We start from the raw sequence: 57,671 nt of genomic DNA, 5'->3' as shown, positions 1-57,671 counted from the left end.
TAAAGCGTGCGACGGTAGTATCGAGGATATCGGTGTCGGCACGGGTCAGCACAAAGCCCTCACGCGCCAGTTTGATCGCCGGCTCCATCACCTGCTCGCGGCTCAGTTTGCCGTATTTCTTGCGCGCAGTTTCCATCCCCAACACGGTACCCGGTACCCCGGCGGCCAGATAACCGTACAGGCTGGCACCTTTCTTCACGTTGCCTGCGGCATCCAGATACATATTGGCGCTGGCCGCTGCCGGCGCGGTTTCGCGGAAGTTGATAAAGGTGTCGGTGCCATCGGCCAGGTGCACCGTCATAAAGCCGCCGCCGCCGATGTTACCGCAGCACGGGTTAACTACCGCCTGCGCATAACCCACGGCTACGGCTGCATCGATGGCATTGCCGCCCAGTTTCAGGATATCCACGCCAACCTGTGAGGCCAGATGTTGCGATGTCACTACCATGCCATTTTTGGCTTCGACCGCCGGATTGGAGGCGGCATACAGGCTGCTGCTGACCAGCAGCGCCGCCATGGTCAGCGGCTTGCTCCATTTTTGTAAAAACATAGTTATTCCTACCCTGTCAGTTTTCTTATTGTGTTTGGCTTTCCCCTCTTGCTGTGCAAAGAGCGGGCCAGCGTTATTGATACTAGCCAGAGTTAAGGGATTGTGCGGAAAACAGCCGGGGAAATGTGAGCGGAAACAAGGAAATGAAGCACACAATGGAGGCGACTGCCCTAAAAAAGGGCAAAAAAAACCGGCCGCGAGGGCCGGTTGATACACTTGCAGGCTGAAATTACAGCTTGGAAGCGTTCTCGGACAGGTATTTAGCCACGCCATCCGGAGATGCGCCCATACCTGCTTTGCCTTTTTCCCACTGAGCCGGGCACACTTCGCCGTGTTGCTCGTGGAATTGCAGCGCGTCAACGGTACGGATCATTTCGTCGATATTACGGCCGATTGGCAGGTCGTTAACAACCTGAGCGCGAACCACACCGTCTTTGTCGATCAGGAAAGAACCACGCAGGGCAACGCCTGCTTCTGGGTGCTCGATGCCGTAAGCTTTCTGAATTTCACGCTTGATGTCAGCAACCATTGCGTATTTCACTTCCCCGATGCCGCCATTTTCGACAGGGGTTTTACGCCATGCGTTGTGGACAAATTCTGAGTCGAATGAAACGCCAACCACTTCAACGCCACGCTTCTGGAATTCTTCATAGCGGTGATCGAAAGCGATCAGCTCAGAAGGACATACGAAGGTGAAGTCCATCGGCCAGAAGAACAGTACGGCTGGTTTGCCGTTCAGGTGCTTCTTGAAGTTGAAGTTTTCTACGATTTCGCCGTTGCCAAGTACGGCAGCTGCAGTGAAGTCAGGGGCTTGACGAGTTACCAGGACCATAATTACTCCTGTAATAGGTGTTAAGGGGTTGATGTAAAAGCAAGGGCCAGTATAGGGGCCACGACTTGGTGAAGAAAGGGTAAAAGACCAATCAATGAGATAGCTTTCACCTATCAAAGTCGGTGATTAAATTTAGCAGTCTTTAAAAATAACCTTTTCCCATAAAAGGGCAAGGCTTAAAAAGCAATTTCTTGTAAAGCATCGCATTTTCAAAGGCTTTGGCTTGACCTTACAGCTGCTTGTCTTTGGCCTGCTGCATCATCTGTGGGTAAAACTGCCAGAATTGTGTTTCAAGCTGATGATAGTTGCGCTCCACGTCGGCGAAGGAGCCGGCCAGTGCGGCCAGGCGCGGACGTCGGCTGGCCATGCCTGCCAGCACGTTACCGATAAACGGCAGTTCGGCGTAGCGCTCCAGCCAGCGTTCCGGCCATAAATAGCCGTTCAGATTCTGAAAGCGTGGCGGCGTCAGCGGCAAATGCGGCAGGATTTGACCCTGGGCCTGCTGGATAAACCCCTGCAGGCTGAGGGAAGGTTCCAACTGTTGCCAGTGACGTGCCAGGAAGTGATCCCACACTACGTCAAGCGTGATGGGGGCTACGCGCCGGTGTTCTTCCGAGAAATAGGCGCGGCAGGCTCTTACCTGCGGCAGGCTGTCGGTCAGCACATCGACGCGGCGGTGCATCATAATGCCGGCCACCACGGCGGGATCGTACTCGCCGGCAGGGTTGCCGCGCACGAAGTCGGCCAACAGATTGCCCAGCAACGAGCTTTCCGCCAGTGAGGCTAAATGGAGATGAGCGAGATAATTCATCCGGCAACTATAACGCAACTCATGCAAATCCTCCTTATTTCTTGCCGCTGACCGCCCGCAGCTTTAGACTAGGCCGCCTGTTTTTTAATGACCAATCCCATATTGAAGAAGTGAATAGCCATGCGCGTCGCCGATTTTTCGTTTGAACTTCCCGAGTCCCTGATTGCCCACTATCCCCAGCCTGAACGCAGCGGTTGCCGTTTGCTGCAGTTGGACGGGCCGAGCGGGGAGCTTAAGCATGGCGTATTCACCGATCTGCTGGATAACCTGGAGGCCGGCGATCTGCTGGTGTTCAACAATACCCGGGTGATCCCGGCGCGCATGTTTGGCCGCAAGGTCAGCGGCGGCAAGATTGAAGTCCTGGTCGAGCGCGTGCTGGACGACCATCGGGTGCTGGCGCACGTGCGTGCCTCAAAGGCCCCCAAGCCGGGTACCGATCTGCTGCTGGGCGACGACGAAAGCATCGCCGCTACCATGGTCGCGCGCCACGATACGCTGTTCGAACTGCGCTTCAACGACGAGCGGGATGTCTTCACTATCCTTAATGCCGTCGGCCATATGCCGCTGCCGCCGTATATCGATCGTCCGGACGAAGACGCCGACCGTGAGCTTTATCAGACGGTTTACAGCGAGAAGCCGGGGGCTGTAGCAGCACCGACCGCCGGGCTGCACTTCGACGAGCCGTTGTTGGCTGCGCTGCGCGAGAAGGGCATCGAGATGGCGTTTGTCACCCTGCACGTGGGCGCGGGCACCTTCCAGCCGGTGCGGGTAGAAACCATCGAAGAACACGTCATGCATGCCGAATACGCAGAAGTGCCGCAGGAGGTGGTTGACGCCGTATTAGCCTGCAAAGCACGCGGCAAGCGCGTGGTGGCAGTCGGCACCACTTCGGTACGTTCGCTGGAGAGCGCCGCCAACGCCAGCAAAGAGGCCTTGATTGCGCCGTTCTTCGACGACACGAGCATCTTTATCTTCCCGGGTTACCACTATCAGGTGGTTGACGCACTGGTGACCAATTTCCACCTGCCGGAGTCGACGCTGATTATGCTGGTTTCCGCCTTTGCCGGTTATAAAAACACCATGCATGCCTATCAGCAGGCGGTAGCCGAGCAGTACCGTTTCTTCAGCTACGGCGATGCGATGTTCATCAGCCGTAACCCGCAGGCGGAGCAAGAGTCCGTTGGCGAATAAATAAATTCCCTGAGTCGCGCCACTGGCGTGGCTCGATGTTAATCACGCCAGACTGTTTCTCTGGCGCTGGAGGCTTTGTGAAGTACGAATTAGACACAACCGATGGCCGCGCTCGCCGTGGCCGCCTGATCTTTGAACGTGGCGTGGTGGAAACCCCTGCCTTTATGCCGGTCGGCACCTACGGCACGGTAAAGGGCATGACGCCGGAAGAAGTGAAAGAGACCGGTGCGCAGATCCTGCTGGGCAACACCTTCCACCTGTGGCTGCGCCCAGGGCAGGAGATCATGAAGCTGCATGGCGATTTGCATGATTTCATGCAGTGGCATGGCCCGATCCTCACCGATTCCGGCGGCTTCCAGGTGTTCAGCCTGGGCGCGATGCGCAAGATTAAAGAAGAAGGCGTACATTTCCGTAACCCGATTAACGGCGATAAAGTCTTCCTCAGCCCGGAAAAATCGATGGAAATCCAGTATGACCTGGGGTCCGACATCGTGATGATCTTTGATGAATGTACGCCGTACCCGGCAGACTGGGACTACGCCAAGAGCTCGATGGAAATGTCTCTGCGCTGGGCGCAGCGCAGCCGTCAGCGTTTTGACGAACTGAATAACAAGAACGCTTTATTCGGCATTATTCAGGGCGGTGTTTACGAAGATTTACGTGATGTATCAGTAAAAGGGCTGGTGGATATCGGTTTTGATGGTTACGCTGTGGGCGGCCTGGCAGTCGGTGAGCCAAAAGAGGATATGCATCGCATTCTCGAACATGTTTGCCCGCAAATTCCGGAAGATAAGCCACGTTACCTGATGGGCGTTGGCAAACCGGAAGATCTGGTAGAAGGCGTGCGTCGCGGTATCGATATGTTCGACTGCGTGATGCCAACGCGTAATGCCCGTAACGGCCATCTGTTCGTGACTGACGGTGTGGTAAAAATCCGTAATGCCAAGCACAAGGATGATACTTCTCCGCTGGATAAAGACTGTGATTGCTACACGTGTCGCAATTACAGCCGCGCCTACTTGCATCATCTCGATCGTTGCAACGAAATACTGGGTGCCCGATTGAACACCATTCATAACCTGCGTCACTACCAACGCCTGATGGCGGGTTTACGCGAGGCTATTGAACAGGGTAAATTAGAGCTGTTTGTTGCGGATTTCTACGGTCGGATCGGTAAACCGGTTCCACCTTTAAACGCTTGAATTAATAATTGATAACTTAATGAGGGAATTTCAATGAGCTTTTTCATTTCTGACGCCGTCGCATCCGCAGGAGCTCCGTCTCAGGGAAGCCCGTACTCTCTGATCATTATGCTGGTAGTTTTTGGCCTGATTTTCTATTTCATGATCCTGCGTCCACAGCAGAAACGCGCTAAAGAGCACAAAAAACTGATGGATTCGATCGGCAAGGGTGATGAAGTGCTGACCACCGGTGGCCTGATCGGCCGCGTGACCAAAGTGGCTGACACCGGCATCATCGCTATTGCGCTGAACGACACCACGGAAGTGATGATCAAGCGTGACTTCGTGGCGGCCGTTCTGCCGAAAGGTACCATGAAGGCCCTGTAATTTTGTTTTCCCGAAGGGAATTGCCGTGCTAAACCGTTATCCTTTGTGGAAGTATCTGATGCTGATCGTCGTGATCATCGTCGGTCTGCTTTATGCGCTTCCCAACCTCTATGGTGAGGATCCGGCTGTACAGATCACTGGCGCGCGCGGTGTCGCCGCCAGTGAAACTACGCTGGACCAAGTCCGTACCGTATTAGAAAAAGACAAGATCGCGAGCAAGTCGATTGCGCTGGAAAATGGCGCCATCCTGGCTCGCTTTAGCAATCCTGATATTCAGCTGCGCGCCCGTGAAGCCTTGATGGCGGAGCTGGGCGACAAGTTTGTTGTGGCACTGAACCTGGCTCCGGCAACGCCGGCCTGGTTGGCCATGCTGGGCGCCGAACCGATGAAACTCGGTCTGGACCTGCGTGGCGGTGTGCACTTCCTGATGGAAGTGGACATGGACACTGCGCTGAGCAAGCTGCAGGAACAGACCATGGACACCCTGCGCAGCGAGCTGCGTGAAAAGGGCATTCCTTATGCGTCTATCCGCAAGCTGGACAACAACGGCGTGGAAGTGCGTTTCCGTGACGATGCTGCCCGCGATCAGGCCATCAGCTACCTTGGCCCGCGCCAACGTGACATGGTGTTCTCTGCCAACGGCACCAATACTCTGAAAGCCAACTTGACGGATGCCCGCCTGAGCGAAGCGCGTGAGTATGCGGTGCAGCAGAACATCACTATCCTGCGTAACCGTGTTAACCAGCTCGGCGTTGCCGAACCGCTGGTACAACGCCAGGGTTCTGACCGCATCGTGGTCGAACTGCCGGGTATTCAGGACACCGCTCGCGCCAAAGAAATCCTGGGTGCGACTGCGACACTGGAATTCCGTCTGGTTAACACCAACGCGGACGCCACTGCGGCAGCCAACGGCCGCGTGCCTGGTGACTCCGAGGTAAAAGACACTCGTGAAGGCCAGCCGGTTGTGCTGTACAAGCGCGTGATCCTGACCGGTGACCACATCACCGACTCCACCTCCAGCACCGACGAATACAACCAGCCGCAGGTTAATATCTCGCTGGACAGTGCCGGCGGTACTGCCATGTCCAACTTCACCAAGGACAATATCGGCAAGCCGATGGCGACCCTGTTTGTGGAATATAAGGACAGCGGCAAGAAAGACGCTAACGGTCGTGCAGTCCTGGTGAAACAGGAAGAAGTGATCAACGTGGCGAACATTCAGTCGCGTCTGGGCAACAGCTTCCGTATTACCGGTATCGGCAACCCGAACGAAGCACGCCAGCTTTCGCTGCTGCTGCGCGCCGGTGCGCTGATTGCGCCTATCCAGATCGTGGAAGAGCGTACAATTGGCCCAACCCTGGGACAACAGAACATCACCCAGGGTTTGGAAGCCTGCTTGTGGGGCCTGGTGGCATCCATCGTGTTTATGGTGGTTTGGTACCGTAAGTTCGGCATGATCGCGACCACGGCGCTGGTCGCCAACCTGGTGCTGATTGTCGGCGTGATGTCCCTGTTGCCGGGAGCGACGCTGACCATGCCGGGTATTGCCGGTATCGTGCTGACGCTGGCGGTGGCGGTCGACGCCAACGTACTGATTAACGAACGTATCAAGGAAGAGCTGAAGAACGGACGTTCCGTTCAGCAGGCGATCCATGAGGGCTATAAAGGCGCGTTCTCCAGTATCGTTGATGCCAACATCACCACTCTGATCACCGCGATTATTCTGTACGCAGTGGGCACCGGTTCGATTAAAGGCTTTGCGATTACCACCGCAATCGGTGTGGCGACGTCCATGTTCACCGCGATTGTCGGTACCCGTGCCATCGTCAACCTGCTTTACGGCGGCAAACGCATTAACAAGCTGTCTATCTGAGGAGTGCGTTGTGGCACAGGATTATACTGTTGAACAACTCAACTACGGCCGTAAAGTCTATGACTTTATGCGCTGGGATTACGTGGCCTTCGGCATCTCGCTGGTGCTGCTGATCGCGTCAATCGCCATTATGTCGGTGCGTGGTTTTAACTGGGGTCTGGACTTCACTGGCGGTACCGTCATTGAAATCAGCCTGGAACAACCGGCCAACCTCGACCTGATGCGCGATACGCTGGAAAAAGCCGGGTTCCAGGACCCGGTTATTCAGAACTTTGGCAGCAGCCGTGACGTGATGGTGCGTATGCCACCGGCGATCGGCACTGCAGGCCAGGAACTGGGTAACAAAGTCATCAGCGTGATTAACGACTCGGTTGATAAAAACGCCACGGTGAAGAGGATTGAGTTCGTCGGCCCGAGCGTGGGCACCGAACTGGCGCAAAACGGTGGCATGGCGCTGCTGGTGGCGCTGATCTGTATTCTGATCTACGTCGGTTTCCGCTTCGAATGGCGCTTGGCGCTGGGGGCGGTTATCGCGTTGGCGCACGACGTGGTCATCACCCTGGGCGTGCTGTCGTTGTTCCGTATCGAGATTGACCTGACCATCGTCGCATCATTGATGTCGGTTATCGGTTACTCGTTGAACGACAGCATCGTGGTTTCCGACCGTATTCGTGAGAACTTCCGCAAGATCCGCCGCGGTACGCCTTACGAAATCATGAACGTGTCGTTGACCCAAACGCTGAGCCGTACCTTGATGACTTCCGGAACCACCCTGATGGTGGTTCTGATGCTGTACATCTTTGGCGGCGCGATGCTGCACGGCTTCTCTCTGGCTATGCTGATTGGTGTGTCTATCGGTACCATATCCTCTATCTACGTGGCGTCCGCGCTGGCGTTGAAACTGGGTATGAAACGCGAACACATGCTGCAGCAGAAAGTGGAAAAAGAGGGCGCCGATCAGCCTTCGATTATGCCGTAATTCACTGTGTTTTCAGTGAAGTGAAAAAGAGCGCCGGTTGGCGCTCTTTTTTTGCCTGGAGCCTGGTGAAAGACCTGACGGCTCAATGTTGCTGGACCACCGCCGGCTGGGCCGTTGGGACAACGCTGTGCAGTCGTACAAAACCCAGTTGGTCCGGTGTCAGGCCGCTGAATCGCAGCTCAAAACTGTATTCCGTTTTGGGCAGTAGCGAGTCCGCACTGGCGATCGGCTGCGAAAGCGCGTCGGCAGTCAGCGGTTTGCCGGTGGCCGCATCCAGTGGGCCCCATTCTACTATGGCCTTGAATGCCGGCAGGGACGCCTGCGAAAGCGTGCGAACGTGCAGCATGGCCTGGGTGCCGTTAGCCTCGGTTTTTACGTGGCTGAGTGACACGCTCAACTCGCCGAGGCTGCTGTGCAGGCGAGCGCCGTTATTGGCCGCCGGCAGTAGGTAGACGCCGCTGGTGGAGTTCCTGTTCAGCTGGTTTTGCTGTTCCAGCGCCGTGGCCTGGTTAGTCAGAGTGGTTAATTGTTGGTTCAGCTCAACCACCTGATTATGCAATTTGGGCACTTCGCGAGTTTGCGCGCAGCCTGCCAACAGCACCAGTGTGCTGAGCAGGAAAATCTTGGGGTAACGGGTTGTCATGGTGGGATTTCCTATTCAACTTCTCCTGTTATCAGCTTAGCCCGCCTGGTGGGGAAAGTCATGTTCGCCGCCCTTCTGGGGCGTTGTTCAGAGGGGCGCTCCGCAACAAATAGCCGACGGCCTTTGTTGTAACCGCACTTCGGGGTAAACTGTTCTTAACTATGAAAACGTTTATCAGGACGTGTTATGCATTGCCCTTTCTGCGCCGCCGTTGATACCAAAGTCATTGATTCCCGCCTGGTGGGTGATGGTTCGCAGGTGCGCCGTCGCCGCCAATGTTTGGTTTGTAATGAACGTTTCACCACCTTTGAAGTGGCTGAACTGGTGATGCCACGGGTGATAAAAAGCGATGAGGTGCGTGAGCCATTCAACGAAGACAAGCTGCGTCGCGGCATGCTGAAGGCGCTTGAAAAACGCCCGGTCAGCTCTGACGACGTGGAAAACGCGATCAACCACATTAAATCCCAGCTGCGTGCCACCGGCGAGCGTGAAGTCCCGACCAAACTGGTCGGTAACCTGGTGATGGACGCGCTGAAAAAGTTGGATAAAGTGGCCTATATTCGCTTTGCCTCGGTTTATCGCAGCTTTGAAGATATCCGCGAATTCGGCGAAGAGATCGCCCGTCTGCAGGACTGAAGGGGCTTTGATGCATAACGACGAATTTTATATGGCTCGCGCCTTTGAGCTGGCGCGACTGGGGCGTTTTACTACCGCCCCTAACCCCAATGTTGGCTGCGTCATTGTGCGCGACGGCGAAATCGTCGGCGAGGGTTACCATCTGCGCGCCGGTGAACCGCATGCGGAAGTCCATGCGCTGCGCATGGCAGGTGAAAAGGCGCGTGGTGCCACCGCTTATGTCACGCTGGAACCCTGTAGCCATCACGGCCGTACGCCGCCCTGTGCCGATGCGCTGGTCGCTGCCGGCGTAGCCCGTGTGGTTGCGGCGATGCAGGATCCCAATCCTGAGGTCGCCGGTCGCGGCCTGTACAAACTGCAGCAGGCGGGATTGGATGTACGCCACGGTTTGATGCTGGCGGAGGCCGAAGCGGTGAATCTGGGCTTCCTCAAGCGGATGCGCACCGGCTTCCCTTATGTGCAACTGAAGCTGGGGGCCTCGCTCGATGGCCGCACCGCGATGGCTTCCGGCGAAAGCCAATGGATCACCTCACCGCAGGCGCGTCAGGATGTTCAGCGTCTGCGGGCGCAAAGCGCCGCTATTCTCAGCACCAGTGCCACCGTGTTGGCTGACGATCCGTCACTGACGGTACGTTGGGATGAGTTGGACGCCGAGACTCAAAGTATTTACCCGCGTGAAAACCTGCGTCAACCGTTGCGCATTATTCTGGATAGCCAAAATCGCGTCACCCCACAGCATCGGGTGGTTCAACAGTCGGGGCAAACCTGGCTGGCGCGCCTGCAGCCGGATGAACAAGTTTGGCCGCAGGATGTCGAGCAACTGACCTTCCCGGCGCACGGCGGTGGGGTTGATCTGGTGGTGATGATGATGCAACTGGCGAAACGCCAGGTGAACTCCATCTGGGTCGAGGCCGGCGCGCAGTTGGCCGGTGCCTTGTTGCAGGCCGGGCTGGTCGATGAGCTCATTTTGTACATCGCGCCAAAACTGTTGGGTGATAATGGCCGCGGCCTGTGCCATTTGCCGGGCCTTGAACACCTGACCGATGCACCGGAATTCGTCTTTAGCGAAGTGCGGCAAATCGGCCCTGATTTGCGGCTGCGACTGAAAGCAAAATACTGATTTTAAAACCTGCGTGCCGGGTTGGCTGTCGTTTTACAAAACCGCCCGCGCAGGCAGATAAAGAATGTGATAGAATCCGCCCCCCTGCGGGGTATTGAACCCATTTTTAAGGAAAGCCCATGAAAGTTATCGAAGGTGTTGTTGCTACTCCAAATGCCCGTGTGGCGATTGCAATTGCACGTTTTAACAATTTCATCAACGACAGCCTGCTGCAAGGTGCTATCGACGCACTCAAGCGCATTGGTCAGGTTGCTGACGACAACATCACCGTTGTCTGGGTCCCGGGCGCTTACGAATTGCCGCTGACTGCACGCGTGCTGGCTAACACCGGCAAATACGATGCAGTGATTGCACTGGGCACCGTTATCCGTGGGGGCACCGCGCACTTCGAATTTGTCGCGGGCGAAGCCAGCTCCGGCCTGGGCAGTGTTTCTCTGAACACTGAAATCCCGGTTGCCTTTGGCGTGCTGACGACCGAAAGCATCGAACAGGCTATCGAGCGTGCCGGCACCAAAGCGGGCAACAAAGGCGCTGAAGCGGCTCTGACCGCACTTGAAATGATTAATGTTATCAAAGCTATTAAAGCCTGAATTTAGTTAAGGGGAATTCCGTGAAACCTGCTGCTCGTCGCCGCGCTCGTGAGTGCGCTGTTCAAGCGCTTTACTCTTGGCAGTTGTCTAAAAATGACATTGCCGATGTTGAACACCAGTTCCTGTCGGAGCAAGATGTCAAAGATGTAGACATCGTCTATTTTCGGGAGCTGCTGTCCGGCGTGGCGGTGAATGCAGGTCTGCTGGATAGCCTGATGGCACCTGTCCTGTCGCGTCAGCTCGAAGAGCTGGGCCAGGTAGAAAGAGCCGTTCTGCGTATTGCGCTGTATGAGCTGAAAATGCGTGAGGATGTGCCTTACAAGGTGGCAATCAATGAGGCGATCGAGCTGGCGAAAACCTTCGGCGCTGAAGACAGCCACAAGTTTGTGAATGGCGTGCTGGATAAAGTAGCACCAAGCATTCGCAAGAAAAAATAAAAAATTAAGGCCGGTATCCCCGGCCTTAATTTCTTCTATTGGAATATCGACCATGGCATGTGGCGAATTTGACCTCATTGCCCGCTATTTTGACCGGTTTAAGAGTCTGCGCCGGGATGTACAGTTGGGCATTGGAGATGACTGCGCACTTCTGACAGTGGCAGAAAAACAGCTTTTGGCCGTCAGTACCGACACTCTCGTTTCGGGCGTTCACTTCCTGGCGGATATCGATCCCGCCGATCTCGGCTACAAAGCACTGGCAGTTAACCTGAGCGACCTGGCGGCCATGGGCGCCGATCCCGCCTGGCTTTCACTGGCGTTAACCCTGCCGGAGGTGAATGAACCCTGGCTGAAGGCGTTCAGCGATAGCCTGTTCGAACAACTTAATTATTACGGTATGCAGTTGATAGGCGGCGATACGACACGCGGCCCGTTAAGCATGACGTTAACCATTCACGGCCTGATCCCGGCCGGGCGGGCATTGACCCGCAGCGGTGCGCGTATCGGTGACTGGATTTACACCACGGGTACGCTGGGTGACAGCGCCGCCGGTCTGGCTGTGCTGCAGGAACGCTTGCAGGTAGCAGACGCCGAGGCGCGCAATTACCTGGTTGGCCGTCATCTGCGGCCTCAGCCAAGGGTATTGCAGGGGCAGGCACTGCGTGACCTGGCCAGTTCGGCGATTGATCTTTCCGACGGCCTGATTTCTGACCTGAAGCATGTGCTGAAAGCCTCCGAATGTGGAGCGCGCATCAATCTCGATGAGCTGCCGCTGTCGCAGGCGTTAAGCAGCCATACGGATGCCGATCAGGCGCTGCGCTGGGCGTTGACCGGCGGGGAGGATTACGAACTCTGCTTCACCGTACCGGAAATCAACCGTGGTGCACTGGAGGTGGCATTAAGCCATCTGGGCGCTGACTATACCTGTATTGGTCAGATTGGCCCGCTTTCCGAAGGCATCAAGTTCTACCGCAACGATGAAGTGGTGGAACTGCCTTGGCACGGTTTCGACCATTTCAGCGAAGGGCAGGCGTAACATGGATGAAGCTAAGCGCCGCTTGCGGATGAGCAATCCGTGGCACCTGCTGGCCACCGGCTTTGGTAGCGGTCTGTCGCCGGTGATGCCGGGCACCATGGGGTCACTGGCAGCGATCCCATTCTGGCTGCTGTTGATCCAATTGCCATGGCAACTGTATTCGCTGTTGGTGATGTTCAGTATTTGTATTGGCGTCTACCTGTGCCATCAGACCGCCAAAGATATGAAGGTGCATGACCACGGCAGCATCGTCTGGGACGAGTTTGTCGGCATGTGGATCACGCTGATGGCACTGCCGGTCAACGACTGGCAGTGGGTTGCGGCAGGTTTCGTGATTTTCCGTATTTTGGATATCTGGAAGCCATGGCCGATCCGCTGGTTTGATCGCAATGTGCACGGCGGCATGGGGATCATGGTCGACGATATTGTCGCCGGGGTCTTTTCCGCCGGAATCATCTACCTGATTGGCCACCACTGGCCGCTTGGGCTGTTCTGATTTTTGAGGGCGCAGTTTAATGCCTGCGCCCTTGAACCCTCCTGGTTATTCAAATCCTGTCACGTGATGTGGGACGTAGGCCGTCTCCAGTTCGGCAATCTCTTCTGGGGTGAGCTCGAGATCGACGGCGGCGACGGCGTCTTCCAGATGGTCATGGCGTGATGCACCGATAATCGGCGCGCTAACGACAGGCTTGCTCAACAGCCACGCCAGTGCGACTTGCGCACGCGTCACACCACGCTCTTCGGCAATACTGGCCACGCGTTCGGCAATGATGGCGTCGATGCCTTCGGTTTCATCGTACAGATTTTTACCGACCTGATCGGAGACCAGACGCGCAGTAGTTTCCCCCCAGGGGCGGGTTAAGCGACCCCGTGCCAACGGGCTCCACGGCAGCACTGCAATGCCCTCGGCAGCGCACAGCGGCAACATCTCACGCTCTTCTTCACGCTGGATCAGGTTGTACTGGTTCTGCATGCTGACGAAGCGCGTCCAGCCGTGCAGATCGGCGGTATACAGCGCCTTGGCGAACTGCCAGGCGTACATTGACGATGCGCCGATATAGCGTGCCTTACCGGCTTTCACCACATCGTGTAACGCTTCGAGCGTTTCTTCCAGCGGCGTTTCATAATCCCAACGATGGATCTGCAACAGATCAACATAGTCGGTGCCCAGCCGCCTGAGGCTGTCGTCGATGGATTGCATGATTTTGGCGCGCGACAGCCCCTGTTCCAGATTACTCAGGGGGAAATAGACTTTGGTGGCGATCACCACCTGGTCACGGCGGGCATAATCGCGCAGTGCCTGGCCGACGATCTCCTCACTGCTGCCATCTGAGTAGCTGTTGGCGGTGTCAAAGAAGTTGATGCCGGCATCCAGCGCCTGTTTCAGCAGCGGTCGGCTGCTTTCCTCCGGTAACGTCCAGGCATGGTTGCCACGGCTGGGTTCGCCGTAGGTCATGCAGCCCAGACAGATACGTGAGACGTTCAGGTCGGTGTTACCCAGTTTCAGATACTTCATGCTTGCCTCCCGGTGTCAGCACAGAACTTTAACTGTAGCGGATTTTCGGGCGACAGAAATAAAAACGCCCCCGCAAAGCGGAGGCGTCTATCGAGCGGGCGCGACGATTATTGCGCCAGCCAGACCTCAATTTGCCGCTGTATACCGGCGGCATCCAAACCCAGATCGACTCGGACTTCTTCCTGGCTACCCTGGGAAACAAAGAAGTCCGGCAGGCCGATATTCAACACCGGTACCATTCGGCGCTTGGCCATCAGCAACTCGTTCACGCCGCTGCCGGCACCGCCCATAATGGCGTTTTCTTCCAGCGTGACCAGTGCGTCGTGGCTGGCGGCCAGTTCCAGAATCAGCTGTTCGTCCAGTGGCTTCACAAAGCGCATATCCACCAGCGTCGCGTTGAGCGTTTCCGCTACCTGTGCGGCTTCCGGCAGCAATGTGCCGAAATTCAGGATTGCCAGCTTTTCACCTTCACGACGGATAACGCCTTTGCCGATCGGCAGAGAGTTGAGAGGTTCCAGCGGTGCGCCGGTACCGTTGCCACGCGGATAACGCACGGCGCTTGGGCCTTCGTTATAGTGATAGCCGGTGTACAGCATTTGGCGGCACTCGTTTTCATCGCTTGGCGTCATGATCACCATGGTCGGGATGCAACGCATGAATGACAGATCGAAGGCCCCCTGGTGAGTCTGGCCGTCGGCACCGACAATACCACCGCGATCGATGGCAAACATCACCGGCAGCTTTTGGATGGCGACGTCGTGGATCAACTGATCGTAAGCACGCTGCAGGAAGGTGGAATAAATCGCTACCACCGGCTTATAGCCGCCAATGGCCAAACCGGCGGCGAAGGTCACCGCATGCTGTTCGGCAATCGCCACGTCAAAATATTGCTGCGGATAGTCGCGGGAGAACTGCACCATGCCAGACCCTTCACGCATGGCCGGGGTGATGGCCATCAGCGAGCTGTCTTTGGCGGCGGTTTCGCACAGCCAGTCGCCAAAAACTTTTGAATAGGTCGGCAGGCCGCCGGCACTTTTCGGCAGGGTACCGCTGGCCGGATCGAATTTTGGCACCGCGTGGAAACTGATCGGGTCTTTTTCCGCCGGGGCGTAACCACGACCTTTTTTGGTCATGATGTGCAGCAACTGCGGACCTTTCAGGTCACGCATGTTTTTCAGCGTGGCAACCAGCCCCTGGACGTCGTGGCCGTCGACCGGGCCGATATAGTTAAAGCCCAGCTCTTCGAACAGCGTGCCCGGTACCACCATACCTTTCAGGTGTTCTTCGGTGCGCTTGACCAGCTCTTTAATCGGCGGCAGGCCGGACAACACTTTTTTACCGCCTTCACGCAGGGTGGAGTAGAGCTTGCCGGACAGCAGTTGCGCCAGATGGTTGTTCAGGGCGCCGACGTTTTCCGAAATCGACATTTCGTTATCGTTCAGCACTACCAGCATATCCGGGTCGATGTCACCGGCGTGGTTCATGGCTTCGAACGCCATACCGGCGGTGATCGCGCCATCGCCGATCACGCAGACCGTACGGCGATTTTTGCCTTCACGCGCAGCGGCTACCGCCATGCCGAGACCGGCACTGATCGAGGTGGAAGAATGACCGACCGACAGTACGTCGTATTCACTTTCTGCCCGCCATGGGAAAGGGTGCAGGCCATTTTTCTGGCGAATGGTGGCGATTTTATCGCGGCGACCGGTCAGGATTTTATGCGGGTAGGCCTGGTGGCCAACGTCCCATACCAGATGATCGAAGGGGGTCTGGTACACATAGTGCAATGCCACCGTCAGTTCGACGGTACCCAGCCCGGAGGCAAAGTGGCCACTGGAGCGGCTGACGCTGTCCAGCAGGTATTGCCGAAGTTCGTCACACAGCTTCGGTAGGCTCTCTTTTGGCAGCGAACGGAGTTCATCCGGATTTTCCGCTAGCGCCAAGGTCGGGTATTTGGCTATATCAAGACTCATTCGATACTCATATCAGAGGAGTTAACGTCACACGTTAATTGTCGCGTTCAATAATGAAGCTGGCTAACGCTCGCAATGGCGCTGTGTTATAAGATTGTGCTGCCAAAGTGTCTAATGCAGCTAAAGCTTCCTGATAGAGATCCCACGCTTTTGCTTTCGCGCTGTCAAGCCCGAGCAAAGCTGGATAGGTGCTCTTTCCGTGTTGCTGGTCCGCGCCCTGGCGTTTACCGATTTTTTCGGTTTCGCCGACCACATCCAAAATATCATCCTGTACCTGGAACGCCAGGCCAATCGCGGCGGCGTAGCGGTCAAGCTGCCCCAGTGCGGCGCGGCCAGGTTCACCGGCGGCTAACGCCCCAAGGCGAACGGCTGCGCGAATCAATGCGCCGGTTTTGTGACGATGGATTTGCTCCAGCGCTTCCAGACCAATCTGTCGACCCTCGGCTTCGAGATCCAGCGACTGGCCGCCACACATGCCGGCAACGCCGCTGGCGGTTGCCAGTTCGGAAATCATCCCCAGCCGGTCGCGCAGTGCCACGTCGGGCATCTCGGCATCGGCCAGAATGGAAAATGCCAGCGTCTGCAGGGCATCGCCGGCCAAAATGGCGTTGGCCTCACCAAATTTGATGTGGCAGGTCGGCTGACCGCGACGCAGATCGTCGTCGTCCATCGCCGGCAGATCGTCATGGATCAGTGAATAGGCGTGAATGCATTCTACCGCAGCCGCGGGCGCATCCAAATTATTCAGTGATACGCCAAACATCTGTCCGGTGGTGTACACCAGGAACGGACGCAGGCGTTTACCGCCCAGCAGCGCGCCGTGACGCATTGCCGCCACCATGTTGCCATCATTGAACGGCAGCGGCGCGATAAAATCCAGCAGCGTGCGGTCGGCCCGCTGGCGCAGGGCCTGCAACTGGTCAGAAAAAGCGGTCTGTTGGACAGTCTCGGACATGGTGATTACTCGGCATCCGGTGTGAAAGGCGTCAGCGCTGCATCATCGGCGCTGTCGTTAAGCAAAATCTGTACGCGTTGCTCCGCCTGCTGCAGTTTCTGCTGGCCCTGGCGCGCCAATTGTACGCCGCGTTCGAACTCATTGAGCGCGTCTTCCAGCGGTAACTCACCCGATTCCAGACGCGTGACGATGCTTTCCAACTCGCTGAGGGAGCTTTCAAAGCTGACGCTTTGCTCTGTACTGTCTGATTGTGCAGGTTTTTTTGGCATAATTTTCTTTTTACATCATCATGTGAACAGTGGCGCCAGAGCCTATCTTAGCGGGTCTTGATTGGCAAATCATGGCGCACATGTGTGGTTTTGTGCACCGAGCCCCACCAGATAGTGGTATACTCAGCGCCGCAAATGCGATTGATAAAACATTCGGCAGCCCCGTTGGTTTTATCAATCGCATATACATTGTAAATCCTTTTCCCTCGTAATTCTGACAATAAAGACCGCCATGAAGTTTATCATTAAATTGTTCCCGGAAATCACCATCAAGAGCCAATCTGTGCGCTTGCGCTTTATCAAGATCCTCTCGACCAGTATTCGCAACGTCCTGAAGCAGTATGATGAAACACTGGCGGTTGTCCGTCACTGGGATCATATCGAAGTTCGCGCCAAAGATGAAAACCAGCGGCCGGTGATTGCCGACGCGCTGACGCGCATTCCCGGTATCCACCATATTCTGGAAGTGGAAGACCGCGACTATACCGATATGCACCACATTTTCGAGCAGACGCTGGAAGCCTACCGCGAGCAACTGGAAGGCAAGACCTTCTGCGTGCGCGTTAAGCGCCGCGGCAAGCAGGACTTCAATTCGCAGGACGTGGAGCGCTACGTCGGTGGCGGCCTGAACCAGCATATCGAAAGCGCGCGCGTTAAGTTGTCGCATCCGCAGGTGACGGTCAACCTGGAAATCGAAGACGACAAGCTGATGCTGGTGAAAGCCCGCCGTGAAGGCATCGGCGGCTACCCGGTCGGCACTCAGGAAGACGTGCTGTCGCTGATTTCCGGTGGTTTCGACTCGGGGGTTTCCAGCTATATGCTGATGCGCCGTGGTTGCCGCGTGCATTATTGCTTCTTCAACCTGGGCGGCGCGGCGCATGAAATTGGCGTGCGTCAGGTAGCTCACTACCTGTGGAACCGCTTTGCCAGTTCGCACAAGGTGCGTTTTATCGCTATCGATTTTGAACCTGTGGTTGGCGAGATCCTGGAAAAAGTCGAAGACGGCCAAATGGGCGTAGTGCTCAAGCGCATGATGGTGCGTGCCGCTTCGCAGATTGCCGAACGTTATGGCGTGCAGGCACTGGTGACCGGTGAAGCGCTGGGACAGGTTTCCAGCCAGACGCTGACTAACCTGCGCCTGATCGACAACGCGTCCGATACGCTGATCCTGCGTCCGCTGATCTCCCACGACAAAGAGCACATCATCAAAGTGGCGCGTGAGATTGGTACCGAGGACTTCGCCAAGACCATGCCGGAGTACTGCGGTGTGATCTCGAAAAGCCCGACGGTGAAGGCGATTAAAGCCAAGATTGAAGAAGAAGAAGGGCACTTTGATTTCAGCATTCTTGACCGTGTGGTTAGCGAAGCCAAGAACGTGGATATTCGCACCATTGCCGAGCAGACTCAGGAGCAGGTTACCGAAGTCGAAACCGTGGCGGAGTTCGATGCTGACCAGGTGATCCTGGATATTCGCTCTAACGACGAGCAGGAAGACAAACCGCTGAAGCTGGATCAGGTTGAGGTGAAACCGCTGCCGTTCTACAAACTCAGCACCCAGTTTGGCGACCTGGATCAGAGCAAAACCTACCTGCTGTACTGTGAGCGTGGCGTAATGAGCCGCCTGCAGGCGCTATATTTGCTGGAGCAGGGCTTCACCAACGTGAAGGTTTACCGCCCGTAAGTCATTCAGGGGGCGCATCTGCCGCCCCCGTGCTTTAATCGCGGAAATCGTACATTCCAGGTATCAACACCAGTTGAGCGGCGATCTCCGCCGCTTTGGCTTTCCCCAGCAGCAAATCAATCAGCTTCAGCGCAAACTCCATTGAAGTTCCCGGCCCCTGGCTGGTGAGCAGGTTAACGCGCGGATCGAACACCACACGCCGCTCTATCCATTTGTCGGCCGGGATCTGTTCTTTCAGCCCCGGGAAGCCGGTCATATTGCCGATGGGGAACAGATCGTGGTGTTGCAGCACCAGTGCCGGTGCTGCGCAGATGGCGGCGACGATATTGCCCTGCAGGTGCATCTGACGCACTTTCTCCACCAACAGTGGGCTGTCGCGGAAGCACTCGGCACCTTTCAGGCCACCGGGCAGCACAATGGCGTCGAAAGGCTCGTCGACAATCGACACCAGCGGCGCATCGGCCAGCAGTTTTACCCCGCGTGAACAGACGATAGTCAGGTCGCCATCGCCGGCTACGCTGGCGGTGGTGACTTTAACGCCCGCCCGCACCAGCAAATCTATAGTGGTGACGGCCTCGATTTCTTCGCTACCAGGTGCCAGGCAGACCAGCGCCGATACGCTCATATTCATTTTCCTTTCGCTTAATCAATTCAAACAGGCGTGCATTCTCTGGCAGAGTCACGCCGTAGCTACGCGCGCGGCGCAGCAGGTAACCGGTAATGTAGTCGATTTCGGTGTGTCGCTGGGTGCGGATATCCTGCAGCATCGAAGAGACGTTGTCCGCGGTGCTTTGGATAACCTCCATGACGTACTGCTGCAAGCCTTCGCATGAGGTGTGGTAGCCCTCCATTTCCATTACGCTGGAGACCTCGCGGCAAATGAGCTCAATTTGTTCGGGATAGCGTTGCAGATCGCCATTACGGCAATTATACAGCGCCGTTAGCGGGTTGATCACGCAGTTGACCGCCAGCTTGCGCCAGTTCGCCGAGGCGATATTATTGTGCCAGGCGACGTCAGGCAGGGCCTGGTGCAGCACTTCTGCCAGATGGCTCAGTGATTGCGCCGCCGGTGAGGTCGGGCCGATATGGGTGATGCCGCCGGCGACATGGATAATAGTGCTGCCATCATGGCGCGCCGCATGGGTGGTGGTACCCTGCAGTATCGGCTGGTTGTTCGGCGGCAGTTCGTCCTGGGTGCCCATGCCGTTATGCAGCAGCAGGATGGCGCAGCGTGGGTTCAACTTTGGCAGTAGCGTGCTGACCGCGCTGGATACCTGCCAGGCTTTCAAGGTGACCAGCAGCAGTTCGCTCTGGGCTAAATGTTCGGGGTCGTTGGTGGGCAAATTACGGTTGAACGAAGCGCCTTCCGGCTCAATCACGTTCACTGCGCAAAAGGGTTGTGGCACTCGTAACCATCCCTGTACATCGTGACCCTGCTGATAAAGCCGGGAGAGCCACAGTTGTCCGAGCGCGCCGCAACCAAGAATAGTTATTTTCATCCAGACTCCTTGGGGTAACGGGAATATCGCTCAATGACTGTCTTATAATTATAGACTTTTCTGCTGTGCGGCAGCTTATCCGCCGCTAGCTTCAGCAGATTTTGTCTGAGGCGCTAAAGCGGTTATCATGCTCGGCATCGAAATCGCCTATCGCATTAGGCTCTCATTCAGGAGGAAGAAGTATGCCATCTTTCGACATTGTTTCCGAAATTGATATGCAGGAAGTGCGTAACGCCGTCGAGAACGCCACGCGCGATCTGGGCACCCGTTGGGATTTCCGCAACGTGCCGGCCAGCTTTGAGCTGAACGAAAAAGACGAAAGCATTAAAGTCGCCAGCGAGTCTGATTTCCAGGTGCAGCAGTTGCTAGATATTCTGCGTGAAAAGCTGAGTAAACGCAGCATCGAAGGCAGCGCGCTCGAGATCCCGGAAGAAATGACTCACAGCGGTAAAACCTACAGTGTGGATGCCAAGCTGAAGCAGGGGATTGAAAGCGCACAGGCGAAGAAGCTCGTCAAGCTGATCAAAGACAGCAAGCTGAAGGTCCAGGTACAGATTCAGGGTGATGAAGTGCGCGTGACCGGTAAATCACGCGACGATCTGCAGGGTGTGATGGCGCTGGTGCGCGGTGCCGATCTCGGACAGCCGTTCCAGTTTAAGAACTTCCGCGATTAAGGTTTTTGCGAAGGTGAAGATTTTGAAGGGCCAGCTTGCTGGCCCTTTTCTTTACAGTGAATTCACCAGCGCTTCCAATTGGACTCGGTTGGTCTGTTTGGTATCGACCTTCACGTAGGCACTGCGCTCTTCCGGCACTACAATCGCTTCCGCCACGCCCGGTTGGGCTTTCAGGCGGCTTTCCAGAGCGGAATCCTTCACGGCCAGTTCCGACAGCGTAATACGCAGGCTGCTGACGTAAGGCGGTTCTTGCATGGTACTGCTGACCAAAAACCAGACAGCCGCCAACACCGCCCCGGCGATAAACACCAGTCCTGCACCCTGCAGGCCATACAGCAAGCCACCCAGGCTGCCGCCGATCGCCACGCCGATAAACTGGCTGGTGGAGTAAACCCCCATCGCCGTCCCTTTATAACCGGCCGGAGACTCTTTGCTGATCAGCGAAGGCAGAATCGCTTCCATGACGTTAAACGCCATAAAGAACAGCTGTACGCCGGCAATGATGCCCCACAGGTGCGCGCCGGACAGCCATAGCAGCACTTCCGCACAGAACAACACCGCTACGCAACCCATGAAGACCTGCTTCATGCGGCGCTTCTTCTCGGCATAAATGATAAATGGCACTACGGCGGCAAAAGAAACCAGCATGGTGACCAGGTAGACAATCCAGTGTTGGCTCGCTGCCAGGCCTGCTTTTTCCATCGCCAGTGGCAGCGCCACGAAGCTGGACATCAGCAGGATATGCAGACACATGATGCCGAAATTGAGCTTCAACAGCCGGGAGTTGCTCAGCACCTTGCTGAAGCTGCCGCGTACGATGCTCGATTCCCGGTTCAGCACGTGGTGACTGGCAGAGGGGACCACTGCCAGAGTGATTACGATACCGGCCAATGCCAGCACGGCAATCATCCAGAACAGCGCATGCAGGCCAAAGGCGTGGGTGACGATCGGGCCAAGCACCATCGCAATAGCGAAGGTAATACCGAAGCTGACACCGATAAACGCCATTGCCTTGGTGCGGTTCTGTTCCCGCGTCAGGTCAGACAGTAGCGCCATCACTGCGGCGGCAATAGCACCGGAGCCCTGTAATGCCCGGCCGAGGATCACCCCCCAGATGGAGTCGGTCGCGGCGGCAATGACACTGCCCAGTGCAAAGATCAGTAGTCCGCCGACAATCAGCGGTTTGCGGCCGATACGATCGGAGATCAGGCCAAAGGGGATCTGAAATACCGCCTGCGCCAGGCCATAAATACCGATGGCGATACCGATCAGCGTTTCGCTGGCGCCGTTCAACGCCATACCGTAGGTGGTCAGTACCGGCAACACCATAAACATGCCGAGCATGCGCAGTGAAAATACGGTTCCTAATCCCCAGGTCGCTCGTCGTTCCAGCGGGGTCATTGCATTATCGTTCATTAAAACCTCATTAAAAGCCATTCCGTCAGGCTATCGGTGATAACGCCTGAGGGGATAGCTTCTGTGAAAGAAGCGTCATTTTAGTGTGAAGGGCAGGGGGGGTAAATCTAATGTTGTTTAGCAGATATTACAGTTCATCGGCTTTTTGACGAGACAAATAAAATGGGCCGCGAAAGCGGCCCATTCACAGACGATTTGGCTTACCAGACGTACGTCATCAACGCTTCCGGCGCGGCTGTCGCGCTGAAGTCGATAGACATCATTACGCTCAGCGAAGTGATGGCAACAATCGAGAACACAAACAGCTTGCGTGCCCAAACGCTGTCATTTTCGGTTTTGTAACCACGCAGTGCCATGCCCAGCCACCATACGCTTACCGCCGCAGCGACGATCAGGTATTTGTAGCCGGCGTAGCCGCCCAGGGTCAACATCAGGGTGGCAATCATAAACGCCACAATGTAGACCGTGATGTGGTTCTTCGCCACCGAAATGCCTTTCACTACCGGCAGGACCGGAATGTTGGCTGCCTGGTAATCTTTAAAGCGGAAGATGGCAATCGCATAGGAATGCGGCATCTGCCACAGGCTAAAGATAGCCAGCAGGATCAACGCACCGGCATCGAACTCGTTGGTGACTGCGCAATAACCGATAACCGGTGGCGCAGCGCCCGACAGGCTGCCGATCAGTGTGCCGTATACCGAGTGGCGTTTCATGTACAGGCTATAAACGCCGACATAAACCACGAAGCCCATCACCGCCAGCCACATGGCCAGCGGGTTGGCACCGATATACAGCAACGCAAAGCCCGCAATACCCAGAGCGGTAGCGTAAACCAGGCTTACACTCGGCGCGATCAGGCCCTTAACCAGCACCCGATTCTTCGTTCTCTCCATTTTCTTGTCGATGTCGCGGTCAATGTAGTTGTTAAATACACAGCCCGAAGCGACAACCAACGAGACCCCCACCAGGGTGGCGAGAAACAGGGGATAGTCGATGCTCCCTTTAGAGGCGAGCAGGAATCCCCCGACGACAGAAATTAAATTGCCGAAAATAATTCCTGGTTTGGTTACTTGCAGGTATTGCTTAATCATCACGTCCAGCTCTGCTCTTAATCGACCATCATATTGATGTTGAGGTTGTACATAATCCAGAGTGAACCCACAACAACGATACCGATGATCATAGCGGTGAACAGCAATGCCACCAGGTTCCAGCGCTCTTCCGATGAGGTATTCATGTGCAGGAAGTAAATCAGGTGAACAACCACCTGAATCACCGCCATGCCGACTACAACCGCCAGGATGGTGGAGTGAGAGGCGGTGCCGCTCATCACCATCGCAAATGGAATCACCGTCAGGATGATCGACAGAATAAAGCCGATCAGATAGGTCTTAACGCTACCGTGGCTTGCGCCGCCGTGAGAAGTTTCATGGGATGAATGACTCATGACATAACCCCCAGCAGGTAAACAACGGTGAATACGCAGATCCAAACCACGTCCAGGAAGTGCCAGAACAGGCTCAGGCACATCAGACGGGTCTTGTTGGTTGACGTCAGGCCGCGCTTGCTGACCTGAATCATCATGATAACGATCCAAACCAGGCCGGTAGACACGTGCAGACCGTGGGTAGCAACCAGTGCGAAGAAGCCGGACAGGAACGCACTGCGATCCGGGCCATAGCCTTCAACGATCAGGTGATGGAACTCATAGATTTCCATCGCTACGAAGCCCAGACCAAACAGGAAGGTCAGGAACAGCCAGGTATTCACGCTGCCAACCTTGCCTTTGTTCATGCCGATCATCGCCATACCGTAGGTGATGGAGCTGAACAACAGCAGGAAGGTCTCAACCAGAACAAACTTCAGATCGAAGATGTCTTTGCCAGAGGGACCGCCAGCGGTCCCGTTCACCAGTACTGCATAAGTCGCGAACAAGCTCGCAAACAAAATACAGTCGCTCATCAGGTAGATCCAGAATCCGAAGACTTTGGTCTCTCCTGCGTCGTGGTGCCCATGCTCTGCATGGGCTGCGTCATGGTTAGTCAGAGTATCAGTTGACATGTTTCACGCCTGCTTTGCTGATTTGTTCATAGTGTTGGTTTTCAATGCGCTCGATTTCATCAACCTGCACATAGTAATCAACATCTTCATCGAAGCTCTTGGCAATCCAGGTCACGATCATACCTACGAAGGCAGCGATCGCCATCCACCAGATGTCCCAGATCATCGCGAAACCAAATACCAGGCTGAAGCCAGCAATAATCACACCGGCGCCGGTATTTTTCGGCATATGAATCGGTTCGTATTTCGCCGGTTTCTTATAAGCGTTGCCTTTTTCTTTCATGTCCCAGAATTCATCACGGTCATGAATCTGTGGCACTACGGCAAAGTTATAGAACGGCGGTGGAGACGAAGTGGACCACTCCAGCGTACGAGCGCCCCATGGGTCACCGGTCAGATCACGGTTCTGCTCACGGTCACGCACACTGACGTAGATCTGAATCAGTTGGCACAGGATACCGCAGGCAATCAGAGCCGCGCCGCCAGCCGCTACCAGCAGCAGTGGGTGGAACTCTGGGTTGATGTTCTGGCTGATACGACGAGTCATACCCATAAAGCCCAGAGCATACAGTGGCATAAAGGCCACGAAGAAACCGATGATCCAGAACCAGAACGCACGGATACCCCAGGTCTCGTTCAGCGTGAAGCCGAAGGATTTAGGGAACCAGTAGGTCAGGCCGGCGAAGCAACCGAACACCACACCACCGATAATCACGTTATGGAAGTGGGCAATCAGGAACAGACTGTTGTGCAGCACGAAGTTCGCGCCCGGTACTGCCAGCAGAACGCCGGTCATCCCACCTACGGAGAAGGTGATGATGAAGCCGATGGTCCACAGCATTGCGGAGTTGAGCTGAATGCGGCCCTGGTACATGGTGAACAGCCAGTTGAAGATTTTCACCCCGGTAGGGATGGAAATGATCATGGTGGCGATACCGAAGAAGGCGTTAACGTTCGCGCCGGACCCCATGGTAAAGAAGTGGTGCAGCCATACGATGAACGACAGAACGGTAATCGCGATGGTTGCCCATACCAGTGAGGTATAGCCGAACAGGCGTTTTCTTGAGAAGGTCGCGGTGACTTCAGAGAACACACCAAACACTGGCAGAACCAGGATATACACCTCTGGGTGACCCCAGGCCCAAATCAGGTTGATGTACATCATCATGTTGCCGCCCATATCATTGGTAAAGAAATGGAAGCCCAGGTAGCGATCCAGGGTCAGCAACGCGATGGTAACAGTCAGAATTGGGAAAGAAACGATGATCAGAACGTTAGTACACAGCGCCGCCCAGGTGAACACCGGCATCTTCATCAGAGGCATGCCAGGGGCACGCATCTTCATGATGGTGGCGAAGAAGTTCACACCGGTCAACAGGGTACCCAGACCGGAAATCTGCAGACTCCAGATCCAGTAATCGACCCCGACGCCAGGACTGTATTCCTTACCCGACAGCGGCGGATACGCCAGCCAACCGGTCTGCGCAAACTCACCGACACCCAGAGAGATGTTGATCAGGACGACACCTACCACGAAGAACCAGAAGCTCAGGGAGTTCAGGAACGGGAAGGCAACGTCGCGCGCACCGATTTGCAAGGGTACAACCACGTTCATCAGGCCGACCACGAAAGGCATCGCCATGAAGAAGATCATGATTACGCCGTGGGCGGTAAAGATCTGGTCGTAGTGGTGCGGCGGCAGGAATCCGGCCTCGCCGGCGGACGCAAGCGCCTGCTGGCTACGCATCATGATGGCATCGGCAAAACCACGCAGCAACATAACCATTGCCACGATGATGTACATGATACCAATTTTTTTATGGTCGACCGAAGTCAGCCAATCGCTCCATAGCCATTTCCACTTGCCGAAATAGGTTATCAGCGCCAGCAGAGCCAGGCCCCCGATAACAATTGCAGCAACGGTGACCATGATGATCGGTTCGTGGTACGGAACCGCATCAATCGTTAATTTTCCCAACATCAGTTATTCCTCGGCTCCGGCGTGAGCAGCATGTTCACCCATGTCCATACCCTGGCTCATGTCCATACCTTCGTGCGTGGTAGCGCCCTTGTGCATGTTCATATCGCCCATAAATTTGCCAATAGTTTCTTTGAACAAATTCGGTTTGACACTGGAGAAGTACTCAACCGGGTTATTTTCACTCGGCTCTGCCAGTTTGTTAAAGTCGCTGGTGGCGTTAAGGTTAGTCGACGATGCTTTCACCTTGGCAACCCACTGATCGAAGTCGCCTTCGGTTGGGGTGACAATGGCGGTGAACTTCATGCCGGAGAACCCGCGACCGCTGAAGCTGCTGGAAATACCGTCGTATTTGCCTGCTTCATTGCCGATCAGGTGCAGTTTGGTCTGCATCCCGGCCATCGCATAAATCTGCCCACCTAACTGAGGGATAAAGAACGAGTTCATTACCGAGTTAGAGGTGATTTTGAATTCAACTGGAACGTCTTTCGGGAAAGCCAGTTCATTAACCGTTGCGATGCCTTGCTCTGGGTAGATGAACAGCCATTTCCAGTCGAGCGACACCACTTCGATAGTCATCGGCTTCTTGTCAGTGACAATCGGCTTGAACGGATCGAGTTCGTGGGTAGTCTTCCAGGTAATGGTGCCAAGGATGGCGATGATAATGATAGGAATGGTCCAGACGACCGCTTCGATTTTGTTGGAATGTGACCAGTTCGGACTGTATTTGGCATCTTTGTTGGAAGCACGGTACTTCCAGGCAAAGGCGAACGCCATAAAGATAACTGGTACCACCACGATCAACATTAATGCGATTGCAGTGATAATCAGTGTCCGTTGCTCAACACCAATTGCTCCTTTGGGATTCATCAATACCATATTGCAACCACTGAGCATTACAGTGGAGGCAATTAATGACAACATCCCAATACTTTTATTGTATTTCTTAAGTCTCATCTAACGACCTCAATTACAAAGGCTCTATTGTCGTTTCATGTGTGCGGGCATTTTACGGGAAGGTTGCAGTACTGTAAACATGCTTAAGGGAGTGTCAGCGCCTTGTTGACACTTTCTGTTAAGGGGGTCACAGATGTCACGTTGCGTGACAATTTACTAATGGCAACAAAGCGTTGGCACGCTGAATCGTGCCGGGCAAATCGTATGTTAAGGAAAACTAAAGGTATGATGAATCCAACAGGTAAAAACGCTTTTTTGAAATACGAATGAAAGGTTTATTTAATGTAAAATAATTGTGTATTTAAAGTGAATTTAATTTTATTTCCGAGCGATTTAGTCAGGTAAAAAAATAATTCTTCCGCCATTTATGTTCTTTTATTCGAAATAAACTCATCACGCTGATGCATTTTTGCCGACCGGTGCCATCACCGGCCGACGATATCAGGCCAGCCTGGTGCGACGCAGTGCCAGATAGTCCAACAAGCTGCCCATCGCAATGCCCACCAGGCTCAGTGCGGCACCGATCTGCAGTAACCGATCGGCCAGATTTGGCAAGGCGCTCCAGTCGAGTGCGTTGGTGATAAGCAGAATCAACCACAGCCCCAGCAATGAGCAACCCAGGGTCAGCATGCGCAACGCCCAGCGGTAAAACTGACGGAATTCGGTGCGCGGCATGAAGTTATCCGTGCGCTGGGTGTATTCCAGCGTCTGTCGACACAGGCGCAGCAGCAACAGGCCGGGCAGGGCAGCAGCAATCGAGAATAAATAGAACAGCGGCCAGCCATGCGCTTCGACAAACCAGCCGGCAATCGGGCCAACATAGACGCGGCCGACGGCGGATAACGCCGACAGCAGGGCAAACTGGGTCGCGGAAAACGACTTGTTGCACAGCGTCATCAGCAGCGCAACGAAGGCGGCGGTACCCATGCCGCCGCACAGGTTCTCCAGGAAGATAGCGCTACCCATCGTCATGAGGTTTTTATCGGTAACCGCCAGTATCCAGTAACCGAGGTTAGAGACCGCCTGCAGGATGCCGAACAGCATCAGGGCGCGGAACAGGCTGAGGCGTTGCATCAGCACGCCACCAAACAGCGCCCCGACGATAGTGGCGAACAGGCCGAGAGTTTTGTTCACCAGCCCCACTTCCCCGGCATCGAACCCTACGCCGCGGATCAGGAAGGTGGTACTCAGGCTGCCGGCAAAGGCATCGCCCATTTTGTACATCACGATCAGCAGTAAAATCAGCCAGGCATTGTTACGTGCGAAGAAATCGCGCAACGGAGCGACTACCGCTTCCTCCATGGTGCGCGGCGCAGGAATGCTGTTGTCCGGTTCCGGTGCCAGCAAAGTTGCGACGATGCCGATCAGCATCAATCCCGCCATCAGCCAGTAGGTTGACTGCCAGCCGAAGTAACGATCCGCCAGCCACAGCGCCAGCCCGCCGGATACCAGCATCGCCAACCGGTAACCCAGCACCGAAACCGCCGCGCCGGTTCCGCGTTCTTCCGCGCTCAGCAAATCGGTTTTATAGGCGTCAAAAACAATATCCTGCGACGCAGAACAGAAGGCCACCAATACCGCCAAAGCTGCCAGCCACCACAGATGCTGTGCCGGTTGCATAAAGCCCATCGCCACAATCGAGACTACCAGCAGCAGTTGGCTGATCAGCAACCAACCGCGTCGGCGGCCGAGGAATGGCGGGGTATAGCGGTCCATAAAGGGCGACCACAGGAATTTGAACACATAGGCCTGACCGACCAGCGAAAAAATGCCGATGGTTTTCAGATCGATGCCTTCGACGGTCATCCAGGCTTGCAGCGTGCCGGAGGTCAGCGCCAGTGGCAGACCCGAGGCAAAGCCCAGCAGCAGCAGGATCGCGGAGTTACGCTGGGTGAAGAGGTTCAGATAGCTTTTCGACATGAGTTCCCTGTCTGCACCGCCCGACTATCCGGGCGGTGCAAGGCGTTCGCGGATTAACGCGCGTTTTGCTTGATAAAGTCGTTGACGCTGGTGTCCTGCGCCATATCGGCAATAACGTCACCCAACACGCTATTGACCGCGTTAGTGATTTTATCGTTGGTTGCCGTGAAGGCGCCCTGGACGTTATAAGTTGAGCGGTAGTTTTTCACCTGCTTGTTGCCGTTTTTCGCCTGAGCGATGATTGAGATATCGGCCTTGGTGGTGATGTTGTAGCGCAGGTTGCCTTCGGAGACGTCTGCGTACAGGTTATTCACCACGATTTGCAGATCAACGGCACCGTCGGCACCGATCATATAGCCGCGCGCGCCCATTTGTTTCTCCAGCACTTCTTGCAGTAAGAAACGCAGATCGCGTGATGGCGTCAGCGTTACCAGCTGGCCGTCGCGGTTGACCTTCGCCAGAGCCTGATCTTTGCGCTGATCCGCGCCGTTAATGCTGATGGTGACGCCTTGCAGAGTCGGATCCTGCTGCGGCAGTACGATTTTCGGGGTCACGTTCAGGGTGTTGCTGCTGGTAGCACAGCCGGCCAGCATCAGTGCGGCCAACAGTGGAAGGCAAAGTTTTTTCAACATAGTTACTGTCTCATTCTCGATGGATTTTAAGCTGCCCAATATAGCGAGGCTGGTTTGGGCAGGCTTTCTGTAATAATCAGAGCGGGATAGCCAACAACAAATTGTCGACATCATAGCATCGCCGCCAGCCGGAGGAAGCGCAGAACGCACCGGAGTGACAAATTTTTACCTGCCGTTGATAAAAACATGCTTTTTTGGCCGTCTCAATCAGAAAAACCTCAAGCGGCGGCGGATGTTGGCCGTTTTTTGTCCGCAAAGAAGAGAAATTTACCTGCGCAATGGTCTAAAAGGGGAGAAAGAGGCTAATATTGAAATAGATGGGGGCGGTCCTCTGCCGGTGTAGTAAGGAGATCCTATGATTCGCGAGCAAATAGAAGCAAAGTTAAGGGCGGCATTTGAGCCCGCGTATCTGGAAGTCGTTGATGAAAGCTATCGTCATAACGTTCCGGCGGGTTCAGAAAGTCATTTCAAGGTGGTGTTGGTCAGCGATCGCTTCGTCGGCGAACGTTTCCTGACGCGGCATCGCTCGATTTACGGCGTCCTGTCGGAAGAGTTATCCGATGGTGTACATGCGCTGGCGTTGCACACTTATACCCTGAAAGAGTGGGAAGGGCTGCAGGATACCGTGCCGGCTTCCCCCCCTTGTCGTGGGGCCGGAACCTTGGCCTGACGGCTAAATTTGCGGTATCAGTGGAACTTTGACCACGATTTGGGGTATTACTACAGACGAATTTTGGAACGGCCTGCGGGCCGTTTCTGTTTTTGACGACGACACAGCCGATGCGCAATGCAGCCAAGGCCGGGTCGGCTTCGGCGGCCTTTTGGCGATCAAATCGGCAAAAGTGTGAGTTTTAGCGCGCCGCCGCTGCCTTGCTTTCCTCGACTCGCTCCGCTTGCGCCGCTATAATGTCGCGTCTTATTTTTCCGGAATGGTTTCGGGACACTTCTGTCATCAGGAAACTCGGTTCTGTAATGTAGCCGTCCTGGTTCTTCGAACGGAGTTGACCGAGCACTGTGATTTTTTTGAGGTAACAAGATGCAAGTTTCAGTAGAAACCACTCAAGGCCTTGGGCGCCGTCTCTCTATTACTGTACCCGCTGATACAATCAAGCAGGCTATTAAAAAAGAGCTGATCAACGCTGCAAAAAGCGTTCGTATAGATGGCTTCCGTAAAGGCCATGTACCAATGAACATCGTTGAGCAACGTTATGGCGCGTCCGTTCGTCAAGACGTACTGGGCGATGCGATGCAACGCAGCTTCGTTGATGCGATCATCAAAGAAAAGATCAATCCGGCTGGCGCGCCAAACTACGTGCCGGGCGAGTACAAAGAAGGTGAAGATTTCACTTTCGCCGTTGAGTTCGAAGTGTATCCGGAAGTTGAGCTGAAAGGCCTGGACGGCATCGAAGTTGAGAAGCCGGTAGTTGAAGTTAACGACGCTGACGTTGACACCATGCTGGACACCCTGCGCAAGCAGCAGGCGACCTGGAAAGAGACCGATCGCGCAGCTCAGGCTGAAGACCGTGTGACCGTTGACTTCTCTGGTTCTATCGACGGTGAAGAATTCGAAGGCGGCAAAGCCTCTGATTTCGTACTGGCCATGGGCCAGGGCCGCATGATCCCAGGCTTCGAAGAAGGTCTGGTCGGTCATAAAGCCGGTGAAGAATTCGCCATCGACGTTAATTTCCCAGAAGATTATCACGCTGAAAATCTGAAGGGCAAAGCGGCCAAGTTCGACATCGTTCTGAAGAAAGTAGAAGAGCGTGAACTGCCAGAGCTGACTGAAGAGTTCATCAAACGTTTCGGCGTGGCTGATGGTTCTACCGAAGGCCTGCGTGCTGAAGTGCGTAAAAACATGGAGCGCGAGCTGAAAGGCGCAGTGCGTAACCGCATCAAGACTCAGGCAATCGACGGCCTGGTCAGCGCTAACGAAATCGACGTTCCTGCTGCGCTGATCGACGGCGAAGTTGACGTTCTGCGCCGTCAGGCTGCACAGCGTTTCGGCGGCAACGAGAAGCAAGCGCTGGAACTGCCACGCGAACTGTTCGAAGAGCAGGCCAAGCGTCGCGTAGTTGTCGGTCTGCTGCTGGGCGAAGTGATCAGCACCAACGATCTGAAAGCTGACGAAGATCGCGTTAAAACGCTGATCGAAGAAATGGCTTCCGCGTACGAAGATCCAAGTGAAGTTGTTGAGTTCTACAGCAAAAACAAAGAGCTGATGAACAACATGCGCAACGTTGCTCTGGAAGAACAAGCGGTTGAAGCCCTGCTGGCAAAAGCGAAAGTGACTGAGAAAGCCACTACCTTCAGCGAGCTGATGAACCAGACTCAACAGGCGTAATGTCTGTACGCCAGGGCGCAACTTGTTGCGCTCTCAGGGCCGGCTTGCCGGCCCTGGCGTAAAAAAAGCCCGTAACCTTCGGTTGCGGGCTTTTCTTTTTGCCACGTTGCTGATTAATCTCAGGTTAAGCGTGACAATATGCACTATATTTACACTGTTGGTCTTGGCACAGTCTGGCATGATGGTTATCACCTGCAGCACAGGGTGTGCAGGATAATCGCTAAAAATACGCTGCCGGGCTTGAAATTTTGACTGTGGCCCCAATCTGTAAAATGTACATATATAGGCTATTTGCCAGAGTGCGTGGCAGAGTGCGCGGGATAAAGAAAAACCGTCGGGTACGTGTGGCGTGGGTCGAATGCTTGAGCATAGTCATCATGACCGTTCTCAAGTAGAATCGGTGTAATAGGGTGTAACCCTGGCCGCCAAGGCTATTTCTATTAGGAGACGGTAATGTCATACAGTGGCGAACGAGATCAATTTGCACCTAACATGGCCCTGGTGCCGATGGTGGTAGAGCAGACTTCACGCGGGGAGCGTTCTTACGACATCTATTCCCGCCTGCTGAAAGAGCGCATTATTTTCCTGACCGGCCAGGTCGAAGATCACATGGCCAACCTGATTGTGGCGCAGATGCTGTTCCTCGAAGCAGAAAGCCCGGAAAAAGACATTTTCCTCTACATCAACTCCCCGGGTGGCGTGATCACCGCAGGCATGTCAATCTATGACACCATGAAGTTCATCAAGCCGGACGTCAGCACCATTTGTATGGGCCAGGCGTGCTCGATGGGCTCCTTCCTGCTGACTGCGGGTGCCAAGGGCAAACGTTTCTGTCTGCCGAATTCACGCGTGATGATCCACCAGCCGCTGGGCGGCTATCAGGGCCAGGCGACGGATATCGAAATCCATGCGCGTGAAATCCTGAAGGTGAAGGCGCGTATGAATGAGTTGATGGCAGAACACACCGGCCAGACACTGGAGCAGATCGAACGCGATACCGAGCGCGATCGCTTTATGACCGCGGAAGAAGCGGTAGAATACGGTCTGGTTGACGGCATTCTGACGCACCGCAAGTAACACCACGCGGCTGGCGAGGTAATTGTGCGAGCCGATAGACTATAGTAATCAGAGCGGGCGTGGCTCGCTCTGGTGAGCATTATCGGCATTCCCGGTATGAATTCGGGGCGCACGGCCGCCGTGATTTTCCTGCGGGACAAAGACTAAAGAAGAGGTTTACTGATGACAGATAAGCGCAAAGACGGTTCAGGAAAGCTGCTGTACTGCTCTTTCTGCGGCAAAAGCCAGCATGAAGTGCGTAAGCTGATTGCCGGTCCGTCAGTGTATATCTGCGATGAATGTGTTGACCTGTGTAACGACATTATTCGCGAAGAGATTAAAGAAGTTTCACCGCATCGTGAGCGCAGCGCGCTGCCGACGCCGCACGAGATCCGCCACCACCTGGATGACTACGTCATCGGTCAGGAACCGGCGAAGAAAGTGCTGGCGGTAGCGGTGTATAACCACTACAAACGCCTGCGCAACGGCGATACCAGCAACGGTATCGAGTTGGGCAAAAGCAACATTCTGCTGATTGGTCCTACCGGTAGCGGTAAAACCTTGCTGGCGGAAACGCTGGCACGCTTCCTGGATGTACCTTTCACCATGGCCGATGCCACCACGCTGACCGAAGCAGGTTATGTGGGTGAGGACGTGGAGAATATTATCCAGAAGCTGCTGCAGAAATGTGACTACGACGTGCAGAAAGCCCAGCGCGGCATCGTCTACATCGATGAAATCGATAAGATTTCTCGTAAGTCAGACAACCCGTCCATTACCCGCGACGTTTCGGGTGAAGGCGTGCAGCAGGCGCTGTTGAAGCTGATCGAAGGCACTATTGCTGCCGTTCCCCCTCAGGGTGGCCGTAAGCATCCGCAGCAGGAATTCCTGCAGGTTGATACCTCGAAAATCCTGTTTATCTGTGGCGGAGCATTTGCCGGCCTGGATAAAGTGATCGGTCAGCGCGTTAATACCGGTTCCGGTATTGGTTTTGGCGCAACCGTGAAGGGTGAGGCTGAGAAAGCGACCGAAGGCGAACTGCTGCTGCAGGCGGAACCGGAAGATCTGATCAAGTTTGGCCTGATCCCTGAGTTCATCGGCCGTCTGCCGGTCGTGGCCACGCTGAGTGAGCTGAGCGAAGATGCGCTGATCCAGATCCTGAAAGAGCCGAAAAATGCCCTGACCAAACAGTATCAGGCATTGTTCAATCTGGAAGGTGTGGAGCTGGAGTTCCGTGAAGAAGCACTGAACGCCATCGCCAGAAAGGCGATGAAACGTAAAACCGGTGCACGTGGCTTGCGTTCTATCGTGGAAGCCGCGCTGCTGGACACCATGTATGACCTGCCTTCAATGGAAAGCGTCGACAAAGTGGTGATCGACGAGTCGGTCATCGCCGGTCAGTCCAAACCGCTGCTGATTTACGGCAAACCGGAAGCACAGGCTTCAGGCGAATAATTAGCCAGTCAAACCAGAAAGTTAATGTCAAAATGGGGGATTTTATCCCCCATTTTTATTTCCTGCATTCTTGACGTTGAATGTAAGAGATTCATCCCCATATACTCATTAACCAGATTTTATGAAACGTTTGATGCTTGCGTCTCATGAGATTCCCCCTCAACCTGGCGGAAGTTAAACTTAAGAGAGAGCTCTATGAACCCTGAGCGTTCCGAACGCATAGAAATCCCCGTCTTGCCGTTGCGCGACGTGGTGGTTTATCCGCACATGGTGATCCCGTTATTTGTTGGCCGGGAAAAATCAATTCGGTGCCTCGAAGCAGCAATGGATCATGATAAAAAGATCATGCTGGTGGCACAGAAAGAGGCCTCGACGGATGAACCTGGCATTAATGATTTGTTCTCAGTCGGCACGGTAGCGTCGATCCTGCAAATGCTGAAATTGCCTGATGGCACGGTAAAAGTACTGGTCGAAGGCCTGCAGCGGGCGCGTATTACTACGCTTTCCGACAGCGGCGAGCATTTTGCTGCCCAGGCAGAATATCTTGAGTCACCCGCGATTGACGAGCGTGAACAAGAAGTGCTGGTACGCACTGCAATCAATCAGTTTGAAGGCTACATCAAACTGAACAAGAAAATTCCACCGGAGGTGCTGACGTCATTGAACAGCATCGACGATGCTGCGCGCCTGGCGGATACCATCGCCGCGCACATGCCGCTGAAGTTGAGCGACAAGCAGTCGGTACTGGAGATGTTCGATATCACCGAGCGTCTTGAATACCTGATGGCGATGATGGAATCGGAAATCGACCTGCTGCAGGTTGAGAAACGCATCCGTAATCGCGTCAAAAAACAGATGGAAAAAAGTCAGCGCGAGTACTATCTGAATGAGCAGATGAAGGCGATTCAGAAAGAACTGGGCGAGATGGACGATGCGCCGGACGAACATGAAGCGCTGAAACGCAAGATCGAAGCGGCGAAAATGCCGAAAGACGCGCGTGAAAAAACCGAAGCGGAACTGCAAAAGCTGAAAATGATGTCGCCAATGTCTGCGGAAGCCACCGTGGTGCGCGGCTACATCGATTGGATGCTGCAGGTGCCGTGGAATGCGCGCAGCAAGGTTAAAAAAGACCTGCTCAAGGCGCAGGAAGTGCTCGATATCGATCACTACGGCCTGGAGCGCGTCAAAGACCGTATCCTTGAGTATCTCGCAGTACAGAGCCGCGTAAGCAAAATCAAAGGGCCGATCCTGTGCCTGGTAGGGCCTCCTGGCGTGGGTAAAACCTCGTTGGGTCAGTCGATCGCTAAAGCGACCGGCCGTCAGTATGTGCGTATGGCGTTGGGTGGCGTGCGTGACGAAGCGGAAATCCGCGGTCACCGTCGTACCTATATCGGCTCAATGCCGGGCAAACTGATCCAGAAAATGGCCAAGGTTGGGGTGAAAAACCCACTGTTCCTGCTCGATGAGATCGACAAGATGTCTTCCGACATGCGTGGCGATCCGGCTTCTGCACTGCTTGAGGTGCTGGATCCGGAACAGAACGTGGCGTTTAACGATCACTATCTGGAAGTGGATTACGATCTGTCCGACGTGATGTTCGTGGCAACCTCGAACTCGATGAACATTCCTGCGCCGTTGCTGGATCGTATGGAAGTGATCCGTCTGTCCGGCTATACCGAGGACGAGAAACTCAATATTGCCAAGCAGCATCTGTTGCCGAAGCAGCTTGAGCGTAACGCCCTGAAAAAAGGTGAGTTGACGGTCGACGACAGCGCCATTACCGGCATTATCCGCTTCTACACCCGTGAGGCTGGGGTACGTAGCCTGGAGCGTGAAATCTCCAAGCTGTGCCGTAAAGCGGTGAAAACGCTGCTGATGGACAAGAAGATCAAGCATATCGAGATCAACGGCGACAACCTGAAGGATTACCTGGGTGTGCAGCGCGTTGACTACGGCCGTGCGGATACCGAAAACCGTGTGGGTGAAGTTACTGGCCTGGCGTGGACGGAAGTGGGTGGCGATCTGCTGACCATTGAAACCGCCTGCGTACCGGGTAAAGGTAAGCTGACCTACACCGGCTCGCTCGGTGAAGTGATGCAGGAATCTATCCAGGCAGCACTGACCGTGGTGCGTGCGCGTGCGGATAAATTGGGGATTAACCCTGATTTTTACGAGAAGCGCGACATCCACGTACACGTGCCGGAAGGCGCTACACCGAAAGATGGCCCAAGCGCCGGTATTGCGATGTGTACCGCGCTGGTTTCCTGTCTGACGGGCAACCCGGTTCGCGCCGATGTGGCGATGACCGGCGAGATCACGCTGCGTGGTCAGGTTCTGCCGATTGGTGGCCTGAAAGAGAAACTGCTGGCAGCACATCGCGGCGGCATCAAAACCGTGCTGATCCCTTATGAGAATAAGCGCGATCTGGAAGAGATCCCGGCCAATGTTATCGCCGATCTGGATATTCACCCGGTGCAACGAATTGATGAAGTTTTGGACCTTGCGTTGCTCAATCCGGCCTTCGGCGCACTGCCGGTAGCGGCAAAATAGTGATGTATCGCAAAAACCATTGATAAAACTTATGCTGGCAAGTCATTTCGGACTTGCCAGTCTTTTTTTGTACCGCTAAGTTAGACAGCTGTCGGCCCGCGTTTTGTCACGCTTTCGGTGGCTTGCCAAGGCACGATGGGATTGATATAACAGCTGCGCTGTCGCAACCGTAGGGATTTTTCGGTGCGACGTTTGAATTCTAGAGGGGATGATAGAGTGAATAAGTCACAACTGATCGACAAAATTGCCGCAGGTGCTGATATTTCCAAAGCGGCAGCTGGACGTGCTTTAGATGCAGTGATTGCATCCGTTACTGATTCCTTGAAGGAAGGGGATGACGTGGCCCTGGTGGGTTTCGGTTCCTTCACCGTGCGTGAACGTTCGGCCCGTACCGGTCGTAACCCGCAAACCGGTAAAGAGATCAAAATCGCGGCAGCCAAAGTTCCGGCCTTCCGTGCAGGGAAAGCGCTGAAAGACGCAGTAAACTGATTGTTTGCGTCTAACCGTTTAGCGTTACAGGGCTTTGTAATAAACAATCACCTGACGCAACGGTGCTGGTAAGGTAAGATATAAGGCGCATCAGATTGATGCGCTTTTTTTATTTTTGTCGCAGGGAACGCGCCTGCGCAAGGGTGTTTTTAATCCACATCACAGCGGAGTGTTGTCACACTATGATGGACAATTTACGCGCGGCAGCTAATAACGTCGTGCTCAAAATCATCCTGGCCCTGATCATCTTGTCATTTATTTTGACCGGGGTGGGTAACTACCTGATCGGCGGTTCCGGCGATTATGCAGCGAAAGTAAATGGTCAGGTGATCGAGCGCGCTCAGCTGGAACAGGCTTTCCAAAGCGAACGCAGCCGTATGCAGCAACAGCTGGGTGACCAGTTCTCTGCACTGGCGGGCAACGAAGGTTATATGCAGCAGATGCGCCATCAGGCGTTGTCTCAGTTGATCGACAACATGCTGCTGGACCAATATGCCAAGAAATTAGGCCTGAGCGTCAGCGACGATCAGGTAAAAGACGCCATCCGCAAGGCGCCTTACTTCCAGACTGATGGCCAGTTCGATAACGCCAAATATCTCGATCTGATTAGCCGTATGGGTTACACCGCCGATAACTTTGCACAATCAATGCGTCAGCAGCTGGTTAACCAGCAGGTGATCCAGGCCTTTGGCGGATCGGGCTTCATTCTGCCTGCCGAAGCGCAGGATATGACGGCACTGGTGCTGCAACAGCGCGATGTGCGTCTGGCTACGCTGGATCTGAAAGCGTTGCAGGCCAAGCAGACCGTGACCGACGACGAGCTGAAAGACTACTACAGCCAGAACAAGAACAGTTTTATTGCGCCAGAACAGGTCAAAGTAAGCTACATCCCAATGGACGCCGCTGCTATGCAAGACAAGGTGACGGTAGCCGACGCGGATATCAGCGCCTATTACGACCAGCACAAAAGCAGCTACGGCCAGCCTGAGCGCAAGAACTACAGCGTGATCCAGTTGAAAACCGAGGCGGAAGCCAACGCGGTACTCGATGAGCTGAAGAAGGGCGGTGATTTCGCCACCCTGGCGAAAGACAAATCCACCGACATCATTTCACGCCGTACCGGCGGTGAACTGGGCTGGCTGGAGCCGGACACCACAGCAGACGAACTCAAGCAGGCCAACCTGACCGAAAAAGGCCAGCTTTCCGGCGTCGTGAAGTCTTCAGTAGGCTATCTGGTGATCCGTCTGAACGACATTGAACCGGAAAAAGTGAAGCCGTTGAGCGAAGTGCGTGACGCTATCGCCAAGCAGGTTAAGCAGGAAAAAGCGGTAGACGCTTATTACGCGCTGCAGCAGAAGGTGAGTGAAGCGGCTACCAGCGATAACGAGTCTCTGGCATCGGCCGAAGAGGCCGCAGGCGTGAAAGCGCAGCAGACTGACTGGTTTACCCGCGACAACATCCCGGCAGCGTTGAACTTCAAACCGGTCATTCAGTCGATTTTCGACGGTTCACTGATTGGTGAAGGCGGCTCTCCGGGCAGCAACTCCGACGTGATCACCGTTGATGGCGACCGTGCCTTCGTGATCCGCGTGTCTGGCCACAAGCCAGAGGGCATTGAACCGTTCGACCAGGTGAAAGATCGCGTGGCAGAACTGGTCAAGCGTAACAAAGCGGAACAGGAAGCCAAACTGCAGGGCGAGAAGCTGCTGGTTGAGCTGAAACAGGGCAAGGGCGACGAGGCGATGAAAGCTGCTGGCCTGAGCTTTGGCAGCGTGCAGAAGATGGCACGTGCGCCGGAAGACAGCCAACTGGTGCAGAGCGTGTTCGCGCTGCCGCATCCGCAAGAAGGCAAGCCGGTTTATGGCATGTCGCAGGACCGTCAGGACAACGTGGTACTGATTGCGCTGGATGCCGTGAAACCAGGCACCTTGCCGGCAGAAGAAATGAAAACTTTCGTCAGCAAGATGGAAGAAGGTGCGACTGGCGTGTCCTTTGACTCTCTGCTGGCCAGCCTGCGCAAAGAAGCCAAGATCACCATGGGTGCCGCTGAGCAGCAGCAACCTCAGTAAAGCGCCGCAGTTTTCTGCAACGCAATGCAATCCTCAAAGGCCGCTTTCGCGGCCTTTTCCATATCTGAAATCCGTCAATTGCTGAAGTTTCTTTGCTGCGGCAAGGTGAGCTTGCTGTTACACACAAGGAGGACACAGCATGCAACCTACAGAAATAAAAGCGGTAAATGAGAGTGGTTTTAGCTTTAAAGCCTTGCTGACCGTAGCACTGCTCTGCCTGGCCGGGCCAGCGTTGGCCGCGGAAGAAAAAGTAGTTACCGGGCAACCGGCGCTATCCGTGCCGGCGGCTAATGTCGGGCAGGGGGCAGAGGCCGGGGCGGCTGCCAGTGATGAGGCATCGGTCAGTATCAATCAGGCCGATGCCGAACAACTGGCCAGCATACTCAAGGGAGTTGGATTGAAAAAAGCGGAGAGCATTGTGCGCTACCGCGAGCAGAATGGCCCCTTTACACAGATTGAGCAGCTTCAGGAAGTACCGGGCATTGGGCCTGCACTGTTTGAAAGGAATCGCGCGCGGCTCAAAATGTGATTTCGATCACGGCTGCGTGGCAAAGTGATAATGCAGCCCTTTTTCCTCTGCTACATTTTACAGGTCTTACCAGTTTGGCACCTTGACCAAATGGGTGAAGGAGTCGCTTGCGGCTCCTTCTTTCTGTAATCACCAGGCAGGAGCGGTTGTCACCTATGCACCAGACCTTTATCAAAGTCCGTGGTTATCATCTTGATGTTTATCAGCACGTGAACAACGCCCGCTATCTGGAGTTTCTGGAGGAGGCGCGCTGGGATTGGCTGGAGAATCAGGAAAGCTTCCGCTGGATGACGGAAAACAACATCGCCTTTATCGTGGTGAACATCAACATTAACTACCGCACCCCAGCGGTATTGGGCGACAAGCTACGCATTGACAGCCAGATGGTGCAGCTAAACGGCAAAAGCGGCGTGTTGAGCCAGAAGGTCTCGCAGGATGCCAGCGGGGCTCCGGTAGCGGATGCACTGCTGACCTTTGTTTGTGTCGATCTGAAAACCCAGCGGGCACTGCCGATTGAGGGGCAACTGCGCGAACACCTGCAGGTGCTCACGCCGCTTGAAAATAGCTAAAACAACGAGCGGCAAGCTGTGCCGCCGTTATTCCATCAGACCAACCCGGTCTTCTTCTTCAGGCTCGCCATCACTTCGGCCTTGTTGATTTGGTACTGCTGCAGGCCGTTGGCGCGCAGATGGCAGGCCGCACATTCACCGCAGCCGTTGCCTTTGATGCCGTTGTAGCAGGTCAGAGTGTCCTGCTGCACCAGCTCCAGCTGATGGTAGTAATCTGCCATTGCCCAGGTTTCTGCCTTGTTCAGCCACATCAACGGTGTTTCAAAGCGGATGTCGCGGGCGATGCCCAACACTATCGCCTGGTTCAGCGCTTTGACAAACTCGTCGCGACAGTCTGGGTAGCCGGAGAAGTCGGTTTCACACACGCCGGTGATCACCGCTTCAGCTTCGACCTGATAGGCATAAATCGCCGCCAGCGTCAGGAACAGAATGTTGCGGCCCGGCACAAAGGTGCTCGGTAACCCATTGCTCTGGGTACTGTCGTAGGCGGGAACCGGAATGTTGTCACGGGTCAGGCTGCTGATCGCCAGCTCGTTGAGCAGGCCTACGTCCAGCAGCTTATGCGCCTTGGCCCCCAGGGCCACCGACAGCTCCTGAGCCACTTCAATTTCGGCGCGGTGGCGCTGGCCGTAATCGAAAGTGACGCAGTGAACTTCATCATACTGTTTCAATGCCTGAATCAAGCAGGTCGTGGAATCTTGTCCACCGCTGAAAACGACAACCGCGCGCTTCATAAAATAACCTCAATTTATTGCTGAGACCCTACCCGATACACATTCGGGCGGTAAGATAAAAATGCGTTGCGGCAGCAATGGTAGCAGAAATGGTGGCATACCGCTGGCCGGGCAAATTCAGTCGGTTGATGGCAACGTGGTATTTTCCACCGGCGGCGGTAGCCAGGCCTGACAGAAATCGAACCACCCGTGGGCCGTCAGGGTGACGCCATGAATGCGCGGTGGCGCGCTGATTTGATACTGATAGTGAAACAACGGAGTGATGATCGCCGCCGCCATAAGCTGCTGATAATAGTCTTTCAATTGCTGGTAACGTGCTTGCTGTGCCGGGAGCTGCTGAGTCTGTTGCAGCGTTTGTTGCTGATGCTGCCAGCGAGCGTCGGGCAGGATACCGCGCCACAGCGTATCTTGCCGCAGCCAGCTTTCCAGTGTGGCCTCCGGTGACTCACCAATCAGATTATCCGCCAGCAGCAGGTCGGCCTGTTCGATTTGTTCGGCGCTTTGCCAGCGTTTACCCGCGTAGTAGCGCAGTTCCAGCTCGCAGCCGTGTTGCGCCAACAGTTGCTGCAAGGCCACTGTGACCGTCTCCAGCTCCACCGGTGGCCGATACAACAGCGTCAATTTGGCGGGCAGGGCAATATCCTCGTCGGCCTGATGCTGTGGAATTGTCCAGCCGGGCAGCATCTCACTACTGGGGGTGATGACGCTGTTGGGCACCGGCAGATTGGCCAACAGCCTGGATTGCTGGATCAGCATCAGCAGTTTTTTCCCCTGAGCCTCACTGAGCACGCCGTGCTTCAAATTCACCGCCAGATAGCACCAACCCAGACTCATGCTGCGCTGTACCGGACGCGCCAATGCCATCTCTTCCTGCTGACCGAGGGTTATACGTACCGGATGCTGGCAACTGGTATAAGCCTCACCGGTGTTCAGCTCGGGGGTGATCCAATACTCGATGCTCTCAAGAAAAGGATGCTGCAAATGGTAAAACGGGTGTTGCTCCAGCCGGACCAGGTGCGGTTGGTTCAGCGCCAGCTTAAACGGGCCGGCCCCCATGCCCGAAGCCTCCGGATGGGTCAGCAGGCAAGGCAACTCCGCCAGCCGGTGTGCCAACCAATAGTCTGGATGCTGCAATTCAAACTGCAGACACAGCGCATGGGGAAGACTGATAGCGGCAACGTTGGCCAGGCTGGGTTGGCTGCGAGGGTGTCTCTGCAGTTTTTCCAGCGTTTGCAGCAGTTGCTGGCCGGTCAGTGGCTCACCGTTGTGCCAGCGCAGTTGGCTGCGTAGAAAAAACTGCCAGCGCAGGCCGTCATGGCTGATTTGCCAATGGTGGGCCAGGTCAGATTGCGGCTCGGGATTACCGGTAATAAAACGTGTTAGCCCGGCATGCAGGGTGGCGACCAAATGCTGTTCGGCGCGGCCGGTCAGGGTCAGCGGATCCAGCGATTCGAGCGTGCGGTAGTAGGGAATACGCAGCGTTGGGCTGCCGGCCTGCCATTGACCACCAAGATGGGGGCTAAGCAGCTCCTGTAAATGTTGCGGATCCAACTGCGCCATTTCCAGCGCCCCCTGATGATCGCCATCCTTCAGCAACCTTTGAAGATGGGCAGCGCGTAGCTCATCCGGCGTTTTCAGGCAGTGCAGGTGCGCACGTTTCCCGCGTCCGGGCTGTGACTGCCAACTCAGCCAGCCTTGATCCTGCAGTTGTTGCACCAGCGTGCGGGCGTGGCGCTCGCTGCAATAGAACATCGCCGCCAACTCGCCGACGGTTGTGGCGACCGGCGTGCCCCCGAGCTGCTGGTACAGGCGTTGGTATTGGCTGAGACGATGGGTCAGGCGCATAAGGAGAAATCCGGAACAGTTTTCCAGAATTGTTCACTATTACTTCCGTAAATACCATCCCATACTGCAGGGACTGTAATCGCGTTCACATTCATGAGGTTCTTATGTATCGCCTGGCGGCTTTTGATATGGACGGCACGTTGTTGACACCGGATCACCGGGTCGGGCCGGAAACTCTGGCGGTGCTAAAGCAACTCCTCGAGCGGGAGATGATCGTCACTTTCGCCACCGGGCGCCACTACCTTGATGCACAGCCGATCATGGCGCAGTTAGGCCTGCAGGGCTATCTGATTACCGGCAACGGCACGCGGGTCTATGACGACCGAGGGCAGCAACTGCAGGCTACCGATTTGCCGGCCGATATTGCCGAAGAGGTGCTGCATACCCATTGGCGTACCGACGCCAGCATGCACGTCTTCCGTGATGAAGGCTGGATGACCGAGTTTGCGCTGCCGGAGGAAATGTTGCAGGCCCACCACCTGAGCGGCTTCCATTATCAGCTTGCCGAACTGCGGCGTTTACCGGCGTTCGGCAACAGCAAGGTTTGTTTTGTTGGGCCGCATGAGGAGCTGCTGAAACTTCAGGTGCAGCTGCGCCGGCACTTTGCTGCGCGGGTTGATCTCTGTTTCTCGGCCTATGAATGCCTGGAAGTCTTGCCTCTGGGCTGCAACAAGGGCTCGGCGCTGGATATGCTGAGCCGCCATCTGGGGCTGAAGATGGCGGACTGTATGGCGTTTGGTGATGCGATGAACGACAAGGAAATGCTGGCGGCAGTCGGGCACGGGGTGGTGATGGGCAATGCCCTGCCACAGCTGAAGTCGCTATTGCCACAGCTACCGGTTATCGGCCACTGCGAACAGCAGGCGGTGGCCCACTATTTGCAACATTGGCTGCGTTCACCCTACCTCACCTATTCCCCCGAATTATGAGGCTTTATTGGCAGCCGGCCGGTTAGACTTACCCGGCTTTTTTTCGTCTGAACCTGTTGATTACAAATCTGCCAACTGCGCCAGATGAGGCGTTAGATCACCGATATTGTTTCTGACCCATTCCGGGTTGTAATAGGTGTCCAGGTAGCGCTCACCGCTGTCGCACAGCAGAGTCACAATCGAACCCTGCTCGCCGTTTTCCCGCATTTGCTTCGCCAACTGTAGCGCACCCCACACGTTGGTGCCGGTTGATGCCCCAACCTTGCGTCCGAGCACCGTTTCCAGCCAGTGGATAGTGGCGACGCTGGCGGCATCCGGCACGCGGATCATGCTGTCGACCACTGACGGAATAAAGGATGGCTCGGCACGTGGGCGGCCAATGCCCTCGATACGGCTGCCGCAGCTGCCAATCAGGGTGCGGTCACGCTGGTGGAAGCAATCATAGAACACCGAGTTTTCCGGATCGACCACCGTCAGGCGGGTGTCGTGCCCCTGATAGCGGATATAGCGGCCCAGGGTCGCGGAGGTGCCGCCGGTACCGGCGCTCATCACGATATGTTTGGGTACCGGGAAAGGTTCGCGTTCCATCTGGCGGAAGATGCTGTCGGCGATGTTGTTGTTGCCGCGCCAGTCGGTGGCCCGCTCAGCGTAGGTGAACTGATCCATATAGTGGCCGTTCAACTCTTGCGCCAACTGCTCGGAGACGGCGTAAATCTGCGCCGCATGATCGACGAAGTGACAGCGACCGCCGTAGAACGCGATCTGCTCAACCTTGCGGCGTGCGGTACAGGAAGGCATGACGGCAATAAACGGCAGGCCAATCAGCCGGGCGAAGTAAGCTTCGGATACCGCGGTACTGCCGGAGGAGGCCTCGATAATGGTGGTGTTTTCGGTGATCCAGCCGTTACACAGACCGTACAGAAACAGTGAACGCGCCAGCCGGTGCTTCAGGCTGCCGGTTGGGTGAGTACTTTCATCTTTCAGGTACAGGCAGATACCGGGAAATTCCGGCAGGTTCAGGCGGATCAGGTGGGTATCGGCGGAGCGTTGAAAATCCGCTTCTATTTCGCCGATAGCATATTTAACCCAAGAATTTGTCATCATTTGGCCTCAGAATAGGGGGGCTTATTTGTTGCATAATATAGCCTGCCGTGAGGAAAAAAGGATTGCCATTTTTCCTGTTTAATCGCCTAATGAGAGAAAAATATTCTCCGGATTGGCGATATGTTAGATAAAACAGACCGTAAATTACTGTGCATGCTGCAACAGGACTGTACGCAACCGCTGCAGGTGCTGGCCGACGCGGTCAATCTGACGTCAACACCCTGCTGGAAAAGGCTCAAGCGGTTGGAAGAAGAAGGTTATATCCGAGGGCGGGTCGCGCTGCTGGATAACGAAAAGCTCGGCCTGGGCCTGACGGCATTTGTGCTGATCAAAACTCAGCAGCACAGCAGTGAGTGGTATCAACAGTTCGTGCAACTGACCAAGCAAATGCCGGAGGTGCTGGCCTTCTATCGCATGGCGGGAGAGTACGATTACCTGATGCAGGTGGAAGTGGCGGATATGAAAAGTTACGACAGCTTTTACAAGCGCCTGGTGAACGGCGTGCCGGGGCTGATCGACGTCACTTCCAGCTTCGCGATGGAAAAAATCAAATACACCACCGCACTGCCGGTTCCTGAGTGAAAAGTTCACCAAATTGGCAAAGTAACGGTGGTATCCTACTCTGCTGAGGCAGAACGAGAGATAAAAACATTACATCCTGGAATAAAACTGCGTGAGACTATTTGCTCAAATCGGCTGGTATTTCCGCCGCGAGTGGCGCCGCTACCTCGGGGCGGTGGTGCTGCTGATCATCATTGCCATACTGCAACTGTTGCCGCCCAAGCTGGTGGGGATCATTGTGGATGGCGTCACAGAAAAACAGATGTCCGGCGGCGTATTAATGGCATGGCTGGGGCTGATGCTCGGCACCGCCGTGGTGGTCTACCTGCTGCGCTACGTGTGGCGGGTTCTGCTGTTTGGGGCGTCCTATCAGCTTGCCGTGGAGCTGCGTGAAAACTTCTACCGTCAGCTTAGCCGTCAGAATCCGGCCTTCTATCTGCGTCATCGCACCGGCGATCTGATGGCGCGTGCCACCAATGATGTCGACCGCGTGGTTTTTGCCGCCGGTGAAGGGGTGCTGACGCTGGTCGATTCACTGGTGATGGGCTTGGCGGTGCTGGTGGTGATGAGCACCCAAATTAGCTGGCAGCTGACCCTGTTGTCGCTGATCCCGATGCCAATCATGGCGATCGTCATCAAGTACTACGGCGACCAGTTGCACCAGCGTTTTAAATCGGCGCAGGCAGCGTTTTCCAGCCTGAACGATCAGGCGCAGGAAAGCATGACCAGTATCCGCATGATCAAGGCGTTCGGCCTGGAAGATCATCAGTCCAATCAGTTTGCTGAAGTGGCCGCCCAGACCGGCGCCAAAAATATGCACGTGGCGCGGGTGGATGCCCGTTTCGATCCGACGATTTATATCGCTATCGGTACCGCCAATCTGCTGGCTATCGGCGGCGGCAGTTGGATGGTGGTGAACGGCACCCTGACGCTGGGGCAATTGACCAGCTTTGTGATGTACCTCGGCCTGATGATTTGGCCCATGTTGGCGCTGGCCTGGATGTTCAACATCGTTGAACGTGGCAGCGCGGCCTATAGCCGTATCCGCAGCCTGCTGGATGAAGCGCCGGCAGTGACGGACGGCGAGCAAGCCTTGCCGGCTGGGCGTGGCAATCTGGCCATCGACATTCGCGCATTTCACTATCCGGGCAATACCCATGCGGCGCTGCACGATGTGGTACTGAAGCTGGAGCCGGGGCAAATGCTCGGCCTGTGCGGCCCGACCGGTGCCGGTAAATCGACGTTGCTGTCACTGATCCAGCGTCAGTTTGATGTTGATGACGGCCAGATTAGCTATCAGGGGCTGCCGTTGACCCAGGTGAAACTCGACGACTGGCGTTCGCGGCTGTCGGTAGTCAGTCAGACCCCGTTTTTGTTCTCTGACAGCGTGGCGAACAATATCGCGCTCGGCAACCCAGGGGCGACGCAGGAACAGATTGAGCGTGCGGCCCGCCTGGCCAGCGTGCATGAAGATATTTTGCGCTTGCCGCAAGGCTATGAAACCGAGGTGGGTGAGCGTGGCGTGATGCTTTCCGGTGGCCAGAAGCAGCGTATTTCTATCGCCCGCGCCCTGTTGCTGGACGCGGAAATCCTGATCCTCGACGACGCGTTGTCGGCGGTGGATGGCCGTACCGAACACCAAATCCTGCATAACCTGCGCAGCTGGGGGCAAAACCGCACGGTAATTATCAGCGCGCACCGGCTTTCGGCGTTGACCGAAGCCAGCGAAATTCTGGTGATCCAGCACGGCGGTGTGGCACAGCGTGGCCAGCATGCGTCCCTGGCGGCTCAACCCGGCTGGTATCGCGAGATGTATCGCTATCAGCAACTGGAGGCGGCATTGGATGAGGCCCCGGAAAGCGGTGAGGAGAGTGAAGCCAATGAATAAGATGCAAAAGTTGTGGCCGACGCTGAAACGCTTGCTGGCTTATGGATCGCCGTATCGCAAACCGCTGGGGCTGGCGGTGTTGATGCTTTGGGTCGCGGCGGCGGCGGAAGTCGCCGGGCCGATCCTGGTCAGCTACTTTATCGATAACTATGTTGCCAAGGGGCAGTTGCCGCTGACTATCGTCTGCGGGCTGGCGGCGGCCTATATTTTGCTGGAACTGTTGGCGGCGGCGCTCCACTATTTTCAGGCGTTGCTGTTTAACCAGGCGGCGGTCGGGGTAGTTCAACGGCTGCGAACGGACGTGATGGATGCCGCATTGCGCCAACCGCTGAGCGCTTTTGATACTCAGCCGGTCGGGCAGTTGATCTCGCGGGTGACCAATGACACCGAGGTGATCAAAGACCTGTACGTGATGGTGGTGTCCACGGTGCTGAAAAGTGCGGCGCTGATTGGCGCTATGCTGGTGGCCATGTTCAGCCTCGACTGGCGCATGGCGCTGGTGGCTATCTGCATCTTCCCGGCGGTATTTGTGGTGATGGGTATTTACCAATACTACAGCATACCTATTGTACGCCGGGTGCGTAGCTATCTGGCGGACATCAACGACGGCTTTAACGAAGTGATTAACGGCATGGGGGTGATCCAGCAGTTCCGCCAGCAGATCCGCTTCGGGGAGCGCATGAGCGCTGCCAGCCGTTCCCACTATACCGCGCGTATGCAAACGCTGCGCCTGGACGGTTTCCTGCTGCGTCCGCTGCTCAGCCTGTTTTCGGCGCTGGTGCTGTGTGGCCTGCTGATGCTGTTCGGCTTCAGCGGTGAGGGAGCGATCGGCGTCGGTGTGCTGTATGCCTTTATCAACTATCTGGGGCGTCTGAATGAGCCGTTGATAGAGTTGACCTCGCAACAGTCGATTTTGCAGCAGGCGGTGGTGGCCGGTGAGCGTATTTTCGAACTGATGGATCGCAGTCAGCAGAGCTACGGTACGGACAATCGTCCGCTGGAGAGCGGTCGTATTGATATTGACGACCTGAGTTTTTCCTACCGGGATGACAAGAAGGTACTGCAGCATATTTCGCTGTCGGTGCCTTCACGCGGCTTTGTGGCGCTGGTCGGTCATACCGGCAGCGGCAAGAGCACGCTGGCCAATTTGCTGATGGGCTATTATCCGGTCGATCACGGGGAAGTGCGTCTCGACGGGCGTCCTCTGTCCAGCCTTTCACACGCTACCCTGCGCCAGGGCATCGCTATGGTGCAGCAGGATCCGGTGGTGATCGCCGAATCGGTGCTGGCCAACGTGACTCTGGGGCGCAATATTAGTGAAGCGGCGGTTTGGCAGGCATTGGAAAGGGTGCAACTGGCTGAGTTGGTTCGCTCTTTCCCTGAAGGCATTCATACCCGGCTGGGCGAGCAGGGTAATAACCTGTCGGTGGGCCAGAAGCAGCTATTGGCGATGGCCAGGGTGTTGGTGCAGGCACCGCAGATCCTGATCCTTGACGAAGCCACCGCCAACATTGACTCGGGTACGGAACAAGCGATTCAGCGGGCGCTGAGTTTGATCCGCGAGCACACTACGCTGGTGGTGATCGCTCACCGCTTGTCGACCATTGTTGATGCCGACTCAATTCTGGTGTTGCACCGCGGCCATGCCGTCGAGCAGGGGAATCATCAGCAACTGCTGGCGCAGCAGGGGCGTTACTACCAGATGTATCAACTGCAGCTGGTTGGCGAAGAGCTGGCGGCCGCCAACCGCGAAGAAACACAAACTGCATGATCAATGAGGCCGCTTTAGCGGCCTCTTTCTTTTCTCACCACGCACCACAAACAGGCATCGCTGCGTTTTAAATCCCTTTCTCTGCACTTTTTCGACGCGTCACGCACCAAAATAGTGCGCAATATTTAATCAATTCCCTGTGCGATAGCCTGCCATTGGCTAGCGGCGTTGCGTTACACCCCAGCCTGGTCGGTTAATTTGCTGAATTAGCGGACAAATCCATTTATGGCATAGCCTTTGCTTTATAAGACAGGTACCAGGGGTGAGTTTGGGCTTAATTCGTGGAGGGGCAATATGAAGCTGGTGACCGTGGTGATTAAACCATTCAAGCTGGAGGACGTGCGTGAAGCCCTATCCTCTATAGGAATTCAGGGGCTGACCGTAAGCGAAGTAAAAGGCTTTGGTCGCCAGAAGGGGCATGCTGAGCTCTATCGTGGAGCCGAATACAGCGTCAACTTCTTACCTAAGGTAAAAATCGACATCGCTATCGCTGACGATCAGTTGGATGAAGTGGTCGATGTGATCAGTAAAGCGGCCTACACCGGCAAAATCGGTGATGGCAAAATTTTCGTTGCCGAATTGCAACGTGTCATTCGCATTCGCACCGGCGAAACAGACGAAGCAGCACTGTAGTCATTGGCTCAGTAAAGTAATGGGGATGGATTGATAATGAAAAAACTTTTATCCATGTTGGGCCTGAGTACGGTAACCATGGTTCCTTCTTTGGCACTGGCCGCTCCGGCGGTCGCAGACAAGGCGGATAATGCCTTCATGATGATTTGCACCGCTTTGGTGCTGTTCATGACCCTGCCGGGTGTCGCTCTGTTTTACGGTGGTTTGCTGCGTTCCAAAAACGTGCTCTCCATGTTGACCCAGGTCACCGTCACCTTTGCCTTGGTGTGCGTGCTGTGGGTGCTTTATGGCTACAGCCTGGCTTTCAGCGAAGGTAACGCCTTCTTCGGCGGTTTCCAGACGGCGATGCTGAAAGGCATTGGCATCGACAGTGTCACCGGAACCTTTAGCCAGATGATCCACGTGGCGTTCCAGGGTTCGTTCGCCTGTATTACCGTGGCGCTGGTGGTGGGGGGCTTTGCCGAGCGTATCCGCTTCTCTGCGGTGGTGATCTTCGCGGCTATCTGGTTCACCATTTCTTACCTGCCGATTGCCCACATGGTGTGGGGCGGCGGTTTCCTGGCCGCTGACGGCGCGCTGGACTTTGCCGGCGGTACCGTGGTGCACATCAACGCCGCCAGTGCCGGTCTGATTGGCGCTTATCTGTTGGGCAAGCGTGCCGGTTTCGGTAAGGAAGCTTTCAAACCGCACAACCTGCCAATGGTGTTTACCGGGGCTTCCATCCTGTACATCGGCTGGTTTGGCTTTAACGCCGGTTCTGCCAGCGCGGCTAACGGGATTGCGGCACTGGCGTTCCTCAACACCGTGGTGGCCACTGCCGGCGCTATCCTCTCCTGGACCTTTGCCGAGTGGATTGTTCGCGGCAAACCTTCACTGTTGGGCGCCTGTTCCGGCATGATCGCCGGGCTGGTTGCCATCACGCCGGCTGCGGGCACCGTGGGCGTTGGCGGGGCGTTGATTATCGGCCTGATTGGCGGCATCGCCGGTCTGTGGGGCGTGGTCACGCTGAAGAAATGGCTGAAGGTCGATGATACCTGCGACGTGTTCGGTGTGCATGGCGTGTGCGGTATCGTCGGTTGCCTGCTGACCGGGGTATTCACCTCGGCCTCGCTGGGCGGCACTGGCTACGCGGAAGGCGTCACCATGGGCCATCAGGTGTGGATCCAGTTGTTGAGCGTGGTGATCACGCTGGTGTGGTCTGGTGTGGCGGCCTTTATCGCCTTTAAAGTGGCAGGGGCCATCGTCGGTCTGCGCGTCCCGGAAGAGCAGGAACGCGAAGGTCTGGACGTCAACAGCCATGGCGAGAGTGCCTATAACCAATAAGCCTTGAAGAAGGGCAGTGCGCTAAATAATTCGAAAAATAATGATGATGCAGAAAGGGCGATGGAGACATCGCCCTTTTTCTTTGGCTTGCGTTTAGGCTTCGCGCTGGCGGATCACGCCTTCCTGTACCGTGGTGGCAACCAATACGCCGTCACGGGTATAGAATTGACCGCGTACAAATCCACGGGCACCGGAGGCGGAAGTGCTTTCCACCACGTACAGCAGCCAGTCATCCATGCGGAACGGACGGTGGAACCACATTGAGTGATCGATGGTGGCCACCTGCATGCCCGGCTCCAGGAAACCGACGCCGTGTGGCTGCAGCGCCGTCGGCAGGAAGTTGAAGTCGGACGCATAGCCCAGCAGGTACTGATGGATGCGCAGGTCGTCCGGCATGGTGCCGTTGGCGCGGAACCATACGTAGCGGTGTGGATCTTCCACACTGCCTTTCAGCGGATTGTGGAATTTGACCGGACGCATCTCAATCGGCTTCTGACCGATAAACTTCTCACGTACCTTGTCCGGCAACATATGCGACAGCTTTTGGGCAATCTCTGACTCAGACATCAGCCCTTCTGGCGGTGGCACATCGGGCATGGTGTTCTGGTGTTCAAAGCCTTCTTCCGGGCTTTGGAAGGAGGCGGTCATGTAGAAAATCGGTTTGCCGTGTTGAATGGCGCTGACGCGGCGGGCGCTGAAGCTGTTGCCGTCGCGCAGAATTTCCACGTCATAAATGATGGGCTTACTGCTGTCGCCCGGACGCAGGAAATAGCTGTGGAACGAGTGGACGCTGCGCTCCGCAGGCACCGTTTGTTTGGCAGCGTACAGCGCCTGGCCCACCACCTGGCCGCCGAAGACCTGGCGTAACCCCAGATCTTCACTTTGGCCGCGGAACAGCCCTTCTTCAATTTTCTCCAGATCCAGCAGATCGAGGAGGTTTTGCAGTGCCTGGCTCATAAAGTAACTACCCTTTTAATAATCATTTTGCGCAGTGTGCGGAATATCACGGTAAGACGTCAATATATTGCGTTATGGCACAGAGAAAATTGACTGAATGCTGAGCGTTATTAGAGGGCTAAGTGATTAATAGGCAGGACTAAATGGATTTTTCAGTGTTTTGTGCTAAGTTTAATAGGTGCGGTGGTGAAAGCCACCAACATGTTGATAATAAAAAAGGAGAGCGATCCATGAAACTCTGGCAAATCGTAGGTGGAGCAGCAGCATTGACCATCACCCTGGCGGGCTGTGCCCAAAAGAGTGCGAATGTGCCTGTACCAACAGCGGGAAACCCGGCGATTGCGCAAACGCAGATTCAGGGCCCGGCGGTGACTGGCTCGGTTAACATTCGCCAGCGCATCGCGCTGCCGCCGGATGCAGTACTGACCGTCACGCTCTCTGATGCCTCGCTGGCGGATGCTCCGTCTAAAGTCATTGCCCAGCGTGCAGTTCGCACCGAGGGTAAACAGGCACCGTTTAATTTTGTCCTGCCGTACAACCCGGCCGATATTCAGCCTAATGCACGCATCATCCTGAGTGCGGCAATTACGGTAAATGGGCAGATGACCTTTATTACCGATACAATCCAGGAAGTGGTAAACCGTAACGGCACCCGTGCTGACCTGGTAATGGTTCCGGTGCAGGGCATTGCGGTTCAGGCAGCCCCGGCAACCATGCCGTAAGCCGGCAGCACTGAAACAGTAAACCATCAACAGCCTTTGCGCTCCGGCCAAAGGCTGTTTTGTTATTACCAGTGCCAGCCGTAAACCTGCAGATCAACCGTGCTGTGCGTGCCGAAGATAATCCCCTCCTCAAGCAACGCCTGTCGCTGACGCTGGAAGTCCTCTCCCTGCTGTGAAATTTGGCCGTGGCGGTTAATCACCCGATGCCAGGGCAGGCTGCTGCCTTCAGGCAGGCGCCTTAACACGCCGCCGACCTGACGCGCCGCACGCGGCGAGCCAGCCAGCCGTGCCACTTCGCCATAGGTCGTGACCTTGCCATAGGGAATAGCGGCTATTACGTGGAACACGCGTTGGCTGAATGAGGCATCTTCTGGCTCCATTTCTGTTTTCCTGCTGCGGCAAAAACCAAGGATGAAAGTGTGCCACAGTCGAGGTGGGTAAGAAAACAGCGGTTGGCCCCGGTTGGCTTGCTATTTGGCTGGCCATCACCGATAATGCCCACCGCTTCAGAGTACAGAAGCCGTCAATGGGGGCCCTGTTGGTTCTCCCGCAACACTAACTTGTGAACTCGGTCAGATCCGGAAGGAAGCAGCCGTAGCAGGTGACGTGTGTGCCGGGATGTAGCTGGCAGGGCCTCCACCAATTTCAGTAACTGATTGATTTATCAGTTATTAAGTGAGATTTAGTGCATTGGATTCGTAGGTGTCACACTTTTTGTGTATCACTTAGGAAGCTATCTATGTCTCACCTCGTTCTCTCCCGTCACGGCATTGGGTACTACCGCCGAATTTACCTTACAGCTCGAAAACGTCGTGAAATCCGCGTATCACTTTGCACCCTGAAATTACTCTCAACGCACTGCCGGGTAGGAAACTGCTGGTGAGATAGCAGGTTTCTTGGCATTTTCTGGCTGAAACAATCACAAGAACAGCCTCGTGTCGCACCACAGAATATTGTACAGACCCACTGTAACCATTCCTGCTTTCGCACATTAAAATAATGTGTACTTGTGACAATCATCATCATTCCCCCAATGTTTTTTTTTACACATGCACTAAATTTACAGCGTGAAGCACCTTCCCTTCCTTTGCTCAATGATTTCAAGTTTTTCCATTTTACATTTCCTTAGGATAGCTAATGAACAGAATCTATCGTTTGGTATGGAGTCATAACGCAGGATGCATGGTGCCCGTTGCAGAGACGGCAATGTCGAAGGTAGGAGGCAAAGCAAAGTCGTGTCGACGTGGCGCATTACTGGCTGCTGCAATAATGATCATTGGCGGGCAAGGTACGGCATTTGCAGATGATGTGACTTGGTCGCAGGCTTATCCTTCCTATTTATTTCCTACTACGCCGGGTTACAATTTTGACCAGGTTATTGATACAGGGTATGCCTTTTCGATCGACGGCCAACCACTGAGCAAGCATTACGCTGCGGGAACTACGCTTAATATTTTGGGGGCGATCCCTCAGTTCCCTGATTTTACCTCGGGGACCCATGGCGTCAGCGGGACCAGCGTACAGGTGATCAATGCGCTTCCCGATGCCAGCGGACCAGATGCCGGCAGGATTATTACCCTCTCATCAACGGATTCCAACGGGCTGACGCAACCTATTACTTCCGCCAATATAGGCCAGTTTACCTACTCGCCTAACCCGGCTAATCCGCAGCAAAATGAAGAGCTTAACGTCGTGGTTCCAGGGCTGGAAGGTTCCTACCAGATCATCAGTACCTACGATTCTTCTACCTTTGTTTCCGCCGACGATGCCGCCGTTGGAAGTATGCTACTGCCAGTTTACGATCCGAATTCTGTGCGCATCCTGAATGCTTTCGGCATTGTCAGCGTGGGATCCGTTGGCGGGACGGCCAATGTGGACATCGGTGCCAGTACCATCGGCACCACACCGATTGCTGCAGCGGCCAACACGCTGGATCTGTTGGCAAAAAATTCTGTGCTGGCGAAGGCTGACGGCAGTGCGGGCAATGCCAGCACCGTTAACTGGCTTTCGGACAACTACATTCATTTCCGCCCCGCAGCAGTGGTGTCGACCCAGCAACAGAGCGTGACGCAGCAAAGTACGCAATATAACTACAGTCTGACGTTGCCAAACTATGTGGCGACAGGTGACGGCACCAACCACGCCGTGCAACTGGGCACCAAAACCTTCGACATTCAATCCTCCGCAGATATCGCGGATGTGAATGACTACCTGACCGGCCAGGGTGCTTACGCGGGTAAACCGCAGATCCAGTATTGGCTGACGGCCGGGGCGATGGTTAATGGCCAGACGATTGATTCGACCGTCAGAGCGCAGAATACCTATAACGGCATCATCACGGGATTGCTGCAAAAAGCGGACAACACTTCGATTAACCTGACCTATGCGGTTTGGGACGACCAGGGGGCGCACACTAACAATGCCACGCTGGGCACCGGCGATCTGAACGTGATTTATGCCACTGGCGCGAATGCCACGGGGACCGTGACCTCCACCGGTAGCCTGGCGGTAGACGGCGCTTCTGCGGTGATGCGGGCCGACAATGGCGCAGTGATCACCAATAACGGTGCCATTAATGCCTGGCGCAGCAGCGGCAGCAGTCCGTTGCCGGCTGGCATGCTGGCGACGAACGCCACAGCGGTGAACAATGGCGTGCTCAATGCCGGGCTGTTTTTGGAAAAAGACGGCAGTAACCAGAATGTAAATAACGCGGGCAGCGTGGCGATGAGCGGCCTGGGTGCAAGCACCCTGACCAACAACGGTTACATCAATGTGGCGGTGACCGATACGGCGACGGCGCTGGCGACCGGGATCAACGCCGCAGGCACTACGACGGCCACTAACCTCGCTGGTGCTTCCATCGCGCTGGTGGGCAACAGCAATAATGCTAATGGCAAAGCGGGTGGGCACGCGGTTTCCGTGCAGGACGCAGCCACCTTTAGCAACTTTGGCGCCATCACGGTGGGTACTTCGCCGGTGACATCAACCACGCCTGCCTCGGCGGTCAATATGGCTGGCAGTGGCGCATTGACGGCAGGGATTTATTCCACCACCAGCGGAAGTATTACCAACGCGGCCTCGGGCGCGATTTCACTGCTGATTGATACGCGTAATGCGGCGGGTATTTTCAGTAACGGCGGCAGCGGCAGCATCACTAACGACGGTGCTATTAATGTGCTGGGTCAGTTAACCGCCGGTTCTGCGGCGGCTAACTATGGCATGTATATTCAGGATAACGCCGGTGTGGCCACCAATAACGGGGCGATCTATGTCAACGGCGACAATAATATCGCGCTCAATGTGTTGGCGCTCACCACGAATGCCTCGTTGTCATCCACTTCATCCGGTTCCATCATCGTGGGCGCGGCCGGAGATACCGGCGGCAGCGATGGCCAGCCATACACTTACCGCAACTACGCTGTTTATGCCGAAGGCCTGAACGGCAATGCGGCGCAGGTACAGCTCGATTCGAGTATCCGGCTGCTGTCAGCGGGGGCCATCGGCGTACACGCCCGCGGTGACGCGACGATCAACGTCGGTACACCGGCCTCCCTGAGTTTGGAAAACTCACAACAAATCGGTTATTACGCCTACGGTCAGGGAGCCAGCATCAATATCGCCAATGCCCAAATTGATGATAATGCCCAGACCGGGTCGATTTTGTTCGCTGTGGACGGAGGGGCAACCTTTAACGGCACCGCAGGGTCAGCCAGCAATTATGTGCTGAACGTCAGGGGGAATAAATCGACCGGTATCTTCGCCAACGGCGTAGATGACATGAACACCCCGGATCAAAGCGACGACGTCGCCACGGTGATCACTACCGGTAATGCCAAAATCAATGTCTCGGGACAAAATGCCGTGGGGGTGAAAATCAGCGGCGGGGCGACGGGCAACATCAGTAACGGTGCGATCACGCTGGAAGGGAATGACGCTACGGCGGTGCAGATTGATGGCCGTAATTACAACATCGATGCGACTATTGATCCGGTACCGCGCGTCACTACGGTTCTCTCAGATGCCAACATCGGCTCTGTCGCCGGGCAAAGTGGCATTGTGGGTTACGACGTGGCTTATCAGGGTGCACTGACGCTCAATGCCGGTGCTGACATTAATTTGCAGGGCAGCGGCAGTACCGGCGTGCTTCTGCACAATAACGGCAGCGCCATTATTAACTCGAATGTGGCCGTGGATGGCACCGGCAACATTGGTGTGGATATCCAGAATGCCGGCACGCTGACCAACAACGGTGCGATCAGCGTCAGCGGTGCGGCGGGCAGCGGTAACGTCGGGCTGCGGGTGGCAGGCGCGGGTGCGGTAGTCACGCAACTGGGCACGGTCACGGCCAA

General features: G+C 55.4%; 53 protein-coding genes and 1 other RNA gene (2 of these 54 only partly in view). 31 read left to right on the top strand and 23 right to left on the bottom strand.

The genetic code is table 11. The features are described from left to right. From ggt to FCL49_RS09685, 3 genes are all read right to left on the bottom strand, one after another. Positions 1–550, bottom strand: the 5' end (the start) of a protein-coding gene (ggt, locus tag FCL49_RS09695) for a gamma-glutamyltransferase (RefSeq protein WP_174353326.1). It extends 1,214 nt beyond the left edge of the window; only the first 550 of its 1,764 coding nucleotides appear in the window; the start codon lies at positions 548–550; the stop codon falls past the left edge of the window. 229 nt (positions 551–779) lie between these two features. After that, positions 780–1,382, bottom strand: a complete 603-nt coding sequence (locus FCL49_RS09690; protein ID WP_020825459.1) for a peroxiredoxin C — start codon at positions 1,380–1,382, stop codon at positions 780–782. Between the two features lie 229 nt (positions 1,383–1,611). Then, a complete protein-coding gene (locus tag FCL49_RS09685; RefSeq protein ID WP_174353325.1) occupies positions 1,612–2,193 on the bottom strand; it encodes an ACP phosphodiesterase in 582 nt (193 codons plus the stop codon). 120 nt (positions 2,194–2,313) lie between these two features. Here FCL49_RS09685 and queA point away from each other — a divergent pair, with 120 nt between their 5' ends. From queA to secF, 5 genes are all read left to right on the top strand, one after another. After that, on the top strand, positions 2,314–3,384 hold the full coding sequence (gene queA, locus FCL49_RS09680; protein WP_135315368.1) for a tRNA preQ1(34) S-adenosylmethionine ribosyltransferase-isomerase QueA: 1,071 nt from the start codon (positions 2,314–2,316) through the stop codon (positions 3,382–3,384). A 77-nt stretch (positions 3,385–3,461) separates the two neighbouring features. Further along, the gene (gene tgt / locus FCL49_RS09675; protein WP_012005502.1) at positions 3,462–4,586 is read left to right on the top strand and encodes a tRNA guanosine(34) transglycosylase Tgt; all 1,125 of its coding nucleotides are present in this window, start codon (positions 3,462–3,464) and stop codon (positions 4,584–4,586) included. A gap of 33 nt (positions 4,587–4,619) precedes the next feature. After that, entirely contained in the window at positions 4,620–4,952 is a 333-nt protein-coding gene (gene yajC / locus FCL49_RS09670; RefSeq protein ID WP_012005503.1) for a preprotein translocase subunit YajC, read from the top strand. Positions 4,953–4,977: 25 nt separating this feature from the next. Continuing rightward, complete coding sequence (secD, locus tag FCL49_RS09665) at positions 4,978–6,825, top strand: protein translocase subunit SecD (protein WP_174353324.1); 1,848 nt, start codon at positions 4,978–4,980, stop codon at positions 6,823–6,825. A gap of 10 nt (positions 6,826–6,835) precedes the next feature. Beyond that, a complete protein-coding gene (gene secF / locus FCL49_RS09660; RefSeq protein ID WP_135315371.1) occupies positions 6,836–7,804 on the top strand; it encodes a protein translocase subunit SecF in 969 nt (322 codons plus the stop codon). An 82-nt stretch (positions 7,805–7,886) separates the two neighbouring features. Here secF and FCL49_RS09655 read toward each other — a convergent pair whose 3' ends face one another. Beyond that, a complete protein-coding gene (locus FCL49_RS09655) occupies positions 7,887–8,447 on the bottom strand; it encodes a DUF3251 domain-containing protein (protein ID WP_174353323.1) in 561 nt (186 codons plus the stop codon). A 186-nt stretch (positions 8,448–8,633) separates the two neighbouring features. Between FCL49_RS09655 and nrdR the strand changes: the two genes are divergently transcribed. The 6 genes from nrdR to pgpA all read left to right on the top strand — a co-directional run bounded on the left by nrdR (position 8,634) and on the right by pgpA (position 12,762). Continuing rightward, positions 8,634–9,083: a transcriptional regulator NrdR gene (nrdR, locus tag FCL49_RS09650; protein WP_004949256.1), complete on the top strand. Its 450-nt coding sequence runs from the start codon at positions 8,634–8,636 to the stop codon at positions 9,081–9,083. 10 nt (positions 9,084–9,093) lie between these two features. Continuing rightward, the gene (gene ribD, locus FCL49_RS09645) at positions 9,094–10,203 is read left to right on the top strand and encodes a bifunctional diaminohydroxyphosphoribosylaminopyrimidine deaminase/5-amino-6-(5-phosphoribosylamino)uracil reductase RibD (protein ID WP_174353322.1); all 1,110 of its coding nucleotides are present in this window, start codon (positions 9,094–9,096) and stop codon (positions 10,201–10,203) included. 119 nt (positions 10,204–10,322) lie between these two features. Then, positions 10,323–10,793 carry a 6,7-dimethyl-8-ribityllumazine synthase gene (gene ribH, locus FCL49_RS09640; protein ID WP_099062296.1) on the top strand — a complete coding sequence of 157 codons (471 nt, stop codon included), beginning with the start codon at positions 10,323–10,325 and terminating at the stop codon, positions 10,791–10,793. 20 nt (positions 10,794–10,813) lie between these two features. Continuing rightward, positions 10,814–11,230: a transcription antitermination factor NusB gene (nusB, locus tag FCL49_RS09635; RefSeq protein WP_012005514.1), complete on the top strand. Its 417-nt coding sequence runs from the start codon at positions 10,814–10,816 to the stop codon at positions 11,228–11,230. 52 nt (positions 11,231–11,282) lie between these two features. After that, positions 11,283–12,266 (top strand): thiamine-phosphate kinase, encoded by a 984-nt coding sequence (gene thiL / locus FCL49_RS09630; protein ID WP_174353321.1) that lies wholly within the window; start codon positions 11,283–11,285, stop codon positions 12,264–12,266. A gap of 1 nt (position 12,267) precedes the next feature. Further along, on the top strand, positions 12,268–12,762 hold the full coding sequence (gene pgpA / locus FCL49_RS09625) for a phosphatidylglycerophosphatase A (protein WP_085115444.1): 495 nt from the start codon (positions 12,268–12,270) through the stop codon (positions 12,760–12,762). A 45-nt stretch (positions 12,763–12,807) separates the two neighbouring features. On the opposite strand, the gene FCL49_RS09620 is transcribed toward pgpA, so the two are convergent. The 4 genes from FCL49_RS09620 to xseB all read right to left on the bottom strand — a co-directional run bounded on the left by FCL49_RS09620 (position 12,808) and on the right by xseB (position 16,979). After that, positions 12,808–13,782, bottom strand: coding sequence for an aldo/keto reductase (locus tag FCL49_RS09620; RefSeq protein WP_174353320.1), 975 nt, complete (start codon positions 13,780–13,782; stop codon positions 12,808–12,810). 107 nt (positions 13,783–13,889) lie between these two features. Beyond that, complete coding sequence (gene dxs, locus FCL49_RS09615) at positions 13,890–15,755, bottom strand: 1-deoxy-D-xylulose-5-phosphate synthase (protein ID WP_174353319.1); 1,866 nt, start codon at positions 15,753–15,755, stop codon at positions 13,890–13,892. Positions 15,756–15,789: 34 nt separating this feature from the next. Beyond that, positions 15,790–16,710: a (2E,6E)-farnesyl diphosphate synthase gene (gene ispA / locus FCL49_RS09610; protein WP_174353318.1), complete on the bottom strand. Its 921-nt coding sequence runs from the start codon at positions 16,708–16,710 to the stop codon at positions 15,790–15,792. Positions 16,711–16,715: 5 nt separating this feature from the next. Next, entirely contained in the window at positions 16,716–16,979 is a 264-nt protein-coding gene (gene xseB / locus FCL49_RS09605; RefSeq protein WP_012005520.1) for an exodeoxyribonuclease VII small subunit, read from the bottom strand. Between the two features lie 232 nt (positions 16,980–17,211). Between xseB and thiI the strand changes: the two genes are divergently transcribed. After that, positions 17,212–18,660, top strand: coding sequence for a tRNA uracil 4-sulfurtransferase ThiI (gene thiI / locus FCL49_RS09600; protein WP_174353317.1), 1,449 nt, complete (start codon positions 17,212–17,214; stop codon positions 18,658–18,660). A 34-nt stretch (positions 18,661–18,694) separates the two neighbouring features. Here the strand turns inward: thiI and yajL are convergent, their stop codons facing one another. After that, complete coding sequence (yajL, locus tag FCL49_RS09595) at positions 18,695–19,285, bottom strand: protein deglycase YajL (RefSeq protein WP_174353316.1); 591 nt, start codon at positions 19,283–19,285, stop codon at positions 18,695–18,697. Next, positions 19,248–20,159, bottom strand: a complete 912-nt coding sequence (panE, locus tag FCL49_RS09590) for a 2-dehydropantoate 2-reductase (protein ID WP_174353315.1) — start codon at positions 20,157–20,159, stop codon at positions 19,248–19,250. The genes yajL and panE overlap by 38 nt, the downstream gene beginning before the upstream one ends. Before the next feature lie 182 nt (positions 20,160–20,341). On the opposite strand from panE, the gene FCL49_RS09585 reads away from it, so the two are divergent. Further along, positions 20,342–20,833, top strand: coding sequence for a YajQ family cyclic di-GMP-binding protein (locus FCL49_RS09585; protein WP_012005524.1), 492 nt, complete (start codon positions 20,342–20,344; stop codon positions 20,831–20,833). 51 nt (positions 20,834–20,884) lie between these two features. Here the strand turns inward: FCL49_RS09585 and FCL49_RS09580 are convergent, their stop codons facing one another. From FCL49_RS09580 to FCL49_RS09545, 8 genes are all read right to left on the bottom strand, one after another. Continuing rightward, positions 20,885–22,249 (bottom strand): MFS transporter, encoded by a 1,365-nt coding sequence (locus FCL49_RS09580; protein ID WP_174353314.1) that lies wholly within the window; start codon positions 22,247–22,249, stop codon positions 20,885–20,887. 200 nt (positions 22,250–22,449) lie between these two features. Next, a complete protein-coding gene (gene cyoE / locus FCL49_RS09575; protein ID WP_012005526.1) occupies positions 22,450–23,340 on the bottom strand; it encodes a heme o synthase in 891 nt (296 codons plus the stop codon). A gap of 17 nt (positions 23,341–23,357) precedes the next feature. Beyond that, positions 23,358–23,696, bottom strand: a complete 339-nt coding sequence (locus FCL49_RS09570) for a cytochrome o ubiquinol oxidase subunit IV (RefSeq protein ID WP_012005527.1) — start codon at positions 23,694–23,696, stop codon at positions 23,358–23,360. Continuing rightward, positions 23,693–24,310: a cytochrome o ubiquinol oxidase subunit III gene (locus tag FCL49_RS09565; protein WP_135315383.1), complete on the bottom strand. Its 618-nt coding sequence runs from the start codon at positions 24,308–24,310 to the stop codon at positions 23,693–23,695. The genes FCL49_RS09570 and FCL49_RS09565 overlap by 4 nt, the downstream gene beginning before the upstream one ends. Continuing rightward, entirely contained in the window at positions 24,300–26,291 is a 1,992-nt protein-coding gene (cyoB, locus tag FCL49_RS09560) for a cytochrome o ubiquinol oxidase subunit I (RefSeq protein ID WP_012005529.1), read from the bottom strand. Before cyoB ends, FCL49_RS09565 begins: the two co-directional genes overlap by 11 nt. Before the next feature lie 3 nt (positions 26,292–26,294). Continuing rightward, on the bottom strand, positions 26,295–27,245 hold the full coding sequence (cyoA, locus tag FCL49_RS09555) for a cytochrome o ubiquinol oxidase subunit II (RefSeq protein WP_037424327.1): 951 nt from the start codon (positions 27,243–27,245) through the stop codon (positions 26,295–26,297). Positions 27,246–27,686: 441 nt separating this feature from the next. Next, positions 27,687–29,165, bottom strand: a complete 1,479-nt coding sequence (ampG, locus tag FCL49_RS09550; protein WP_174353313.1) for a muropeptide MFS transporter AmpG — start codon at positions 29,163–29,165, stop codon at positions 27,687–27,689. Between the two features lie 53 nt (positions 29,166–29,218). Then, positions 29,219–29,797, bottom strand: coding sequence for a lipoprotein (locus FCL49_RS09545; RefSeq protein WP_174353312.1), 579 nt, complete (start codon positions 29,795–29,797; stop codon positions 29,219–29,221). A 355-nt stretch (positions 29,798–30,152) separates the two neighbouring features. Here FCL49_RS09545 and bolA point away from each other — a divergent pair, with 355 nt between their 5' ends. The 9 genes from bolA (at position 30,153) to FCL49_RS09500 (ending at position 40,855) form a co-directional block, all read left to right on the top strand. Further along, positions 30,153–30,467 (top strand): transcriptional regulator BolA, encoded by a 315-nt coding sequence (gene bolA, locus FCL49_RS09540; RefSeq protein ID WP_012005533.1) that lies wholly within the window; start codon positions 30,153–30,155, stop codon positions 30,465–30,467. 366 nt (positions 30,468–30,833) lie between these two features. After that, the gene (gene tig / locus FCL49_RS09535; RefSeq protein WP_112347697.1) at positions 30,834–32,138 is read left to right on the top strand and encodes a trigger factor; all 1,305 of its coding nucleotides are present in this window, start codon (positions 30,834–30,836) and stop codon (positions 32,136–32,138) included. A 453-nt stretch (positions 32,139–32,591) separates the two neighbouring features. Further along, positions 32,592–33,215: an ATP-dependent Clp endopeptidase proteolytic subunit ClpP gene (gene clpP / locus FCL49_RS09530; RefSeq protein ID WP_012005535.1), complete on the top strand. Its 624-nt coding sequence runs from the start codon at positions 32,592–32,594 to the stop codon at positions 33,213–33,215. A 162-nt stretch (positions 33,216–33,377) separates the two neighbouring features. Beyond that, positions 33,378–34,649 (top strand): ATP-dependent protease ATP-binding subunit ClpX, encoded by a 1,272-nt coding sequence (gene clpX / locus FCL49_RS09525; RefSeq protein ID WP_174353311.1) that lies wholly within the window; start codon positions 33,378–33,380, stop codon positions 34,647–34,649. A gap of 195 nt (positions 34,650–34,844) precedes the next feature. Continuing rightward, entirely contained in the window at positions 34,845–37,199 is a 2,355-nt protein-coding gene (gene lon, locus FCL49_RS09520) for an endopeptidase La (RefSeq protein ID WP_112347696.1), read from the top strand. Positions 37,200–37,415: 216 nt separating this feature from the next. Beyond that, positions 37,416–37,688 carry a nucleoid-associated protein HU-beta gene (gene hupB / locus FCL49_RS09515; RefSeq protein ID WP_017891836.1) on the top strand — a complete coding sequence of 91 codons (273 nt, stop codon included), beginning with the start codon at positions 37,416–37,418 and terminating at the stop codon, positions 37,686–37,688. 182 nt (positions 37,689–37,870) lie between these two features. Next, complete coding sequence (gene ppiD / locus FCL49_RS09510; RefSeq protein ID WP_135315389.1) at positions 37,871–39,757, top strand: peptidylprolyl isomerase; 1,887 nt, start codon at positions 37,871–37,873, stop codon at positions 39,755–39,757. A gap of 139 nt (positions 39,758–39,896) precedes the next feature. Further along, positions 39,897–40,286, top strand: coding sequence for a ComEA family DNA-binding protein (locus FCL49_RS09505; protein ID WP_174353310.1), 390 nt, complete (start codon positions 39,897–39,899; stop codon positions 40,284–40,286). Positions 40,287–40,441: 155 nt separating this feature from the next. After that, positions 40,442–40,855 (top strand): acyl-CoA thioesterase, encoded by a 414-nt coding sequence (locus FCL49_RS09500; RefSeq protein WP_174353309.1) that lies wholly within the window; start codon positions 40,442–40,444, stop codon positions 40,853–40,855. Positions 40,856–40,890: 35 nt separating this feature from the next. On the opposite strand, the gene queC is transcribed toward FCL49_RS09500, so the two are convergent. Together queC and FCL49_RS09490 are read right to left on the bottom strand one after the other, a co-directional pair. Further along, a complete protein-coding gene (gene queC, locus FCL49_RS09495) occupies positions 40,891–41,589 on the bottom strand; it encodes a 7-cyano-7-deazaguanine synthase QueC (protein ID WP_174353308.1) in 699 nt (232 codons plus the stop codon). A 117-nt stretch (positions 41,590–41,706) separates the two neighbouring features. Continuing rightward, a complete protein-coding gene (locus tag FCL49_RS09490) occupies positions 41,707–43,434 on the bottom strand; it encodes an SgrR family transcriptional regulator (protein WP_174353307.1) in 1,728 nt (575 codons plus the stop codon). Positions 43,435–43,538: 104 nt separating this feature from the next. Here FCL49_RS09490 and cof point away from each other — a divergent pair, with 104 nt between their 5' ends. Then, on the top strand, positions 43,539–44,363 hold the full coding sequence (gene cof / locus FCL49_RS09485; RefSeq protein ID WP_174353306.1) for an HMP-PP phosphatase: 825 nt from the start codon (positions 43,539–43,541) through the stop codon (positions 44,361–44,363). A 60-nt stretch (positions 44,364–44,423) separates the two neighbouring features. Here the strand turns inward: cof and FCL49_RS09480 are convergent, their stop codons facing one another. Next, positions 44,424–45,464: a PLP-dependent cysteine synthase family protein gene (locus FCL49_RS09480; RefSeq protein WP_174353506.1), complete on the bottom strand. Its 1,041-nt coding sequence runs from the start codon at positions 45,462–45,464 to the stop codon at positions 44,424–44,426. A gap of 123 nt (positions 45,465–45,587) precedes the next feature. Here FCL49_RS09480 and FCL49_RS09475 point away from each other — a divergent pair, with 123 nt between their 5' ends. From FCL49_RS09475 to amtB, 5 genes are all read left to right on the top strand, one after another. After that, positions 45,588–46,049 (top strand): Lrp/AsnC family transcriptional regulator, encoded by a 462-nt coding sequence (locus FCL49_RS09475; RefSeq protein WP_012005546.1) that lies wholly within the window; start codon positions 45,588–45,590, stop codon positions 46,047–46,049. Between the two features lie 91 nt (positions 46,050–46,140). After that, the gene (locus FCL49_RS09470) at positions 46,141–47,916 is read left to right on the top strand and encodes a SmdA family multidrug ABC transporter permease/ATP-binding protein (protein WP_174353305.1); all 1,776 of its coding nucleotides are present in this window, start codon (positions 46,141–46,143) and stop codon (positions 47,914–47,916) included. Next, complete coding sequence (locus FCL49_RS09465; RefSeq protein WP_174353304.1) at positions 47,909–49,687, top strand: SmdB family multidrug efflux ABC transporter permease/ATP-binding protein; 1,779 nt, start codon at positions 47,909–47,911, stop codon at positions 49,685–49,687. Before FCL49_RS09470 ends, FCL49_RS09465 begins: the two co-directional genes overlap by 8 nt. Before the next feature lie 294 nt (positions 49,688–49,981). After that, positions 49,982–50,320: a P-II family nitrogen regulator gene (glnK, locus tag FCL49_RS09460; RefSeq protein WP_003850469.1), complete on the top strand. Its 339-nt coding sequence runs from the start codon at positions 49,982–49,984 to the stop codon at positions 50,318–50,320. Positions 50,321–50,356: 36 nt separating this feature from the next. Beyond that, a complete protein-coding gene (gene amtB, locus FCL49_RS09455; RefSeq protein ID WP_174353303.1) occupies positions 50,357–51,643 on the top strand; it encodes an ammonium transporter AmtB in 1,287 nt (428 codons plus the stop codon). Between the two features lie 93 nt (positions 51,644–51,736). On the opposite strand, the gene tesB is transcribed toward amtB, so the two are convergent. Further along, positions 51,737–52,600, bottom strand: a complete 864-nt coding sequence (tesB, locus tag FCL49_RS09450; protein ID WP_174353302.1) for an acyl-CoA thioesterase II — start codon at positions 52,598–52,600, stop codon at positions 51,737–51,739. A gap of 230 nt (positions 52,601–52,830) precedes the next feature. Here tesB and FCL49_RS09445 point away from each other — a divergent pair, with 230 nt between their 5' ends. After that, positions 52,831–53,322: a YbaY family lipoprotein gene (locus FCL49_RS09445; RefSeq protein WP_174353301.1), complete on the top strand. Its 492-nt coding sequence runs from the start codon at positions 52,831–52,833 to the stop codon at positions 53,320–53,322. A gap of 65 nt (positions 53,323–53,387) precedes the next feature. On the opposite strand, the gene FCL49_RS09440 is transcribed toward FCL49_RS09445, so the two are convergent. Next, the gene (locus FCL49_RS09440; protein ID WP_174353300.1) at positions 53,388–53,702 is read right to left on the bottom strand and encodes an MGMT family protein; all 315 of its coding nucleotides are present in this window, start codon (positions 53,700–53,702) and stop codon (positions 53,388–53,390) included. 156 nt (positions 53,703–53,858) lie between these two features. Between FCL49_RS09440 and ffs the strand changes: the two genes are divergently transcribed. After that, positions 53,859–53,955, top strand: an RNA gene (gene ffs, locus FCL49_RS09435) — signal recognition particle sRNA small type. Between the two features lie 504 nt (positions 53,956–54,459). Next, on the top strand, positions 54,460–57,671 hold the beginning of the coding sequence (locus FCL49_RS09430) for an autotransporter-associated beta strand repeat-containing protein (protein ID WP_174353299.1). 6,481 nt of this gene lie beyond the right edge of the window; the window shows 3,212 of its 9,693 coding nt (coding positions 1–3,212); it begins with the start codon at positions 54,460–54,462; its stop codon lies beyond the right edge, outside the window.

Source organism: Serratia proteamaculans, from assembly GCF_013337185.1.
Classification (GTDB): Bacteria; Pseudomonadota; Gammaproteobacteria; order Enterobacterales; family Enterobacteriaceae; genus Serratia; species Serratia proteamaculans_D.
The sequence above is the reverse complement of the archived record's forward strand: the minus strand, read 5'-3'. Positions and strand labels throughout refer to the sequence as shown.

Bases quoted from the DNA above. Each gene is read 5' to 3' on its own strand.
- FCL49_RS09690 (WP_020825459.1), bottom strand. From the start codon at position 1,382: ATGGTCCTGGTAACTCGTCAAGCCCCTGACTTCACTGCAGCTGCCGTA.
- FCL49_RS09685 (WP_174353325.1), bottom strand. From the start codon at position 2,193: ATGAATTATCTCGCTCATCTCCATTTAGCCTCACTGGCGGAAAGCTCG.
- queA (WP_135315368.1), top strand. From the start codon at position 2,314: ATGCGCGTCGCCGATTTTTCGTTTGAACTTCCCGAGTCCCTGATTGCC.
- yajC (WP_012005503.1), top strand. From the start codon at position 4,620: ATGAGCTTTTTCATTTCTGACGCCGTCGCATCCGCAGGAGCTCCGTCT.
- FCL49_RS09655 (WP_174353323.1), bottom strand. From the start codon at position 8,447: ATGACAACCCGTTACCCCAAGATTTTCCTGCTCAGCACACTGGTGCTG.
- nrdR (WP_004949256.1), top strand. From the start codon at position 8,634: ATGCATTGCCCTTTCTGCGCCGCCGTTGATACCAAAGTCATTGATTCC.
- ribD (WP_174353322.1), top strand. From the start codon at position 9,094: ATGCATAACGACGAATTTTATATGGCTCGCGCCTTTGAGCTGGCGCGA.
- ribH (WP_099062296.1), top strand. From the start codon at position 10,323: ATGAAAGTTATCGAAGGTGTTGTTGCTACTCCAAATGCCCGTGTGGCG.
- thiL (WP_174353321.1), top strand. From the start codon at position 11,283: ATGGCATGTGGCGAATTTGACCTCATTGCCCGCTATTTTGACCGGTTT.
- pgpA (WP_085115444.1), top strand. From the start codon at position 12,268: ATGGATGAAGCTAAGCGCCGCTTGCGGATGAGCAATCCGTGGCACCTG.
- FCL49_RS09620 (WP_174353320.1), bottom strand. From the start codon at position 13,782: ATGAAGTATCTGAAACTGGGTAACACCGACCTGAACGTCTCACGTATC.
- dxs (WP_174353319.1), bottom strand. From the start codon at position 15,755: ATGAGTCTTGATATAGCCAAATACCCGACCTTGGCGCTAGCGGAAAAT.
- ispA (WP_174353318.1), bottom strand. From the start codon at position 16,710: ATGTCCGAGACTGTCCAACAGACCGCTTTTTCTGACCAGTTGCAGGCC.
- xseB (WP_012005520.1), bottom strand. From the start codon at position 16,979: ATGCCAAAAAAACCTGCACAATCAGACAGTACAGAGCAAAGCGTCAGC.
- thiI (WP_174353317.1), top strand. From the start codon at position 17,212: ATGAAGTTTATCATTAAATTGTTCCCGGAAATCACCATCAAGAGCCAA.
- yajL (WP_174353316.1), bottom strand. From the start codon at position 19,285: ATGAGCGTATCGGCGCTGGTCTGCCTGGCACCTGGTAGCGAAGAAATC.
- panE (WP_174353315.1), bottom strand. From the start codon at position 20,159: ATGAAAATAACTATTCTTGGTTGCGGCGCGCTCGGACAACTGTGGCTC.
- FCL49_RS09585 (WP_012005524.1), top strand. From the start codon at position 20,342: ATGCCATCTTTCGACATTGTTTCCGAAATTGATATGCAGGAAGTGCGT.
- FCL49_RS09580 (WP_174353314.1), bottom strand. From the start codon at position 22,249: ATGAACGATAATGCAATGACCCCGCTGGAACGACGAGCGACCTGGGGA.
- cyoE (WP_012005526.1), bottom strand. From the start codon at position 23,340: ATGATTAAGCAATACCTGCAAGTAACCAAACCAGGAATTATTTTCGGC.
- FCL49_RS09570 (WP_012005527.1), bottom strand. From the start codon at position 23,696: ATGAGTCATTCATCCCATGAAACTTCTCACGGCGGCGCAAGCCACGGT.
- FCL49_RS09565 (WP_135315383.1), bottom strand. From the start codon at position 24,310: ATGTCAACTGATACTCTGACTAACCATGACGCAGCCCATGCAGAGCAT.
- cyoB (WP_012005529.1), bottom strand. From the start codon at position 26,291: ATGTTGGGAAAATTAACGATTGATGCGGTTCCGTACCACGAACCGATC.
- cyoA (WP_037424327.1), bottom strand. From the start codon at position 27,245: ATGAGACTTAAGAAATACAATAAAAGTATTGGGATGTTGTCATTAATT.
- ampG (WP_174353313.1), bottom strand. From the start codon at position 29,165: ATGTCGAAAAGCTATCTGAACCTCTTCACCCAGCGTAACTCCGCGATC.
- FCL49_RS09545 (WP_174353312.1), bottom strand. From the start codon at position 29,797: ATGTTGAAAAAACTTTGCCTTCCACTGTTGGCCGCACTGATGCTGGCC.
- bolA (WP_012005533.1), top strand. From the start codon at position 30,153: ATGATTCGCGAGCAAATAGAAGCAAAGTTAAGGGCGGCATTTGAGCCC.
- tig (WP_112347697.1), top strand. From the start codon at position 30,834: ATGCAAGTTTCAGTAGAAACCACTCAAGGCCTTGGGCGCCGTCTCTCT.
- clpP (WP_012005535.1), top strand. From the start codon at position 32,592: ATGTCATACAGTGGCGAACGAGATCAATTTGCACCTAACATGGCCCTG.
- clpX (WP_174353311.1), top strand. From the start codon at position 33,378: ATGACAGATAAGCGCAAAGACGGTTCAGGAAAGCTGCTGTACTGCTCT.
- lon (WP_112347696.1), top strand. From the start codon at position 34,845: ATGAACCCTGAGCGTTCCGAACGCATAGAAATCCCCGTCTTGCCGTTG.
- ppiD (WP_135315389.1), top strand. From the start codon at position 37,871: ATGATGGACAATTTACGCGCGGCAGCTAATAACGTCGTGCTCAAAATC.
- FCL49_RS09505 (WP_174353310.1), top strand. From the start codon at position 39,897: ATGCAACCTACAGAAATAAAAGCGGTAAATGAGAGTGGTTTTAGCTTT.
- FCL49_RS09500 (WP_174353309.1), top strand. From the start codon at position 40,442: ATGCACCAGACCTTTATCAAAGTCCGTGGTTATCATCTTGATGTTTAT.
- queC (WP_174353308.1), bottom strand. From the start codon at position 41,589: ATGAAGCGCGCGGTTGTCGTTTTCAGCGGTGGACAAGATTCCACGACC.
- FCL49_RS09490 (WP_174353307.1), bottom strand. From the start codon at position 43,434: ATGCGCCTGACCCATCGTCTCAGCCAATACCAACGCCTGTACCAGCAG.
- cof (WP_174353306.1), top strand. From the start codon at position 43,539: ATGTATCGCCTGGCGGCTTTTGATATGGACGGCACGTTGTTGACACCG.
- FCL49_RS09480 (WP_174353506.1), bottom strand. From the start codon at position 45,464: ATGACAAATTCTTGGGTTAAATATGCTATCGGCGAAATAGAAGCGGAT.
- FCL49_RS09475 (WP_012005546.1), top strand. From the start codon at position 45,588: ATGTTAGATAAAACAGACCGTAAATTACTGTGCATGCTGCAACAGGAC.
- FCL49_RS09465 (WP_174353304.1), top strand. From the start codon at position 47,909: ATGAATAAGATGCAAAAGTTGTGGCCGACGCTGAAACGCTTGCTGGCT.
- glnK (WP_003850469.1), top strand. From the start codon at position 49,982: ATGAAGCTGGTGACCGTGGTGATTAAACCATTCAAGCTGGAGGACGTG.
- amtB (WP_174353303.1), top strand. From the start codon at position 50,357: ATGAAAAAACTTTTATCCATGTTGGGCCTGAGTACGGTAACCATGGTT.
- tesB (WP_174353302.1), bottom strand. From the start codon at position 52,600: ATGAGCCAGGCACTGCAAAACCTCCTCGATCTGCTGGATCTGGAGAAA.
- FCL49_RS09445 (WP_174353301.1), top strand. From the start codon at position 52,831: ATGAAACTCTGGCAAATCGTAGGTGGAGCAGCAGCATTGACCATCACC.
- FCL49_RS09440 (WP_174353300.1), bottom strand. From the start codon at position 53,702: ATGGAGCCAGAAGATGCCTCATTCAGCCAACGCGTGTTCCACGTAATA.